The 57553-nt window shown below is 41.9% G+C and carries 57 protein-coding genes (2 of these 57 running past the window's edge); 26 read left to right on the top strand and 31 right to left on the bottom strand.

The window, feature by feature from the left end; all coding sequences use genetic code 11:
* On the bottom strand, positions 1-564 hold the beginning of the coding sequence (locus ACST14_RS07005; protein ID WP_459461986.1) for an MGH1-like glycoside hydrolase domain-containing protein. 2079 nt of this gene lie to the left of the window's left edge; the window shows 564 of its 2643 coding nt (coding positions 1-564); it begins with the start codon at positions 562-564; its stop codon lies beyond the left edge, outside the window.
* Positions 565-651: 87 nt separating this feature from the next.
* Between ACST14_RS07005 and ACST14_RS07000 the strand changes: the two genes are divergently transcribed.
* From ACST14_RS07000 to ACST14_RS06975, 6 genes are read left to right on the top strand one after another with little or no spacing between them, the layout of a single operon-like run.
* Positions 652-2412, top strand: a complete 1761-nt coding sequence (locus tag ACST14_RS07000; protein WP_459461984.1) for a DUF885 domain-containing protein — start codon at positions 652-654, stop codon at positions 2410-2412.
* On the top strand, positions 2412-3374 hold the full coding sequence (locus tag ACST14_RS06995) for a GSCFA domain-containing protein (RefSeq protein ID WP_459461982.1): 963 nt from the start codon (positions 2412-2414) through the stop codon (positions 3372-3374). Before ACST14_RS07000 ends, ACST14_RS06995 begins: the two co-directional genes overlap by 1 nt.
* Positions 3375-3397: 23 nt before the next feature.
* Positions 3398-4480, top strand: coding sequence for an Mrp/NBP35 family ATP-binding protein (locus tag ACST14_RS06990; protein ID WP_459461980.1), 1083 nt, complete (start codon positions 3398-3400; stop codon positions 4478-4480).
* A gap of 1 nt (position 4481) precedes the next feature.
* Positions 4482-4724, top strand: coding sequence for a NifU family protein (locus ACST14_RS06985; RefSeq protein ID WP_459461978.1), 243 nt, complete (start codon positions 4482-4484; stop codon positions 4722-4724).
* 7 nt (positions 4725-4731) lie between these two features.
* Positions 4732-6432, top strand: coding sequence for a D-alanine--D-alanine ligase family protein (locus ACST14_RS06980; protein ID WP_459461976.1), 1701 nt, complete (start codon positions 4732-4734; stop codon positions 6430-6432).
* Positions 6425-6952, top strand: a complete 528-nt coding sequence (locus ACST14_RS06975; protein WP_459461974.1) for a YfiT family bacillithiol transferase — start codon at positions 6425-6427, stop codon at positions 6950-6952. The genes ACST14_RS06980 and ACST14_RS06975 overlap by 8 nt, the downstream gene beginning before the upstream one ends.
* A gap of 213 nt (positions 6953-7165) precedes the next feature.
* On the opposite strand, the gene ACST14_RS06970 is transcribed toward ACST14_RS06975, so the two are convergent.
* Genes ACST14_RS06970 through ACST14_RS06960 form a run of 3 tightly spaced genes read right to left on the bottom strand, consistent with a single transcriptional unit; the run spans position 7166 to position 8258 of the window.
* A complete protein-coding gene (locus ACST14_RS06970; RefSeq protein ID WP_459461972.1) occupies positions 7166-7312 on the bottom strand; it encodes a hypothetical protein in 147 nt (48 codons plus the stop codon).
* Positions 7309-7758: a SixA phosphatase family protein gene (locus ACST14_RS06965; protein ID WP_459461970.1), complete on the bottom strand. Its 450-nt coding sequence runs from the start codon at positions 7756-7758 to the stop codon at positions 7309-7311. Before ACST14_RS06965 ends, ACST14_RS06970 begins: the two co-directional genes overlap by 4 nt.
* Positions 7758-8258: a gamma carbonic anhydrase family protein gene (locus ACST14_RS06960; protein ID WP_459461968.1), complete on the bottom strand. Its 501-nt coding sequence runs from the start codon at positions 8256-8258 to the stop codon at positions 7758-7760. The genes ACST14_RS06965 and ACST14_RS06960 overlap by 1 nt, the downstream gene beginning before the upstream one ends.
* 46 nt (positions 8259-8304) lie before the next feature.
* Here ACST14_RS06960 and ACST14_RS06955 point away from each other — a divergent pair, with 46 nt between their 5' ends.
* Both ACST14_RS06955 and udk read left to right on the top strand, forming a co-directional pair.
* On the top strand, positions 8305-8808 hold the full coding sequence (locus tag ACST14_RS06955; RefSeq protein WP_459461966.1) for a hypothetical protein: 504 nt from the start codon (positions 8305-8307) through the stop codon (positions 8806-8808).
* 59 nt (positions 8809-8867) lie between these two features.
* On the top strand, positions 8868-9491 hold the full coding sequence (gene udk / locus ACST14_RS06950) for a uridine kinase (protein WP_459461964.1): 624 nt from the start codon (positions 8868-8870) through the stop codon (positions 9489-9491).
* Here udk and nadB read toward each other — a convergent pair.
* Complete coding sequence (nadB, locus tag ACST14_RS06945; protein ID WP_459461962.1) at positions 9474-11054, bottom strand: L-aspartate oxidase; 1581 nt, start codon at positions 11052-11054, stop codon at positions 9474-9476. The genes udk and nadB overlap by 18 nt on opposite strands.
* 128 nt (positions 11055-11182) lie before the next feature.
* On the opposite strand from nadB, the gene ACST14_RS06940 reads away from it, so the two are divergent.
* The gene (locus tag ACST14_RS06940) at positions 11183-12127 is read left to right on the top strand and encodes a hypothetical protein (protein WP_459461960.1); all 945 of its coding nucleotides are present in this window, start codon (positions 11183-11185) and stop codon (positions 12125-12127) included.
* A 48-nt stretch (positions 12128-12175) separates the two neighbouring features.
* On the opposite strand, the gene ACST14_RS06935 is transcribed toward ACST14_RS06940, so the two are convergent.
* Positions 12176-16657, bottom strand: a complete 4482-nt coding sequence (locus tag ACST14_RS06935; protein WP_459461958.1) for a translocation/assembly module TamB domain-containing protein — start codon at positions 16655-16657, stop codon at positions 12176-12178.
* Between the two features lie 33 nt (positions 16658-16690).
* Here ACST14_RS06935 and tsaD point away from each other — a divergent pair, with 33 nt between their 5' ends.
* Entirely contained in the window at positions 16691-17689 is a 999-nt protein-coding gene (tsaD, locus tag ACST14_RS06930; RefSeq protein WP_459461956.1) for a tRNA (adenosine(37)-N6)-threonylcarbamoyltransferase complex transferase subunit TsaD, read from the top strand.
* A 156-nt stretch (positions 17690-17845) separates the two neighbouring features.
* On the opposite strand, the gene ACST14_RS06925 is transcribed toward tsaD, so the two are convergent.
* The 6 genes from ACST14_RS06925 to ACST14_RS06900 are packed head-to-tail and all read right to left on the bottom strand — an operon-like array spanning position 17846 to position 24134.
* Positions 17846-18334, bottom strand: coding sequence for a hypothetical protein (locus ACST14_RS06925; RefSeq protein ID WP_459461954.1), 489 nt, complete (start codon positions 18332-18334; stop codon positions 17846-17848).
* 5 nt (positions 18335-18339) lie between these two features.
* Entirely contained in the window at positions 18340-19620 is a 1281-nt protein-coding gene (locus ACST14_RS06920; RefSeq protein WP_459461952.1) for an adenylosuccinate synthase, read from the bottom strand.
* Between the two features lie 8 nt (positions 19621-19628).
* A complete protein-coding gene (locus ACST14_RS06915; protein ID WP_459461950.1) occupies positions 19629-20114 on the bottom strand; it encodes a Fur family transcriptional regulator in 486 nt (161 codons plus the stop codon).
* A 47-nt stretch (positions 20115-20161) separates the two neighbouring features.
* Complete coding sequence (locus ACST14_RS06910) at positions 20162-22414, bottom strand: RelA/SpoT family protein (RefSeq protein WP_459461948.1); 2253 nt, start codon at positions 22412-22414, stop codon at positions 20162-20164.
* 2 nt (positions 22415-22416) lie between these two features.
* A complete protein-coding gene (gene ispF, locus ACST14_RS06905) occupies positions 22417-22896 on the bottom strand; it encodes a 2-C-methyl-D-erythritol 2,4-cyclodiphosphate synthase (RefSeq protein WP_459461946.1) in 480 nt (159 codons plus the stop codon).
* Positions 22893-24134 carry a M16 family metallopeptidase gene (locus ACST14_RS06900; protein ID WP_459461944.1) on the bottom strand — a complete coding sequence of 414 codons (1242 nt, stop codon included), beginning with the start codon at positions 24132-24134 and terminating at the stop codon, positions 22893-22895. The genes ispF and ACST14_RS06900 overlap by 4 nt, the downstream gene beginning before the upstream one ends.
* A gap of 79 nt (positions 24135-24213) precedes the next feature.
* On the opposite strand from ACST14_RS06900, the gene ACST14_RS06895 reads away from it, so the two are divergent.
* Both ACST14_RS06895 and ACST14_RS06890 read left to right on the top strand, forming a co-directional pair.
* The gene (locus ACST14_RS06895) at positions 24214-25326 is read left to right on the top strand and encodes a hypothetical protein (protein WP_459461942.1); all 1113 of its coding nucleotides are present in this window, start codon (positions 24214-24216) and stop codon (positions 25324-25326) included.
* Positions 25316-26017 carry a class I SAM-dependent methyltransferase gene (locus tag ACST14_RS06890; protein WP_459461940.1) on the top strand — a complete coding sequence of 234 codons (702 nt, stop codon included), beginning with the start codon at positions 25316-25318 and terminating at the stop codon, positions 26015-26017. The genes ACST14_RS06895 and ACST14_RS06890 overlap by 11 nt, the downstream gene beginning before the upstream one ends.
* On the opposite strand, the gene ACST14_RS06885 is transcribed toward ACST14_RS06890, so the two are convergent.
* The gene (locus ACST14_RS06885) at positions 26004-26930 is read right to left on the bottom strand and encodes an NAD-dependent epimerase/dehydratase family protein (RefSeq protein ID WP_459461938.1); all 927 of its coding nucleotides are present in this window, start codon (positions 26928-26930) and stop codon (positions 26004-26006) included. The genes ACST14_RS06890 and ACST14_RS06885 overlap by 14 nt on opposite strands.
* A 71-nt stretch (positions 26931-27001) precedes the next feature.
* Between ACST14_RS06885 and ACST14_RS06880 the strand changes: the two genes are divergently transcribed.
* From ACST14_RS06880 to ACST14_RS06845, 8 genes are all read left to right on the top strand, one after another.
* Positions 27002-28096: a glycosyltransferase gene (locus ACST14_RS06880; RefSeq protein ID WP_459461936.1), complete on the top strand. Its 1095-nt coding sequence runs from the start codon at positions 27002-27004 to the stop codon at positions 28094-28096.
* Positions 28097-28145: 49 nt separating this feature from the next.
* Complete coding sequence (locus ACST14_RS06875) at positions 28146-29642, top strand: lipopolysaccharide biosynthesis protein (protein ID WP_459461934.1); 1497 nt, start codon at positions 28146-28148, stop codon at positions 29640-29642.
* Positions 29639-30850, top strand: a complete 1212-nt coding sequence (locus tag ACST14_RS06870; RefSeq protein ID WP_459461932.1) for a glycosyltransferase family 4 protein — start codon at positions 29639-29641, stop codon at positions 30848-30850. Before ACST14_RS06875 ends, ACST14_RS06870 begins: the two co-directional genes overlap by 4 nt.
* A 139-nt stretch (positions 30851-30989) precedes the next feature.
* Positions 30990-32132 carry a non-hydrolyzing UDP-N-acetylglucosamine 2-epimerase gene (gene wecB / locus ACST14_RS06865; RefSeq protein ID WP_459461930.1) on the top strand — a complete coding sequence of 381 codons (1143 nt, stop codon included), beginning with the start codon at positions 30990-30992 and terminating at the stop codon, positions 32130-32132.
* A complete protein-coding gene (locus ACST14_RS06860) occupies positions 32132-33337 on the top strand; it encodes a glycosyltransferase (RefSeq protein ID WP_459461928.1) in 1206 nt (401 codons plus the stop codon). The genes wecB and ACST14_RS06860 overlap by 1 nt, the downstream gene beginning before the upstream one ends.
* Positions 33324-34088: a glycosyltransferase family 2 protein gene (locus ACST14_RS06855; protein ID WP_459461927.1), complete on the top strand. Its 765-nt coding sequence runs from the start codon at positions 33324-33326 to the stop codon at positions 34086-34088. The genes ACST14_RS06860 and ACST14_RS06855 overlap by 14 nt, the downstream gene beginning before the upstream one ends.
* A 19-nt stretch (positions 34089-34107) precedes the next feature.
* On the top strand, positions 34108-34878 hold the full coding sequence (locus ACST14_RS06850; RefSeq protein WP_459461926.1) for a hypothetical protein: 771 nt from the start codon (positions 34108-34110) through the stop codon (positions 34876-34878).
* A gap of 1 nt (position 34879) precedes the next feature.
* A complete protein-coding gene (locus tag ACST14_RS06845; RefSeq protein WP_459461924.1) occupies positions 34880-36781 on the top strand; it encodes a TonB-dependent receptor in 1902 nt (633 codons plus the stop codon).
* On the opposite strand, the gene ACST14_RS06840 is transcribed toward ACST14_RS06845, so the two are convergent.
* Together ACST14_RS06840 and ACST14_RS06835 are read right to left on the bottom strand one after the other, a co-directional pair.
* Positions 36765-37481, bottom strand: coding sequence for a LytR/AlgR family response regulator transcription factor (locus ACST14_RS06840; RefSeq protein ID WP_459461922.1), 717 nt, complete (start codon positions 37479-37481; stop codon positions 36765-36767). The two genes, ACST14_RS06845 and ACST14_RS06840, sit on opposite strands and share 17 nt — an antisense overlap.
* Position 37482: 1 nt before the next feature.
* A complete protein-coding gene (locus ACST14_RS06835) occupies positions 37483-38538 on the bottom strand; it encodes a sensor histidine kinase (RefSeq protein ID WP_459461920.1) in 1056 nt (351 codons plus the stop codon).
* Positions 38539-38694: 156 nt separating this feature from the next.
* Here ACST14_RS06835 and ACST14_RS06830 point away from each other — a divergent pair, with 156 nt between their 5' ends.
* Positions 38695-39354: a hypothetical protein gene (locus ACST14_RS06830; RefSeq protein WP_459461918.1), complete on the top strand. Its 660-nt coding sequence runs from the start codon at positions 38695-38697 to the stop codon at positions 39352-39354.
* A gap of 190 nt (positions 39355-39544) precedes the next feature.
* On the opposite strand, the gene ACST14_RS06825 is transcribed toward ACST14_RS06830, so the two are convergent.
* The 10 genes from ACST14_RS06825 to ACST14_RS06780 are packed head-to-tail and all read right to left on the bottom strand — an operon-like array spanning position 39545 to position 47268.
* Positions 39545-40060: an NADH-quinone oxidoreductase subunit J family protein gene (locus ACST14_RS06825; RefSeq protein WP_459461916.1), complete on the bottom strand. Its 516-nt coding sequence runs from the start codon at positions 40058-40060 to the stop codon at positions 39545-39547.
* 7 nt (positions 40061-40067) lie between these two features.
* Positions 40068-40586, bottom strand: coding sequence for a NuoI/complex I 23 kDa subunit family protein (locus tag ACST14_RS06820; RefSeq protein ID WP_459461914.1), 519 nt, complete (start codon positions 40584-40586; stop codon positions 40068-40070).
* Positions 40587-40590: 4 nt separating this feature from the next.
* The gene (gene nuoH, locus ACST14_RS06815; protein WP_459461912.1) at positions 40591-41715 is read right to left on the bottom strand and encodes an NADH-quinone oxidoreductase subunit NuoH; all 1125 of its coding nucleotides are present in this window, start codon (positions 41713-41715) and stop codon (positions 40591-40593) included.
* Positions 41716-42747, bottom strand: coding sequence for an NADH-quinone oxidoreductase subunit G (locus ACST14_RS06810; RefSeq protein ID WP_459461909.1), 1032 nt, complete (start codon positions 42745-42747; stop codon positions 41716-41718). It lies immediately after the preceding gene.
* A 20-nt stretch (positions 42748-42767) separates the two neighbouring features.
* Positions 42768-44108 carry an NADH-quinone oxidoreductase subunit NuoF gene (gene nuoF, locus ACST14_RS06805; protein ID WP_459461907.1) on the bottom strand — a complete coding sequence of 447 codons (1341 nt, stop codon included), beginning with the start codon at positions 44106-44108 and terminating at the stop codon, positions 42768-42770.
* A gap of 8 nt (positions 44109-44116) precedes the next feature.
* The gene (locus ACST14_RS06800) at positions 44117-44602 is read right to left on the bottom strand and encodes an NADH-quinone oxidoreductase subunit NuoE family protein (protein WP_459461905.1); all 486 of its coding nucleotides are present in this window, start codon (positions 44600-44602) and stop codon (positions 44117-44119) included.
* A 3-nt stretch (positions 44603-44605) separates the two neighbouring features.
* Positions 44606-45841, bottom strand: coding sequence for an NADH-quinone oxidoreductase subunit D (locus ACST14_RS06795; RefSeq protein WP_459461903.1), 1236 nt, complete (start codon positions 45839-45841; stop codon positions 44606-44608).
* Between the two features lie 9 nt (positions 45842-45850).
* Positions 45851-46348 (bottom strand): NADH-quinone oxidoreductase subunit C, encoded by a 498-nt coding sequence (locus ACST14_RS06790; RefSeq protein WP_459461901.1) that lies wholly within the window; start codon positions 46346-46348, stop codon positions 45851-45853.
* A 3-nt stretch (positions 46349-46351) separates the two neighbouring features.
* Positions 46352-46900, bottom strand: coding sequence for an NADH-quinone oxidoreductase subunit B (locus ACST14_RS06785; RefSeq protein ID WP_459461899.1), 549 nt, complete (start codon positions 46898-46900; stop codon positions 46352-46354).
* Positions 46900-47268 carry an NADH-quinone oxidoreductase subunit A gene (locus ACST14_RS06780; RefSeq protein WP_459461897.1) on the bottom strand — a complete coding sequence of 123 codons (369 nt, stop codon included), beginning with the start codon at positions 47266-47268 and terminating at the stop codon, positions 46900-46902. Before ACST14_RS06780 ends, ACST14_RS06785 begins: the two co-directional genes overlap by 1 nt.
* A 151-nt stretch (positions 47269-47419) precedes the next feature.
* Between ACST14_RS06780 and guaB the strand changes: the two genes are divergently transcribed.
* A complete protein-coding gene (gene guaB / locus ACST14_RS06775; protein WP_459461895.1) occupies positions 47420-48889 on the top strand; it encodes an IMP dehydrogenase in 1470 nt (489 codons plus the stop codon).
* Between the two features lie 31 nt (positions 48890-48920).
* On the opposite strand, the gene hemE is transcribed toward guaB, so the two are convergent.
* Positions 48921-49952, bottom strand: coding sequence for a uroporphyrinogen decarboxylase (hemE, locus tag ACST14_RS06770; protein ID WP_459461893.1), 1032 nt, complete (start codon positions 49950-49952; stop codon positions 48921-48923).
* A 209-nt stretch (positions 49953-50161) separates the two neighbouring features.
* Between hemE and ACST14_RS06765 the strand changes: the two genes are divergently transcribed.
* From ACST14_RS06765 to ACST14_RS06750, 4 genes are all read left to right on the top strand, one after another.
* Positions 50162-50530, top strand: coding sequence for a four helix bundle protein (locus ACST14_RS06765; RefSeq protein ID WP_459461891.1), 369 nt, complete (start codon positions 50162-50164; stop codon positions 50528-50530).
* A gap of 84 nt (positions 50531-50614) precedes the next feature.
* Positions 50615-51229 (top strand): ribosome biogenesis GTP-binding protein YihA/YsxC, encoded by a 615-nt coding sequence (gene yihA, locus ACST14_RS06760; RefSeq protein ID WP_459461889.1) that lies wholly within the window; start codon positions 50615-50617, stop codon positions 51227-51229.
* Between the two features lie 33 nt (positions 51230-51262).
* On the top strand, positions 51263-51757 hold the full coding sequence (locus ACST14_RS06755; RefSeq protein WP_459461887.1) for a DUF5606 family protein: 495 nt from the start codon (positions 51263-51265) through the stop codon (positions 51755-51757).
* A 5-nt stretch (positions 51758-51762) separates the two neighbouring features.
* On the top strand, positions 51763-52239 hold the full coding sequence (locus tag ACST14_RS06750) for a GNAT family N-acetyltransferase (protein ID WP_459461885.1): 477 nt from the start codon (positions 51763-51765) through the stop codon (positions 52237-52239).
* Positions 52240-52308: 69 nt separating this feature from the next.
* Here the strand turns inward: ACST14_RS06750 and ACST14_RS06745 are convergent, their stop codons facing one another.
* The 5 genes from ACST14_RS06745 to ACST14_RS06725 all read right to left on the bottom strand — a co-directional run.
* Positions 52309-52635, bottom strand: a complete 327-nt coding sequence (locus tag ACST14_RS06745) for a c-type cytochrome (protein ID WP_459461883.1) — start codon at positions 52633-52635, stop codon at positions 52309-52311.
* A 58-nt stretch (positions 52636-52693) separates the two neighbouring features.
* Entirely contained in the window at positions 52694-53518 is an 825-nt protein-coding gene (gene murQ, locus ACST14_RS06740; RefSeq protein ID WP_459461881.1) for an N-acetylmuramic acid 6-phosphate etherase, read from the bottom strand.
* 1 nt (position 53519) lies between these two features.
* Positions 53520-54890, bottom strand: a complete 1371-nt coding sequence (locus ACST14_RS06735) for a dipeptidase (protein ID WP_459461879.1) — start codon at positions 54888-54890, stop codon at positions 53520-53522.
* A gap of 20 nt (positions 54891-54910) precedes the next feature.
* Complete coding sequence (gene plsY, locus ACST14_RS06730) at positions 54911-55555, bottom strand: glycerol-3-phosphate 1-O-acyltransferase PlsY (protein ID WP_459461877.1); 645 nt, start codon at positions 55553-55555, stop codon at positions 54911-54913.
* 102 nt (positions 55556-55657) lie between these two features.
* Positions 55658-57553 carry the 3' portion of a DUF5686 and carboxypeptidase-like regulatory domain-containing protein gene (locus ACST14_RS06725; protein WP_459461875.1) on the bottom strand. 624 nt of this gene lie beyond the right edge of the window, so the window shows 1896 of its 2520 coding nt (coding positions 625-2520); its start codon lies off the right edge, out of view; its stop codon occupies positions 55658-55660.

Genomic DNA, 57553 nt, shown 5'->3' with positions numbered 1-57553 from the left:
TACAGTCACTTTGATCAAAATATCTTGTTCATCTGCTTTCGCATATTCGATGAAAATATCGAAATACTCATTATTGTCAAAAATTCCGGTATCCAAGAGCTCATATTCCGGCTCTTTCCGATTACGCTTTTGAGACTCATCGATGAGTTTTTGATAAGGAAAAGTTTGATGAGGATACTTATACAGCATCTTTTGGTAGGAATGCGTAGGCGTCGAATCCTGGTAATAATACAGCTCTTTTACGTCTTCTCCGTGATTAGATTCGGCCCCAGTTAGACCAAAAAATCGCTCCTTCAGGATATGATCTCTATGGTTCCAAAAAGAAAAAGCAAAGCAGACGTGTTGTTTATTATCCGAAATTCCTCCGATTCCCTCTTCACCCCAGCGATAAGCTTTCGAACGAGCCATGTCGTGGGTAATCGTACCCCAGGCATTTCCATGGGCAGAGTAATCCTCTCTCACCGTTCCCCATTGACGTTCCGTCAAATAAGGACCCCATTTTTTCCAACCCTTATTATCGTTTCTTAATTGCAATCGCGCGCGCTCCGCTCCCACTCCTGACATAACAAATTGTTTAATGTATAATTTTACTAATAATATAAATGCAATGACCAATTTACGTAAATTGCCCCTAAAATCAGCAAATTCACTATGAAAAAACTATTCTACCTATGCCTTGTTTTGTCTTTTTTCTCCTGTAAAAAGTCAGAGCAATCCTCTTCAGAATTAGCCAAAATCGTAGGAGATTACTACGAAGAGCAACTAAAACTAAGTCCTATTTCAGCTACATCGAATGGTGACAATCGATACAATGATCAGTTAAACATTGATTTTACGGATAGTCACCGCGCTTTAGTTAAATCGGTTTTAGAAAAATACCAACAATCTTTATCCGCCTTAAATCGCACAGATTTAAGTCCAAACGATCAAATTACCTATGATCTGTTAACTCGCGATATTCGCCTCAGCCTAGAAGGTTTAACCTACCCAGAAAATTTAACTCCATTAAACCAGTTTTATGGATTTCATATGACCTTCGCTCAACTAGGTTCTGGCCAGGTGATACAACCCTTTAAAACAGTAAAGGATTATGAGGACTGGGGCAAGCGCATGAAAAAAGGTGTGGCCTACTTAGACTCATCTATTGTTTATTTCCGTAGAGGAATGAAGCAAGATTATGTGTTGCCTAAAGCTTTGGTCCTAAAAATGATCCCTCAATTGACTTCTTTCGCGGTGAAAGATGTAAAAGAATCGACTTTCTATGGTCCATTGAAACAATTCCCTGCAGACTTTTCTGAGGCAGATAAACAACGTTTCACAGCGGCTTATTCGGCAGCGATAGAAAATGAAATCATGCCCGCTTATGCTCGCTTAGCGACTTTTTTACAGAACGAGTATTTACCTAAGGCCCGCACGAGCACAGGTATTAGTGCGTTGAAAAATGGCGCTGCCTATTACCAATATTTAATACGTGTACTTACTACGACGGATAAACCGGCTGAGGAAATCTACCAAACCGGATTAAACGAAGTAAAACGTATTCGTACAGAAATGGAGAAGACGAAGGACGCTGTGGGCTTTAAAGGATCCTTAGCTGAATTCTTCACTCACATGAAAACGGATCCTAAATTCTATCCATATAAAACACCGGCGGAGGTATTAGCTGCTTTCCATACGATTCACAAAAAGATGGAACCGTCTTTAAAAACGATGTTTGGTCGCGTTCCGAAGACGCCGTTTGAGATTCGCCAAACCGAAGCCTTCCGAGCTGCCTCTGCTTCTGCCGAGTATTTCCAAGGTTCAGAAGATGGAACTCGTCCGGGTATTTTCTATGTACCTATTTTAGACGCTAAAAAATTCAACACCACTTCCGGAATGGAAAGTTTATTCTTGCACGAAGCGATTCCAGGCCACCATTATCAAATCAGCTTGCAACAAGAAAACAGTGATTTACCTAAGTTCCGTCGCTTTGGCGGAAACTCAGCTTATGCGGAAGGCTGGGCGCTTTACACGGAGAGTTTAGGTAAAGAATTAGGTCTTTACACGGATCCATACCAATATATGGGCGCTCTAGGAGATGAAATTCACCGCGCGATCAGACTTGTGGTAGATGCTGGAATGCACTCGAAAAACATGACTCGCGAAGAGGCCATTAAGTATATGATGGATAACGAGCCATTAAGCGAAGAAGGTACCATTGCAGAAATCGAACGGTATATGGCGATTCCTGCACAGGCTTTGAGTTATAAAATAGGTGCTTTGAAAATCAGAGAAATTCGCGAGCGTTTAACGAAAGAAATGGGGCCTAAATTTAAATTATCTGATTTCCATGATGCACTATTGAAGGATGGAAATATGCCTTTGGATGTTTTAGAATCCAAAATGAATGCTTGGGCAGCCTCTATAAAGTAATGCAATTAACGACTTCATTTCCCATTCCACCAGCACCTTCGCTCTTGAATCACAAGAGCAAGGTGCTGAGTATGGGTTCTTGTTTTGCAGCATCGATGGGTTCGCGTTTAAGCAAATTGCCACTCGAAGTAATGACGCAGCCTTTTGGTACTTTATTTCATCCATTTGCGATTTCAAGAGCTTTATCTGGCGTAATCTCGGAGGAAGTATATGAGCAAGTTGGGTATTTCTTACATCCGGATTATTCTTCGAATTATACGGCTACTTCGCCGGTAGAATTACTGGATGATATCCGTTCTGTGGCATCCGAAGTTTCATCATTTATCGGCGTGGCGGATTTCTTAATCCTTACCTGGGGAACATCATTTAGTTATTTTGACAAACATCTAAATAAGACGGTGACTAACTGCCACAAGATGCCGGCAGAGCGTTTCGAAAAGCGCCTTTCAACCGTGGATGAGATAGTAAAAGATTTCTGCTCTCTACTCTCCCATCTACCATCTACCATCCAAGTGGTATTAACCGTTTCCCCCGTCCGACACACGAAAGACGGCATGATGGAGAATCAGGTTTCCAAATCTACGCTTCGGGTTGCAGCCGATATCGTTGCTAAGCGCTTTGAAAATGTACACTATTTTCCCGCTTACGAGATTATGCTGGATGAATTACGCGATTACCGCTTTTATGAAGCAGATATGATTCACCCCAATGAGCAAGCTCAAGAGTATATTTGGGAGCGATTTGGGTCTGTATTTTTTGATGCGGAATTGCTGGTTATTCAGAAAAAATGGGATTCCATTTACCGAACTTTGGGACATAGACCACATCCGGCTAAATTACTAAATCATCGGCGGGTGTTAGAAGTCTTATTAGCCGAACTGAATGAGGAAAAATACCGAGAAATTGATACGTGCAAAATCGCCGAATACGTCGCGCATGAAATAAAAAACACGTATATTTAAGGTTTGAAAAGGAAAAGAGATTCATGGGAGAATTAAGTGTAAGTAAAGAACTAATTATAGGTGCCTTAAGTACCGTTCAAGAACCTGATCTGAAGAAAGATTTAGTGACGTTGAATATGATTAAGGATGTGGAATTAGGCGTGGGTGAGGTTCGCTTCACGGTGGTCCTAACGACACCTGCTTGTCCATTAAAAGAGAAGATCAGAAAAGATTGCGAGGATGCGATTCATAATTTAGTGCACCCAGACCTGAAGATCGTGATTAATATGACGGCTGAAGTCACCTCATTGACTTCGAAAGACCCGTTAATTCCAGGCGTTAAAAACGTAATTGCCATTGCATCCGGAAAAGGTGGTGTGGGTAAATCTACGGTAACGGCGAACTTAGCCATGGCATTAAAAAATGCCGGTGCAAAAGTGGGAATTTTAGATGCCGATATTTCTGGACCTTCGATTCCGGTGATGTTTGGGGCGGAAGATTTACAACCCTTAGTGACGGAAGTAGACGGCAAAAACCGCATCCAACCGATCATGCAATATGGCATCAAGATGATCTCCATGGGCTTTTTAGCTCCTAGCGAAAGTCCTGTGCCGTGGAGAGGGCCGATGATGACGCAAGCGCTTCGCCAATTTTTTGGAGATACGAACTGGGATGAATTAGATTATTTATTAATCGACCTTCCTCCAGGAACCTCAGATGTCCATTTAACCTTGGTGCAGCTAATTAAACTGACTGGTGCGGTGATCGTGACAACTCCTCAAAAAGTGGCTCTTTCCGATGCGACAAAAGGCTTAGCCTTCTTTAAGCAAGCAGGAATCAATGTTCCGCTTTTGGGTTTAGTAGAAAATATGGCTTATTTTACTCCGGCAGAATTACCTGAGAACAAATATTATTTGTTTGGTAAAGATGGGGGCAAAAAATTAGCTGAAAAATATGAAGTTCCCTTCTTAGGGGAGATTCCATTAATTCAGGCCATCCGCGAAGCAGGGGACGAGGGTAAACCGATCGCCTCTAGCGAAGGGCCCAGTGCAGATGCCTTTAATTCCATTGCAGCTAATTTAGCACAACAAGTAGCCATTTCAAACGCGAAAAACCAAGTCTCTTAATATGGAAAATCACCCACTTTACAATCGCATTCAAACGACCTTAGATAGCATAAGACCCTATTTAATAGCGGATGGCGGAAATGTGGAAATCACAGAGATTACTTCGGATAATGTGTTGAGATTAGCGTTAACGGGCAATTGCCAAACATGTAATATATCTGCCATGACTTTTAAGGCAGGAGTAGAAGAGGCGATACGCAGAGATGTACCAGAAATTACAGCAGTAGAAGAAGTAAAACCCTAAAGGGCATATGATGCGGATAGGAATATTTTTTGGCGGCCCCGCGCGTGAACGGGAAATTAGTTTTTTAGGTGGCAAAACTGCCATGGCTCACCTGAACAAGGCCTTATTTCAGCCCATCCCCGTTTTCGTGGATAGCTTAGGTAATTTTATCTTGATCAATGAGGAGCTTATTTTCGAGGAATCAATTCGCTCTTTCTACCCACCTCAGCGTGTTCAAACCGCACCATTTCAGGTGTACATCGAGTCTTTGCCGGATGAAGATGCCTCGAAATTACTGGCCGAAATCGGCACAGTCATTCAACCAGCTGATTTTGCCTCGCATTTTGACTTTGTTTTCATCGCCATGCACGGACCTGGAGCAGAAGATGGCAGCATTCAAGGCTTATTAGAGTGGTACGGCATTCCTTATTCTGGACCTGGAGTTTTGGGGTCAGCAATCGGTATTGATAAGGCCAAACAAAACGAATGGTTAAAGAAATCCGTGGGTTTAGAGAAGAAATTCTTCGTTTTGCAAAGAGACGACTATACTAAATACGGCAGAGAAACACTTTTTGAGCAAATTAAGAAAGAAATCGGTATCCCTTTTGTGGCCAAAGCTCCACACCAAGGTTCTTCCATCGGTCTTGCTTTCGTGAAAGAAGATTCCATTGAAGATTTCGACAAAGCCATCAAAAAATGTCTTTTCATTGAAGAAATCTACCGCGAGGATTGGTTAAAATTAGACGAAAATGCACAAGTAGCTCTTTTGCAAAAGATGGTGAACTTAGACGAGGGAATCGGATTTCCGGTTGTTTTCTCAAAACAAATCTACCACCACCCTAGCCTATTATTAAGCGCATTGCGCGACTATTTCACGCATACGGTCACGAAGGCAAGCATCCAATCCATCCACTCCGAAGACGCGATTCTACTTGAATCCTTTGTAAATGGAAATGAATTCAGTTGCGGCGTCATTCAAACTCCTGCAGGAGAAACGGTAGCACTTCCTCCGACCGAAATCGTTATCGACGAATCCGTCGAAGTATTTGATTTTAATGCCAAATACAAATCAAAATTAACGCGCAAACGCATTCCGATGCACGCTAGCCTGGCTCACTTACAAGTGATTCAAGCGCAAGTAAAACAGGCTTTTGATGATTTAGGCTTTGGTGTTTGTACCCGAATTGATGGATTCTTAGACAACAATGGAATCGTGGTCCTACACGACCCCAATACCATTCCAGGCATGTCCCCGAGTTCCCTAATTTTCAAGCAAATGGCCGAAATAGGGTTAAATATAACGGACTCGTTAACTTATTTCATTCGTCAATCTATCCGCGAGCGTTTAAGAACAGGCAAAAACTATTACTCCTTTAGTCTACAATTAAAGGCATTGGATGAAGCTATTGCTGCTTGTTTACAAGCAAAGGCCGTGCAAGAAGTCCAAATTTTAGAGATCAGCGGAGGCTCCGAAGAGGCTTTGGAAGCAAGTTTCCAAGCCATTAAAACCAAAGCTGCTGAATTAGCCGCCATGGGTACGGAAAATTACCTTGTTTACACTCCTTTAGAAATCGAAGAAGGCGAAACATTGCTACCCTTACATGTCGCTCATTTAAGTAAAGAATCTGCCAAAGAAATGCTAGAGACCATCAAAACAGGAGTACATCCTTTGATCGCTCATACCCGTGAGGCAGCCATTTCCATCACTAAATTTTATACAAATGTCTAATACGGAACTAAACCCTTTGCAATACCCCATCGGGAAATATAAAAATCCGGAGGTCATCACACCCGCAATTAGAGCCGAATGGATTCAAATCATCGCCTCTACAGCAGACGATTTAACCACCATGTTAGCAGGAGTGGACGAAGCACTTTTAGAAAAATCGTATCGGGAAGGTAGCTGGTCAGCTCGCAAAGTGATTCACCACTTAATGGACAGTCACATGAACAGCTACATTCGTTTCAAAATGGCGCTGACAGAGGATAATCCTAGCATCAAACCATACAGTGAAGACGATTGGGCTTCCATGCCAGATGGCGATCAAGCTCCCATCGCTTGGTCCATCGAAGGCTTACGCTACATCCATTTACGTTGGGTATACTTAATGGAAACAGTTTCGGAAGCTGATTGGAAGAAAACCTATTTCCATCCAGAAAGAGGTATTACTTATCCATTAGATAAAGTTTTGGGGATATATGCGTGGCATTGTACGCATCACTTGAAGCATATTGAAAGCGTGCTGTAAAGAGCAAAGTTCAAAGAGCAAAGTTCAAAGTTCAAAGTTCAAAGTTGGAATCGCCTGCGGCGATGCATTCGTGAAATATCTGTAATTTTATCTCTTCATTTTATTCTAGCGACTAGCGACTAGCGACTAGCGACTAGCAACTAGCGACCAAGTACGAAGTACGACTTTATTTCCTAGCTCTCCAGATAAAAAACGGGTTAAAAATCTAAGAAATCATTGCGCAGCACGATTTCTGGATTTTAAAGCCGCTTTTTTATTCCATGGCGCAGTAGTATTACTCGCCATCTGCACCGCCAAAGCGATCATCAACAACGTAAATAGAATTAATACCCAGCGAAAGATCTTTTGATTTTTGTTCATATTTGGTGGGTGATACTGGCTGAGCCTTTAGTGATTTCTGACCAGGAGTTTAATCCCGGAAAATGCAAAGATATACATCCGGCCGTTTCCATTTGAATCATTTCGCCGGTTAAATAGGTAGCTAGATAGGAAATGGAGGGATTATGAGCAATCAGATAAATAATGGGCTCAGTGCGCGTCATTAATTTTTCTACATAATCTGGGCCGCTTGAAATATACCAAAAATCCGAATTTTCGAATTCAGAAAAAGGTTTACCTACTAATTCTGCCGTTTCCCGCGTACGAATGGCATTAGAAATGAGCCAAAATCCCGCAGGGATTTGTTTCAAATGCATCCATTCTCCTAATAGTAAGGCTTCTTCTATTCCTCGCTCGGAAAGATGCCGACCTTTGTCATCGGCGGTATGTGGCCCCGCATGGGCATGGCGAATTAAAATAAGTTCCATTATTCGAAATCAGCAGAGGTTAATAAAGGGAATTTTCCTGATTTATGCTCAGCCCCCATTTTGACATAATGAGGTGGGCCAAATTTCAATCGATTGATTTGATCTTCATTTAATGTTTTTACCACTTTAGCAGGGGTTCCTAAAACGAGCGAATAGTCCGGAATTTCCATTCCTTCGGTAACTAAAGCGTGAGCGCCGATGAGGCAAAATTTACCTACTTTGGCCCTATTCAAAACAGTCGCTTGCATACCTATTAAACTTCCCTCCCCTATTTCAGCACCATGAACAATCGCACCATGTCCTACCGTTACGTTCGCTCCAATGATCGTCTTTTCACCCTCATCTGCATGTAAAACCGCATTATCTTGAATATTGCAGCCTTCGCCTAAATGAATTTCCTCTACATCAGCACGAATCACGGCGCCATACCAGACGGAAACGTCTTTAGAGATGAAAACACGGCCCATCACGCTGGCCGTAGAAGCAATAAAAATAGCCATGTTGTTTTTTATTTAATTCGTCAAATATACCTTAAATTGCGAATCGATGAAAGAATTCTATGAATTTGGGCTTTGGCAAAAAGACGATCACATCACCTCCATAGGCTGTGGTTATGGCTGGTGGGAAGTCAGCCTCTGCCTGCATTATCCTGCAAAAAAACTAACGCTGATCGATCCGCTAGTGGATGCTGATGACGTAGCGGAAAGCATTGCCTATTTCACAGAGAAAACGGGATTAATTTGGGAGACGGAAGTGGAGTTGAATCCAGAAGGCCTAAAAAAATCAAACCAAATTTGGATTTTCAATGCCTGGCATGAGTTTGAAGATCGCGCGCAAATGTTAGTAAAAATAATTGCCGCGCTTGAAGATGGCGGGACCATTATTATCGAAGAGGAAATCTCGAAAAGTGAGCGATTACAACATGAAGGTTGTGGAAAAGAGTTGTTTTTTGAGCAGGAAATAATTGACGAATTCGCGAAAGCAGGCTTACATCACCTAGCGTCTAAAACGAAGGATGAAGTAGCCATATACCTCAAATTCCGAAAATGAAAGTCCATTTTTAACTTAAAATAAAAACCTTTTCGCAAATTTGTATCTGAATAACACACATGTCCACTATAGAACGTCCCTTTATTATCGGAATCACAGGAGGTAGCGCCTCAGGTAAAACCCTGTTTTTAAGCCGATTAATGGAGCAGTTTCAAAGCGACGATATTTGCCTTTTATCTCAAGACAATTATTATAGATCGATTGAAGAACAGACAAAAGATCATAATGGTATTGAAAACTTTGACCTTCCGGGGGCAATCGATGATAAAGCTTTCGCAACTGATATAGAGAGATTACGAAATGGTGAAATCGTCAGCCGATTAGAGTATACCTTTAATAATTCGGTAAAAGTACCTAATATGCTGCACTTTCATCCGCGCAAAATCTTAGTTGTTGAGGGGATTTTTGTGTTTCACTTCCCTGAAGTGGCCCAGCTTTTGGACCTAAAAATCTTCATCGATGCACAAGATAAAATCAAATTAAAGCGTAGAATTAAACGGGATAACGAGGAACGCGGATACGATTTACAAGATGTGATGTACCGCTGGAAATACCACGTGAAGCCTACTTATGAGGAATTTATTCGTCCACACAAACGTTCCTGCGACATCGTGATTCCGAATAATCACCACTTCGAAAAAGGACTAGAAGTCATTGTTTCTTACCTAAAGAAACAGATCTAGGTTATAGTGCAAACCTTTGTTTTCGCGTTGTGCACGGGCGTGCTTGATAATCAAATACGCCACATTAATCATGTTTCTTAATTCACATAAAGGCACCGTAATCTTGGATTGGCGGTATAATTCCTCGTGCTCTAAATAGATTAATTCCAAGCGGTCATAGGCTCTTTTTAGACGACGATCCGTGCGAACAATACCCACGTAATTTGACATGATGGATTCTAATTCACGCGTCATTTCTGTCACTAAAACCATCTCTTCTGGGTTCCTTGTTCCGTCGTCATTCCAAGCAGGTATGCCTGAAGGAAGTACTTGCGTTCCAAATTCCGCTACTGACTTTTCGAAGGCACGGTGCGCGAAAACGATCGCTTCCAAGAGTGAATTAGAGGCTAAACGATTAGCTCCGTGTAAACCTGTAAACGAACATTCGCCGGCGGCATAGAGGTTTTCAATGTTGGTTTGACTGTATTCATTCACGATAATTCCGCCGCATAAATAATGTTGTGCAGGGACAACTGGAATCATTTCTTCAGACATATCGATTCCCAAAACCTGTAGACAATGGTCGTAAATCATGGGAAAATGTTGTAGAATTTCTTCTTTCGGGATATGCCGTGTATCTAAAAATACGTGATCGGTTCCATGCGTTTTCATTTCCGAGTCGATCGCGCGCGCCACAATATCCCGAGGGGCTAAGGACAAACGGGCATCGTACTTTTCCATGAACGTGCTACCATCCTGGTTCTTTAAAATTCCCCCATGGCCACGAACTGCTTCAGAAATTAAGAAAGAAGGTTTCTTGCCTGGATTATATAGGGCCGTCGGGTGAAATTGTATGAATTCCATTCCTTCCACGAAGCCTTTGGCACGGTAAGCCATGGCAATTCCGTCCCCCGTAGCAATGGTAGGATTCGTGGTCGATTGATACACTTGACCAATCCCCCCGGTAGCTAACAAAGTAGTTTTTCCTAAAAATGTTTCAATTTTATTTGTTTTGAGGTTCAAAACATAGACCCCAAAACACTTTTTACCTGGTGTGTCTTTGGTTACTTTTTCACCCAAATGATGCTGGGTAATTAAATCGACAGCAAAATAATGCGTGAAGAAATCAACCGATTTAAAGGACTTGACTTTGGCTAATAGAGCCCGTTCAATTTCATTCCCTGTCGAATCCTTGTGGTGCAAAATACGTTTGTCCGAATGCCCTCCTTCTTTCACTAAATCAAAGGACCCATCTTCCTGACGATCGAATTCAGTGCCATAAGCAATCAATTCCTTTAAGCGCTCAGGAGCCTCTTTCACCACAATTTCTACCACTTTCCGGTCGCTAACAAAGTCGCCGGCCACCATCGTATCATCGATATGTTTTTCAAATGAATCCGCTGAATCCCATACGGTCGCGATGCCACCTTGCGCATATTTCGTATTCGTTTCCTCGGCTACGGTCTTGGTAATCAAGGCGATTTTAATCGGAATTTGGCGCTCCTGAAAATAGTCAGCGACTTTAACCGTATAGGATAAACCCGCAATTCCAGAACCGATGACAATAAAGTCGTATGTAGGCATAGGATGTATAAATGAAATGCAAATTAATCAAAAAGAGCCTTTATTCCGAAATCCACCCCAAAATGTGAACTTTATTTTGTATTTTTGCGGCATTAAAATACAAACCCTTTTAAATAAATTATAACCAAATGGAACAATCGCCTAACAACAATTCCAAAATTGCTCTTATTGTCTTAGCTGTGCTAACGGCAGTATTAGGAGTTTTGTACTTCCGTTCGTACCAAACGACGAAAGACCAAGCATCTCAAATCGAAGAAAAAGCAGTAGAGTTATCCAATACTCGCTCACAATTAGACTCGATCTCAACTCAATTAGACGCTAAAATCGCTGAAATCAAATCTTTAGGTGGACAAGTAGCTGACTTAGAGGCGTTAAAAGTTCAATTACAGCAAGACAAAGCATCTTTAAAGAGCGCTAATCACGCAACTATTGCTTCATACGAAGCAAAAATCAAGGAATACAATGCTGTATTAACTACTAAAGATGGTGAAATCGTAGAGTTAAAGAAGCAAAATGGTATTCTTACAGATAATAACCAAGTATTAACTACGCAAAACACAACGTTAAATACAGAAAACTCAGGTTTAAAAAATCAAAACCAAACGTTAAATGATACCCTTTCTTCTGTAAGCCAACGCAATAAGGAATTAGCTCGCAAGGTAAGCATCGCTGCTGCTTTGAAAGCGCAGAACGTTAAAGTTCTATCTGTAAACTCAAAAGGAAAAGAAACAGAAAGATCTCGTTTGAATGGTAAGAAAATCGAGAAATTGAAAGTGGTATTTAGCCTAGCTACTAACCCGATCACGAAATTAGAAAACAAGACCATTTACGTTCGTGTTATCGATGGTGAAGGCGCTACTTTATCTGATGAGGCAATCGGTTCTGGCCGTATCTCTATTAACGGTAAAGAAGTGACTTACACAGCTAAGCAAACATTTGAATATACTAATGATAGCCAAACAGTAGCCGTTACTTACCCTCGTGGTGGTGTAGCTTACAAGGCCGGTAAATATTCAGTAGAATTATATGCAGAAGGTTTCCTAGTAGGAACTGGCGCATTTGAGGTAAAGTAATTTCCTCCTTCGTTTTATAAAATGGGCCGTCCGAAAGGGTGGCCTTTTTTATTTCTTTTTCTGCCAAAAAAACTGATTAAATCCTTTGTTATACAACAAGCTGGCACCCACTGTTTGGTTAATTTGGTAGGAGTTAAAAGATCCTAAGATCGTCGTTTGAACATTTCGATTATAGGTCTTCAAGCGCAAACTTCCATCTGGTCTAACGAACCATTCCAAGGCCCAATCACCAAATAAAATTTGAGGACTTGTTTGATTTCGGGCATCCGTAAATCCTCCGCTTCGAGTAATTCGAAGTCGATCATTAAAATTATAAGAGGCTCTTAGTTGTAGGTTAGATAGGATATCTTGGTTCAATTCGCCACCGCCCAGCGACACAGAAATGTCGAGATCTTTATTAATTTTAGAGGCCAAATTACTTAACTGATTCGAAAGCATTTCGGTAAAATTACCCACTAAATTTCCCAGCGCTAAACCACTTCCACCAAAAGGCGAAACTAATTGGCCAAATAATAAGATATTACTTACCTGACGTGTCAACTCCTGATCATCCGTTTTAATCCGGTTTGTGAAGGCCGTAACGGCACCGTTCAAGGTCATGTCTTTAGGATAATCCCGAATACCAATATCAAAGTTTACGCTAGGTGATAATAAGCGATCCTGCAAACTAATCGTCACATCGACTGGATAACGGCGCTTAAACTCTGGCAAATTACTTTTATTCGCCGTATCTAATAAGATAGGGAATAAAGAAGCGTATTGCGTATATATTGCTTTGATATTAACGTTCGCTTCTAAAGGATCCCCTGTCCAAGAAATTTTCGAACCCCGCTGAATGGCAAACTTTTTATTGATCAAATTTTGAAGCGTAAAGGTATAATCCCCCTGATCGATCGCATAATCCCCTACCATTTTGAAGGCTCCTTTTTTATCCAAATTCATCTTAATATCCCCCGAACCATACATCCGCATCACATCGCCTTTCTTTGCATCAAATTGAACTTCTCCATAAGCTTCGGGCGTTAAAGCCAAACGCAAATCTAGTGTAATGCCATCTTCTTGTAATTTCGTCGAAACAGTGGACTGCTCTAGATCCAAAGCGGAAGAGGCTAAATCACTCACAAAACTATAATCCTCCGCTTCCGTCGCATCCTCTTCCCGGTCCAGTGGAATGAACAAACGGGTGCCTTTTTCAGATTTCAAATTCGCAGAAACTACTAGATTATCAATCGTTCCAGAAACACGCATCGGACCTGATGCATATCCTAATCCATAGTAAATGGAGTTAGGTTCGCGGCTCGTGTTTAGTATTTTATAACGATCTAAATTAGCCTGAATATCAAGTTCAAAAGGTTTTTCCTCTGGAAAAAGCAAGGACGTATTGACTACCGCTTTATTGCCCTCCGCATCTAAGACACTCCAATTTTTGGCATAAATCTTCCGAGGTGTAAAATTAACTGTATCCGATACAGACATGGATGTTTTCAAATAATCAAAGACCGCACCGGCCTTTGCGAAAACAATTTCACCCGTAATTTCTGGCTTCGTAGGTAAACCTCCGATATGCAAATTTCCGGAGGCCGAACCTTTTAACCCAGAAAAAATACCTTCTGTAAATGGTTCCAAAATCTGCAAGTCTGTCTGATTCAACTCCGCATTCACATTCAATTTTTGCTCTTCCTCGAAAGGAAGATAGCTGCCTGTCAGCGATAAAACAGTTTCCCCTAATCGATTTAAATTCAGGTTCAAATCCATCGCCTTATCATCCGTCAAATAGGTTCCCACTCCCTGAAAATTACCTATGTAAAACTTATTCAATTGCAGAGAATCCACTAGTACCCAGGAATCCAAACGGGTATGATTATACCAATCTTGAATACTAATTTCACCATTTAATTCCCCTTGTGCTTTCGTGGCAAATAAAGGTTTTAGGGTTGATAATTGAAAATGATTCGCCTTTAACTTAATCGTTTCAGTAGTATCAGTAGAGAGACTTCCTTGCAGTGAAATAGATTGATTTTGGTTAGACACGACAACCCGATCCGCCTTCCATTCTTGTCCTTGAATGGTGATTTTATTAGCCGCATCCATCGCCCAATCTTGCCCCAAAATTCGGAAATACGTATCCCTAAATTTCAGCGATAAACCATCCTCCTCGAAGGCCCAAGCCCCTACTAAATGAGCTGCATTTTCTTCTCCCTGTTGTTTAAAATCGAGACCAAAATTAATGCGATCTTGATCCCATAACGCGTCCAATTTTAGATTCTCCGTAGGGGCTAAAAAGTTTAATTGTTGCTTTCTGGAAGAAAAAACAAGGCTTGAAGAAACCTCGGGAGCCCCTAAAAATTTAGAGCTTTGGAACGAAAATACGGATTGATAAAAGTGATATCCTCCGAATACGAGCGTATCTGGATAAGCCTCTAAGCTTAGTGAAAGCGTCCTTCCTTTAGCAATATTTCCAGAGAAAACCGTATTCTCTCCGATTTGAACGGACGGGAAAAAACGGGCCAAAATCGGATCAATTCGATGGCAAATCACCGTAAAATCCGCCTTGTATTTTGTCTGCACCTCGTGCGAACGTGTAGCATAATAACCCCAACGTTCGTCCGCTCCCTTTTGGAAATATAAGGCATATTCATCGGCTAACTGTCTTAACTGAGATTGCAATATGCTCGGTGTAAACTCGCCACTAATTTCGGCTGAAACAAGGTCTGAGGTCAATTTATAATTCCGTTTTTGACCAGCCCCAGTTGAAGAAGTGAGCGTCACTAATTCAACATGCAAATCGGGTTGTTTCGGAGTACGTAAAGTCGTATTATAGAATACAGATCGACCTTCCAAATCATCAAAACGATCCCCTTTTATATCTAATTCAAAATCAGTGGACAGACTAATTTGAGGATCTAATAAGCGAATAGTATGCAGGTTAGCGTGCTTGATTTCACCTTGCATTTGATAGACTGGCTTAGCCCCTCTAAGGTCAATTAATCCCGACATAGTAGCGACTAAATTCGTGTCTTTAGAGATCACATCACCCTTAAATAATTGCTTTTGAAAGTTCCCCTTTAAAGCAATTTTATGATAGAGGTATTGATTAAAATAAATCTCAGATACATTGCCATCAAAATCAATATTAGCTGATTTCTTAGCGAATCCACTCCCTTTCAAACTCCCCTCCGCATCCAGTGTTCCTAAGACAGACTCTAAACCTAGGAATTTACCCAGCTTAAATTTCTGCAATTTGATCTTTCCATCATAGCGAGAAAAAGCCATCGAATCCTGTAAATTCATCTTAACATCCGCCTCTACATAGCCTAAACCAGTCTTTAATTTACCTGCTGTTCTGAAAATTTTATTTGTTCCTTTAAAAAGTCCATCAAAGGCAACAGGGCCTAAAATGACCATATTTTCAGCAGCCGGCTTCGTAATATAGGTTCCTAAATCTTGTGGGTAAAACAAAGACGAACGCATGGTAAAATCCATCTCCGTTTTGTCTACGTTAGGTAAGCCTTTAAAGCCAAAATCACCCCGTAAAACACTCTTATCACCAAAACCTAATTCGAATTTCTGTAGATTTAATTTAGCCACCGTACCCCTCAATAATCCTTTCAAACGGTACATTCCTTCATAGTCATACATCGCCTCCACGAAGCGCCCTAAATCCTCCCCTTTAACTAAGGCACCATTAAAATCCGCTTGCATATCCACATCGGTAATCCAACGCGTCATCGAACTCATATCTCGGTAATTCACAACGAATTTGCGCGTCACTCGAGAATCATTAAATCTCAAATCCAACTGATCAAACCGCATTTGATGATCCGAAATCATAAATACCGTATTCAAACTTTTAACGTCAAATCCAGTCAGTGGATCCCGCGTTCGTAGGCCTATCGCTTGAAGACCTAAGGTGTCGTTTTTCAAATAAAAATTCTTGACTTTAGCATATACTTTTGCTAGCGTAAAGTGTGAAATATCGAAGTGCCGACTGGTTGCTTCATTTTTTCGTGTCTGATCATCCAAGGAAAATGACCCATCTATCACCTCTGCTTCGGGTATGGTAAAAATGGAAGATGGCCCTTTTTTCACGGTTTTAACTCCACCTGAAATCCAATTATCTAGCCGTTTAATAAACTCCTCAATGTTCATTTTACCTGACTTCTTTTCAAAAATCAAATGCACATTCGGACGGGTTATTCGAGCATAATCAAGACTAGGTTTGCCGGGTTGTAAAAATAAATGAGCAATACTAAAATTGACATCTAGCTGCTCTATTTGGATCATTTTAGCCCCCCAAGGGTCTTTAACCTCTAATCCATACACACTCAATTCATCAAAAAATTTGACCTGAATACCCTTAATTATCACCGGATATCCAATCGCTTTTTCAACTTTAGGCGCTAAATAATTCGCTAATAAGGTTTGATTGACTGGGGCTCTTAAGAGAAGAATCGTGGCAAAAATCAGCAAAAAAATCCCCAGCAACCCGTAAAGGATTGTTTTGACGAAGATTTTGAGATATTTAACCATATTGACGTATTTTTGCGCAGAATTCTATTTTTTATGAAGCTACTGGCTATTGAATCTTCTTGCGATGAAACTTCGGCTGCTGTTATGGTGGACGGCGTTTTGAAGTCAAATATCATCTCGACACAACTCATTCATACCGAATGGGGTGGCGTCGTTCCCGAATTAGCCAGCAGAGCTCATCAAAAATCGATCATCCCTGTCGTGACAGAGGCCCTGCAAAAAGCAAATATAAACAAAAATGAATTGAATGCCATTGCCTTCACAAGGGGCCCTGGGCTTTTAGGGGCTTTATTAATCGGCACTTCTTTTGCTAAGTCTTTGGCCTTAAGCTTAGACATTCCCTTAATCGAAGTGAATCACATGCAGGCCCACGTTTTGGCTCATTTTATTGAGGACCCTAAGCCCTTGTTTCCCTTCCTTTGCCTCACGGTTAGCGGCGGGCATACACAATTGGTTTGGGTGAAATCCGCGCTCGATATGGAGGTCATCGGCGAGACACAGGACGATGCTGTGGGCGAGGCATTTGATAAAACGGCGAAGCTTCTCGGACTACCTTATCCTGGCGGTCCATTGATCGATAAGCTGGCCAAAGAAGGGAACCCCAACCGCTTCCCCTTCTCGCTAGGCGAAATGCCCGGCCTAAACTTTAGTTTCTCCGGCATCAAAACGGCCATACTCTATTTCCTTCAAAAAGAGGTCAAAAACAACCCGAATTTCATCGAAGAAAACAAAGCAGACATCTGCGCGTCCGTCCAAAAATCCCTCATCGACATGCTCTTACGCAAGACGAAAAAAGCGATGAAAGAGATGAATTGTACCCAAATCGCCATAGCCGGCGGCGTATCTGCTAACTCGGGTTTACGCACTAAACTTCAAGAAATGGGAGTCGAAATGGGTTGGGAGGTCTTCATCCCCGCTTTCAGTTATTGCACCGATAATGCCGGCATGATTGCCATGGCCGGTCACTTTAAAGCAGAAGCTGGAGAGTTTTGTGGGCAAGATGTGAGTCCGTTAGCGAGGTACTCTTTATAATTTAAAGCACAAAGAATAGAGCACAAAGAATAAAGATGGAATCACCTTCGGTGATGCATTCAGAAATGTTTCTGTATTCTTTATGCTCAATGCTTTAAACATTTCACAAAATAATCGCCGCAGGCGATTCCTACTTTGTGCTTTATGCTTTGTGCTCTATGCTTTAAGTTCTTTCAGCGCATTCCAAAATTCCATCTTCAATTTCTTCTCCGCATCCGTTAACGATGAAATATACCGCGGGAAAAAATAGACAAATTTAGATTCGATTTTATCGATTTCTGTGGTAGGTAGCTCACCTTGCCATTGCGCAGGCTGCTGGCCTATGAAAATATAGCGTTTTGCGCTCGTCTCCTTTAAGAAATTACTAAAACTAGGCTCATCATCAGATGGAGTATAAATAGACCAATCTGAAGGCCTTAAAACCAATGGTGGAGCTGAAAAGATGAGTTTTAAGCGGGATAATTCAGCTTCGGCGATTTGGCCTACTACGACCCATGGAGTCGAGACTTTAGGTTTCACCTCAGCGATTGTGTCAGCTGCGACTTCAACAGTAGGGGATTCCGCTAGCTGCGCCTCTGTCTTATCCTGCGGGACCCAGTAGATCTCGTCGAATTTATACAAATCAGCTAATGAAACCCCTTCCATTTGTATTAGGCTAATGAACCTCTTAACACACAAGCCTCGCGGTCTGGACCAGTCGAGATGAAGTTAATCGGAAGGTTCAAATGTTTTTCTAAGAATTTAATATAGTCAGCTAGTTCGACAGGCAATTCGTTAAAATCACGCATTCCTTCTAAGCTACAAGCCCAACCTTTTAAGGTTTCGTACACTGGTATTACTTTGATATCGGTGATTTCAAAAGGAATTTGGTCCGTAATAGAACCATCTGGCATTTCGTATGCTGTACAAACTTGAATCTCATCGAAGATATTCAAGACGTCTGCCTTCATCATAATTAACTGCGTCACGCCATTAATCATCATCGCATATTTCAAGGCTGGCAAATCGATCCAACCACAACGGCGAGGACGACCCGTTGTAGAGCCAAATTCACGCCCTTCGACGCGCATACGCTCACCTACTTCGTCTTCTAATTCCGTAGGAAACGGACCAGAACCTACACGAGTGGCATAGGCTTTGAAAATACCGAATACTTCTCCGATATTTTTAGGCGCTACGCCTAATCCAGTACAAGCACCTGCGGTGATGGTGTTAGAAGAGGTAACAAATGGATAAGAACCAAAGTCTACGTCCAATAAAGAACCTTGTGCACCCTCTGCTAGGATTGTTTTTCCCGCATCGATGGCATGATTCACGGAATATTCCGAATCCACTAAGCGGAATTCCTTCATGAAAGCAACGGCTTCGAAGAATTCCTTTTCGGCTGCCGCTAAATCATATTCGAATTTATAAACGTCTAAAATCGCTTTGTGACGATCCACTAAAGCCTGGTATTTATGTGCAAAATCAGGGGAAATCATATCTCCCACGCGCAAGCCTTGACGAGAAATTTTATCTGTATACGTAGGTCCGATTCCCTTTAAAGTGGAACCAATTTTTGCATCACCTTTCGCTTTTTCGTAAGCCGCATCTAATAAACGGTGCGTGGGTAAAATGATGGAAGCCTTCTTCGAAATCTCTAAATTCTTGCGCAGATCTAAATTAAAGTGCGCTAGACCATCGATCTCTTTTTTGAAGATAATCGGATCTAAAACAACTCCGTTTCCGATGATGTTTTGAACTTCTTGGCGGAAAATTCCAGATGGAATTTGATGCAAAACGTGCTTAAATCCGTCGAATTCTAGGGTGTGGCCTGCGTTAGGACCGCCTTGAAAACGTGCTACTACTTGATATTTGGGTGCTAAAACGTCTACGATCTTTCCTTTACCTTCATCACCCCATTGTAAGCCTAATAATACATCAACTGCCATAATATTGTTTATTCTTGATTTCTTGTTTGGTAATTATCTCTGTGCTCACACTTCTTGTTTGTACAAGAACCGTAAAAAATAAGGGAATGGTGCATTACATTGAATTGCAACATTTCACCTACTAAACTCTGAATGGTTTGAACCCGAGGATCACAAAATTCGGTGACTTTGTGGCAATCGGTACATATTAAATGATCGTGTTGACGGCGTCCATAAGACTTCTCAAATTGTGCCTGGTTACGACCAAATTGGTGTTTTACGACTAAATCACATTCCACTAACACATCAAGCGTATTATAAACTGTGGCTCTAGAGACTTGGTATTTCTTGTTTTTCATGGAGATATACAACTCCTCCACATCGAAGTGATCGTCCCGTAAATAGATCTCCTCCAAAATCGCAAAGCGCTCGGGAGTCTTACGCAAACCCTTGTTTTCCAGGTAGGCTGTAAAGATCTTTTTTACTGAATCTAATTTATCTAATTCTTGGGACATTTATAGGAAAAAAACGACGTAAAATAAGCAAAAAATACGGACAAAAACTAAGAAACTTTTCGCTCCACCTCAATCACGCCAGGAACTTGTTCCATTTCAGCACTTAAGGTATCGAGGTGATCGGTGTCTTGCACCATGAGTGAAATTTGGCCTTCAAATAATCCATCTTTCACCCCAATATTTAAACCGGTGATGTTCACTTGTAACTTCTCTGAAATCAATCGAGTCACATCATTAACCAGACCCACGCGATCGATTCCTCGAATGACTAAATCTACATCGAAAGACATAGCAATTTGGGATGCCCATTTCGCTTTAATTACCCGATCTCCGTGACGAGAAAGTAATTCGGGCGAGTTAGGACAAGCTGCGCGGTGAATTTTGATCCCCTCATTAATGGTCACAAAGCCAAAAACTTCATCCCCCGAAATCGGATTACAACATTTAGCCAAGGTATAATCCACCTTGTCCATATCCTCCCCGATTAATAAAGTATCTGAACCTTTACGTTCATTATGGTACTCAAGCATCTCCTTTTTGAAGGATTTGCTGTCCACAATAGGTGCTTGAATGGCTTTCTCCGCCTGCTTGCGCTCGTGTAATTCTCGATCTAACTTCCAGTGCTTCAGTTGATCTATATTTATATAGGCTTTGCCAAAACGGTAGAATAAATCATTCGCATCTTTGGCATTAAAATAAGCCCGCAACTGATTCGTAATCTCTAAGGTTAACAGCGGATAGCCTAAATGCTTTAAGCGATGCTCGATCAAATCGCGTCCTTTAATGAGGTGGGATTTATTCTCCTCTTTGATGAAGCTCTTGATTTGGGCTTTTGCCTTTGTCGTAAAGACGATGCGCAACCAATCCTCCGACGGTTTTTGCTTCGAGGAAGTCAAAATTTCTATTTGATCCCCGTTCTGCAATCTATGCGAGAGCGGCACCAGCTTTCCGCCTACCTTAGCTCCTATACAACGCGCGCCTACCTCCGAGTGAATCTCAAAAGCAAAATCCAAAGCCGTTGCGCCAGATTGCAAGACGATTAACTTACCTTTTGGACTGAATACAAAAACCTCCTCATGGTAAAGCGAGTTCTTAATATCCTCCACTAATTCCACGGCAGATTGACTCTTGTCATTCGCCTCAATAGCCTCTCGAACCTGGGATAACCAAGATTCAAATGCATCACTCGTCCTGGTATCGGTTCCTTTATATTTAAAGTGTGCTGCCACCCCTTTCTCCGCAATCTCATCCATGCGCTTCGAACGAATTTGGACCTCTACCCAACGACCTTCTTTATCATGGGAAAAAGGCTGGCTCATGACCGTGGTGTGCAAGGACTCGTAGCCATTCGATTTAGGCGTAGAAACCCAGTCTTTCAAACGGCTCGGATTAGGGCGGTAATGATCTGTTACGACCGAATATACCTCCCAGCAATCTGATTTCTCCCTTTCTAAGGGCACATCTAACACGACGCGCACGGCAAAGAGATCGTAAATTTTATCAAAAGAGGTATTCCCTTTCTTAATCTTATTGTAAATGGAAAAGATGGATTTAGGACGACCTTTGATCGTATAATTCAAATTTCGCTCATCTAATGTCTTCTTAATCGGTTTGATGAAATTTTCAACGAAGCTTTCGCGGCTTCGCTTATTTTCCGTCAATTTGTGCGCGATTTCTTTATATGCTTCAGGCTCCGTATGCTTCAATCCTAAATCTTCTAATTCAGATTTAAAGGCGTTTAAACCCAAGCGGTGGGCTAAAGGTGCATAAAGGTAAATGGTCTCCGAAGCTATCTTCATTTGCTTCTCTTTCGCCATACTCGTCAGCGTCCGCATATTGTGTAAACGATCCGCGAGTTTGATCAAAATCACCCGAATGTCATCCGATAAGGTTAGCAACATTTTCCGGAAATTCTCCGCCTGCTGAGACGTTCCATATTCAAAAGTTCCGGCGATTTTTGTTAGGCCATCGATGATAGCGGCAATTTTAGGATTGAATTGTTTTTCAATTTCTGCCAAAGTCGTATCCGTATCCTCCACCACATCGTGCAATAAAGCAGCGATAATCGAAGTGGTCCCTAAGCCTATTTCCTCCACACAAATTTGCGCGACAGATAAGGGGTGATAGATATAAGGTTCGCCCGATTTGCGTCGCATATCCTTATGCGCCTCCGCTGAGATTAGAAAGGCTTTTTTAATTTGCTTCGCGTCATCATCCTTTAGAAATGGCTTCGCCGTCCGCAATAATTTGCGGTATCTCTTCAAAATCTCTAAACGTTCCTTTTCTAAATCTATCTGCATTTTTATGCTTTTGTAATTAAAGCTACCGCCATGGCAGAAATACCTTCTGCACGTCCCACGAAACCTAATCCTTCTGAAGTAGTGGCTTTAACGGATATTTGGTCTACCTCTACCCCCATGACAAGAGCTAGATTTTCCTTTATGGCTGGAATAATCGGATTCAATTTAGGCTGATCTAAAATGACCGTCACATCCGCATTCGCTAATTCCCAACCCGCCTCACGAATCATCTCCATTACCTTTTTTAATAAAAGGGTCGAAGCCACACCCTTCCAGATGGGATCTTTATCTGAAAAATGATATCCGATATTGCGCATGTTCGCAGCTCCTAATAAAGCATCGCATAAAACATGGCAAACCACATCCGCATCCGAATGACCTAACGGCCCTTTATCGGAAGGAATTTCTACTCCGCCTAGAATACAAGGACGTCCTTCTACCCAGCGATGTACATCATAACCTTGACCTACCCGAATCTTCATTTTACTATTTTTTTATAAAGTAAGGTATTCGATTTTCCTTGAATAAACAAGCGCTGAGCCCATTTTTCCAATTCTGAAGCCTGTACTTTGGCTATTTTTTCTGGTTCCTCATTCACTAAATTAACATCCCCTGCATTCGCCGCCATTGCTAAATTCATAGCCCGATTCAATACTTCTACTTCCCCAAAAACCAAGCTAGCTTCTGACTGATTTTTTACCATCTGCAATTCTTTATCTGCGACTTTAGTTTCTGCAAAGTCACGTAACACCTTCTCTAAGGCTAATTCCGCCTCTTCGATCGTTACATCGTCACTCACCTGGCCTTGAATAATCAATAAACCCGGATCATTCGAACTCGTCTGGTAGGTTCCGATGGAATCGAAAATACGCTGCTTTTGAATTAAATGTTCGTATAAATACGAGGACTCTCCTCGACCTAATAAATCCGACATCAAATCAATCGCATAATACCCTGGTTCATATCGGCCTATCACTGGATAAGCCTTGTAAATGCGATTAGCAGGCACATCAGCCACGATTTCCATACGACGATCCTCTGCTTGTTCCGGCTCCTGAGAGAGCTTGCGATTTGGTTTAATACCCGCATCTATGGGAGCAAACCATTTCTCTGCTAAAGCCTTCACCTGATCCAATTTCACCCGTCCAGCTACCACTAGCACTGCATTGGATGGCACATAATGCTTTTCAAAAAAGGCCCTCACGTCACTCATCTGCGCCTCTTCTATATGCTGTATTCCAGCACCGATGGTAGGCCAACGATAGGGATGCATTTGATAGATCAGGGGTCTAAACTTCAACCAGACATCACCATAAGGCTGATTCAGATAGCGCTGTTTGAATTCCTCAATCACCACCTTGCGCTGGGTTTCTAAACTTTGAGTATTGAAAGCTAATTGCTTCATCCGATCCGATTCGAGCCAGAAGGCTGTTTCGATATTTTGGGCAGGAACAGTAATATAATAATTCGTTAAATCCGGCGTAGTAAAAGCATTATTTTCTCCTCCTACTTTTTGTAAAGGAGTATCAAACGACGGAATATTCTCCGAGCCCCCGAACATCAGGTGCTCAAATAAATGAGCAAAGCCCGTCAAATTTTCGTCTTCATCCCGAGACCCCACATTATAGATTACATCTACCACCGCCATGGTTGTAGCCGGATCTTCATGTACGATAACTTGAAGTCCGTTAGCGAGGGTAAATTTTTCGAATGAAATCATGTGGAAGGGTTTATAAACAAAAGTAAAAAATTAGACCCAAAAACCACAGAGCTTAACTAAATTTGCAGGGTAAACATGTATGATGATTCGGGTCGCCCTTCTTTTTCTTTTCCTTTCCACTACTTTGCAAGCTCAAATCCTGCAAGACCCCATAGCTAAAGCTCAAATCACGGAAGGACTAACAAATCTGTATCAATATGATTTCAAAGAGTCCACTGCAATTTTCAATAGCCTGAAAGCGAAATACCCCCGCCATCCTGCCCCTTATTTATTATTAGCCATGCAATGGGAACAGCAATACTTTCCTTTAAAAGATCATCCTGCGCAAAGCAAAAACTATTTAGCCCATCTAGAAAAGGCCTACGAATTAGCTCAGAATATATATGACCGGGATGAAAATGACTTAGAAGCTTCCTTTTTCTGTACCGCTTCCCTTGGATTTTTAGCTGCTTATGAAGCAGACGAACATAATTTCATGAAAGTGGTGACTTACGCGAAAAGAGCTTATGGATTTCTAAAAATTGGGCTTCAAAACACAGAAAAACAACCAGAATTTCTATTTTCTACCGGTATGTACAATTATTATAGCGTAGCTTACCCTGATTTGCATCCCGTATTAAAGCCCTTTATGTTTTTATTTTTAGAAGGGAATAAACGAATGGGCTTATCTCAACTAGAAGCAGGTACTAAACGAACGACTTTTGTGAAAAACGAATCCTTGTTTTACATGGGCTATGTTCAGAATAAATACGAAGGTAACCCCTATAAAGCCTTAGCCTATAATCAACTATTAGCTGAAGGTTTTCCAAATAACCAGTGGTATATCTTACAAAGAGCCGAGTTATTAACTTTAACCGGAAAGTTCGAAGAAGCAGATGCGTACATTGAAAAAATGGAGGCCTTTAAATCGAATTATTATACCGGCGCGGCCTATGCCTTACGAGGAATGCGGGAAGAAGTTGAACGAAAAGATCTTCATAAAGCGGAATTTTGGTACACAAAGGCGATCCGCTTCCCCTTCGAAGAACGTCTAACTAAAGACATTCGGGGTTTAGCTTATTTAGGTCTAGCTCGGATTTCTTATAGAGAAAAAAAGCCCCTTTTATTCAAAAAATACCTAAATCTATCTGCGAATTTTATTGAATACAAAAATTCGCTGATCGAATATAAACGACTAAATAATGGAAAGTAGAGAAGCTGGAATCGAACGTTTGTATCCCAAAATCACCGGCCGCATGTCCGCGCGCTACTACTATTTAATTCAATTGCGCAAGCAATTAGAGCGGGTAATTGCCTTATATGTTCGCAACTCTCCTCACCAATTACTAGCGGATTATGGTTGTGGAAACAAGCCTTACGAGCCATTGTTCAAACCCTTTGTAGAACAATACATTGGATTGGATTTAGCCTATAATACCAAAGCTGACGTTATAGTGGATCCGTCAGGCATCATTGATATGCCTGCAGAAAGTGTGGGATTTGTTTTATCTACACAAGTTTTAGAACATGTGGAAGATCCCAAAGCCTATCTAAAAGAAGCGCACCGGATTCTAGAAAAAGAAGGAAAACTAATTTTATCCACACACGGGTATTGGATGTTCCATCCGGATCCGACGGATTTTTGGCGTTGGACCTCTACGGGTTTAAAAAAGATTGTGACGGAAGCGGGTTTCGAAGTGGTCTACTTCGAAGGGATCCTGGGACGCTCTTCGATGGGATTGCAATTATTTCAGGATGGCCTGTTGTTTAAAATACCTAAACCTTTGCGCTTCTTACTGTCATTGGTTTTACAACCCTTGATAATCTTTTTTGACAAAATTATTACGGCCAAATCCCGAAACGAAGACGCCTGCACTTTCGTTTTAGTAGCTAAGAAAGTCTAGATTTTTCGTAGGCGATCGTGGCGTCTAAAGCTTGATCAAATGGGGTAGTTTCCCAATTTATTTTCGCCGCTAATTTCGCCGTATCTAAACATATTTTCTGTACATCCGTCAGCTTAGCGTCTTTATATTCGACTTGGAATGCTGGTAGTTTCGCCTGAATACGCTTGATAATCTCGTTCAAGGTTAGCGATTCCCCGGAACCCACATTAATCGTTTCATTTTTCACTCCTGCCTTTATCAATCCATTGATCGCTTTACCTATATCAGCGGCATATATATAATCCTTCGCTTGTGAGCCATCGCCCCAAACCGTCATCACCTCTTCCTTTAGTGCCTTCCTCACAGCAATATTAATTACCCCCTGTTTAGGCGAGCGATGAAACCAACCGAACGGATTCGATAGGCGCAAAATCAAATAATCTATCTGGTATAAATTCGCGTATAATTCGATATAGTGCTCGACCGCCAGCTTAATAATTCCATAGGAACTGATGGGCTTGCAGGGATAATCCTCCTTCACTTTTTCTTGGGACACATTTCCATATACCGCACCCCCTGTGGATAGATACACTAATTTATCGACCTGATGTTTCTTCATCATCTCCATCAAACCGATGGTAGGCAACAAATTTGATTCGATGTCTTGGCGAACATTCTCGGAGGAAATCGCTGGAATAATAGAGGACGCAAAATGAAATACACGTTCGAAACGATGTTGCGTAAATAAATTGTCTAAAGCTTTTGCATCTGCATAATCGCCCTCCACAAATGTCACAAATGAGGGGAATTCTACGCCTATCGGTTTTTCATGAGCGAAAACAATCACTTCGTTTTCGTTGCCTTGCTGCTGCAAATATTCCAGCCAGTTCAAGCCTAAAAAACCACTTCCTCCAACAATTAAATTTTTATCCATGACGCGTATTTGGTGTAAAAATAGCCGAAAAATTTAGCTAATTTCGGTTTTCGTAAAAAATACCATCCTGAATGCGTTTAATCATCGCCCGATCTAATTTCTTTTCTTATTCTGAGACCTTCATCGAGGAACAAATCAAGCAATTAGAACCCGTGCACGTACTATATGAAGGTTGGCAACCCAGCCGACTAAAAGCGGGTGGATCTATTTACCCCATCCCATTTTCCATATTGGCGGTAAGAGGTATTTTACGGCGAGTGGCGCCCGCCCTTTATCAAAAAATCTATACGCATTTCCTTCGCCGATTCTTGCAGCAAAATAAAATAGACGCCTTCCTAGCCAATTACGGCCCATTAGGAGCTAATATATACGAAGCTTGTTCTGACTTAGGCATTCCCTATTCCGTCGTTTTCCTCGGTTTCGATGCGGCAGAAAAGAAGACCCTCGAAACCTATGGCGCACGCTATGCTACTTATTTGCCACGGGCAAAAGCTATCATTTGTGTCGCCGAATCGATGCGCGCAAATCTAGAAGCCATCGCTGGCCCTTTACCTAACCTTCATGTCATTCCGTGTGGAGTGGATGTTTCGCGATTTACCCCAGATAAACCGCTCGATGGATTTAATGTCATCTCGGTGGCCCGTTTTGCGGAGAAAAAAGGTTCATTGAAAAGTATTCAAGCCTTTGAGATTTTATTACAGGAATTTCCGGATGCACAATTGAGAATGGTGGGAGATGGCCCTTTATGGGACGAAGCGAAAAACTATGTTTCCTCTCACGGACTCGCTAATAATATTACTTTTTTAGGCGCGATGGGGCAGTCTGATTATTTGCCCTTTTTACAGGGATCAAACGTATTCATACAACATTCCGTCTTAACACCTAGTGGAGATTCGGAAGGTACGCCTGTGGCTATTTTAGAAGCCTCCGCTTGTGGTTTAGCCATTTGTTCGACCCGTCACGCGGGAATTCCACAGGCTGTGAAAGAGGATGTTACAGGGCTTTTAGTGGATGAACATGATGTGAAGGGAATGGCGGACGCATTGAAAAAATTAGCATCGAATCCTTCCGCGACACGCGCATTTGGTGCAGCGGCACGTAAACATATGGAAGAACAGTACGACGTGGTAAAACTCTCAGCGAAAATCAAAAGCCTCCTCGTATAAAGAATGCCCCGCAAAATCGTATTTTTGTAAATTACTCTAATAATAAGGCATGGGGATCGTCATCCGACAAAGTTTAAAGGGCTCTATCGTTACCTATCTAGGTACGGCGATCGGGACTTTTAACGTCATCTTCCTCTACAATAAATTCCTTTCCCAGGAGCAGGTCGGTTTAATTGCTGGCGCCTTAGTCAGCATTCCACTCATTTTTGCCTCCTTTACACAGCTAGGAATTCCCCACATTGCAGTGCGCTTTTTCCCGCATTTTGATGACCCAGCTAATGGGCACAAAGGCTTTTTTACCTTTTTATTAGTGGCTCCACTATTTGGATTATTGCTTTTTATACTGGGTTACTTAGCCTTAAAACCACTATTTTTCGATGTATATAGCGCGAATTCACCGCTTTTACCTCAGTATTTTTACTATATAATCCCACTTACGGCGAGCTACCTCTATATGAGTGTGCTAGAAGCCTATGCCCGAGTGCATTTACGCATCGTGGTTCCAGCGATAATCCGCGAATTGTTTTTACGGATTTCCAATGGGGTATTAGTGATCTCCTTTGCGATGGGGTATCTCACATTTAATCAATTAATTCTAGCGATTACTTTGTCTTATTTAGTGGCAGTGATTGGTTTGTTAGCCTACATTAAGCAGTTAAAACGCTTTTATACTCGAGTGGATTTCTCGTTTTTACGCACCCCTATTTTCAAGGAAATGCTTTCTTATGGTGGCTGGGTGATTTTAGCTGGAGCTAGTTTTACCCTCATTCAGCACATCGAAAAAGTGATGCTGCCTGCCTATATGGGAGGCTTGAGTACGACGGCAATTTTCGATATTAATTCCCGGATGGCGATTATGATATCGATTCCTCGGAATGTAATTGCAGCGATTGCGGCACCTATTTTAGCCCAGGCATGGAATCGAAATGATCGGGAAAATATCCAGGATATTTACCAAAAATCTTCCTTAAATCTCCTCCTTATCGGCTGCGTTTTATTTCTGTTGATCTGGTGTAATTTGGAATTCATCTATACCATCATCCCTCGCCATGAAATCTATGAAGCAGGCCGCTGGGTAGTCCTAATGGTGGGCATAAGCAAAATCATCGATATGGGTACGGGCTTGAATTCAGAGGTTTTAATCAACTCCAAATACTACCGCTACGACCTGATTTTTTATATTATTCTAGCGGTGGGATTAGTGGTGGGTAACCTAATTCTAATCCCGCTGTATTCGTATAATGGGGCTGCTTTAGCATCTTTGCTTGCGTTAGCAGGCTATAATTTGTTGAAATTTGGCTTTATTTGGTGGAAATTAGACTTGCAACCATTTGATTTCAGGTCCTTAGGGATTCTTCTCGTCAGCGGGGTGATCTACCTGGTAGTTTCCCAAATTCCAGTTATTGAAGGAAGCCCTCTAGTTGCCTGGTTTTTAAATGTAGGCAGTAGAAGTGCGGCGATAGGAGCTTTATTTATCCTCGCCGTCACTAAATTCAAACTATCCCCTGACATCAGTGAGTTAGTGGTTAATTGGTTTAAGAAATGAAGATAATGTCACTGGCCGGTGGCCTGCCTCACTATTATAACCTGGTGCTGAACAAATTGCAACGCGATTATGGGGTAGAGGTTTGCGTGGTGGTACCCACAGAAAAAGGGGCAACCCTGGGCGCTGGAGTTTATACGTCGGACAAAGGCATCGAATTCAAGGTCTTTCGCAGAGAGGAATACACCACTTATTACGGCAAAAAGTTTTTCCGCGGGTTGAAGGAATTGATTTTGACAGAAAAGCCGGACGTTTTGATGGTCAACTGGCCCTACCAGGCCTCTTTTGTCTTTTATCCAGGCTGGTATAATTTTTTGCGCAGAAATAAGGTGGCGATTATTTCCAAAGAAATCCCCTTCCAAGTGCCTCATTATGATGACGCCATTTCCTACTACTTACAGGGAGGTGGTGTAACGGAAAATAACCAGGCACATCAATCAAACCCGTCATTACTAGCCCGATTGAAATTCTTCATTGTACGCGAAACAAGAAAGCGTTTCTCGAATCTAGTAGACGCCCATATCAATTATTTAGATGAGGCCGTCGCCTTGCACGAAAGCTATGGCGTTCCAGCTGAGAAGGTTTTTATCACTGCGAATTCACCTGATACAGATGCGCTGTTAGCCACCGCTAACGAGTTGAAAGATGTTCGTTCTAACCCTTTTCGCTTATTACACATCGGCCGTTTAGTGAAATGGAAGCAAGTAGATTTATTGATTGAGGCGGCGATTGCTTTGCGCGCGAAATTCCCACAGACGGAATTAAGCATAGTGGGTGACGGGCCGGAGCTTGAATCTTTAAAATCACAAGCGGCGGGCCACGATTTTATAAAATTTCTTGGAGGTATTTATGACCCCAAAGAACTAGGCAAAATCACCTGCGAATCGGGAATCTACGTACTCGCCGGAATGGGCGGCTTATCTATCAATGAAGCGATGTGTTTCTCTAAACCGGTCATATGTTCGGTAGCAGATGGCACCGAAAAACGCCTCGTTCGCGAAGGTTATAATGGGCATTATTTTGAATCGGGTTCTTTAGACAGTCTTCAAGCGGTTATCGAAAAGCTATTCTCCAACCCTGAAATGATTACGAAGATGGGCCAAAGGTCGAGAGAGATTATTGAGAAAGAAATTAATATTCATACGGTGCTATCTAATTATATGGAGGCGTTTCGCGGCGCGACGAGCGCTAGTCGCCACTGCGTGACTTAGTCGCCTTCGGCTTAGTCGCGACTTGGTCGCTTAGTCCGAAGGAAACATTTCACGAATTCATCCCCGAAGGGGATTCCTACTTTGAACTTTGAACTTTGTTCTTTGTTCTTCGTAATTTTAAGTTTTTAAATAAGTAAAAATGAAAGTAATTCAAGTCGTAGGGGCTCGCCCTAATTTCATGAAAGTAGCACCGCTACATCGTGCGATCCAAAAATTAGCTGGCTGGACATCTATGATAGTTCACACAGGTCAGCATTTTGACGCGAAGATGAGTGATGTGTTTTTCACTCAATTAGAATTACCAAAGCCGGATTTCTTCCTCGGAATAGGTGGCGGAAGCCATACGGAGGTGACGGCCAAGATTATGGTGGCCTTCGAAAAAATCGTAAAGGCAGAAAAACCAGACTTGATTATAGTGGTGGGGGATGTTACTTCGACTTTGGCCTGTACCCTAGTTGCTATCAAAATGGGAATCAAAGTAGCGCACGTAGAAGCCGGATTACGAAGCTTCGACCGCACGATGCCAGAAGAATTGAATCGTATTTTAACGGATAGTGTAGCAGATTATTTGTTCGTGACGGAGGAAAGCGGGATGCAGCATTTGAAAAACGAAGGGGTAGCCGATGAACGTGTTTTCTTCGCTGGCAATGTGATGATCGATTCACTTGTTCGCTACCAAGAAAAAGCAAAAACCACGACCATACTAGAAGACCTAGGACTAGCGACTAGCGACTCCCGACTAGCGACTGACGCGAAACGGCAACTAGCGACTAGCGACTACATAGTCATGACCATGCACCGCCCAGCGAACGTGGATACGAAAGAGGGTCTTGAATCCATTCTGGAATTAATTGAATTAAGCAGTAAAGACACAAAAATTATCTTCCCTATTCACCCGAGAACGCGGGCGCACATGGAAAAATTTGGTTTAGCGGAACGATTAGACCAAGCGAAAAACTTGATTATGACGGAGCCTTTGGGCTATTTAGAATTTATACAATTGATGTCTAATGCGACGGCTATTTTAACCGATTCCGGTGGAATTCAGGAGGAGACAACTTATTTAGGGGTTCCTTGTTTAACTTTCCGCGATTCGACAGAAAGACCGATTACGGTGACTTTAGGTACGAATCAATTATTATCTGATTTAGATCCTAAGAAAACCTATGCCGCGCTAAAAGAAATCTTAGCAGGCAAGGTGAAGAAAGGAAGTATTCCTCCGCTTTGGGATGGGAAAGCGGCAGAACGTATTGCGGCAAAACTCGCTGAAATCTTCGCTTAATGTCGGCTAAAAAACTACATATTGTCCTACTCTCCTACCACGACAGCAATGGCGGGGCAGGAATTGCGGCGGGACGATTGAAGGTGGCTTTAGAAAAGGCAGGGCATCAAGTAAATTACATCGTTCGAGAAAAAGCGAGTTCATCGAATGCCACTAAATTCGGAAACGGCCTGATTTCCTGGATAAAGTTCATCGCAGAACGCTTATTTTTTCTACGTTTCGAGAAAGACAAATCCATCCGCTTCCTGTTTAATCCGGGCGTTTTTGGGAGTGATATCTCGAAACATCCACTCATTCAACAGGCAGATATTGTGCATTTGCATTGGGTGAATTTTGGCTTTTTATCTGTAGACGACATTGCTTCCCTTACTCGATTGAATAAACCAATTTTTTGGACACTTCACGATATGTGGGCCTTTACGGGTGGTTGCCACCACAGTGGAGATTGTGCTCATTTTCAACAAAGTTGTGGTGATTGCAAATTCGTAAAAAATCCTGAAGCGAACGACTTATCGCACCGCCTTTGGTCAAATAAAAAAACAGGGTTTGCCTCTGAAAATCTACACATCATCACCTGTAGTGATTGGTTAGGAAACCGAGCAAAACAAAGTAGCATTCTAGGAAATCATGACATCAAGGTAATCCCTAATGCCATTGACACGGAATTCTTCTCCCCCGGAAAAAGCGATTTAGGATTAGATCCAAGCAAAAAATATATTTTATTTGTAGCCATGCGGGTGAATGCCCCAGCGAAGGGATTTCATTTATTAAAAGAGGCGCTACAATTCATTGATCCTGAAACGACAGAATTACTTATCGTGGGTGGAGAAATGACAGAGGATTTGCACTTGAAATCGCATAGCTTTGGTCAAGTAAGTGATCCATCAAAAATGCGGGATATTTACGCTGCTGCGGATGTTTTTGTGACACCTTCTTTAGAAGAAAATCTACCTAATACCCTTATGGAAGCGATGGCCTGTGGCACGGCCTGTGTTGGATTTCAGACAGGAGGAATTCCAGAAATGATTGAACACCTGAAAACGGGTTATGTGGCAAAGGCGTTTGATCCAGCAGATTTAGCAAAAGGAATCAACTGGTGTTTAAGCGACGAAAAAGCAGGAATAAACTCCAGAGAACGCGCCGTCAACTTATATGATCAAAAAACCGTTGCTCAGCAACACCTAAACTTCTATGCCAAAGCTTAGTATCATCACGATCACCTACCAGGCAGAGGCCTACCTCGAAAGAACATTACAAAGTGTTTTCGAACAGGATTGCGCGGCGGAGATTGACTACATTGTAGTGGATGGAGCATCTAAGGATCGGACTTTGAAGATCATCGAAGCGAATAAAAAACAAATCAATCAATTCATTTCCGAAAAAGACAAGGGAATCTATGATGCGATGAACAAGGGAATACAATTAGCAAAAGGCGATTATATCCTCTTTTTGAATGCGGGTGACACCTTTGCTTCGGCTACGACTTTGAAAAATATCCTAAAAGAACTCGCACAAAATCCAGATGTATTATATGGTGAAGCCGTATTTGTCAATAACGAAGGAGCTAATTTAGGATTGAGAAGTGAGGTAACTCCGCATCGTTTGCCCGCAGGTTTGACCTGGGAAGATTTCCGTTTTGGAATGTTGGTTTGCCACCAGGCTTTTATTGCTAAACGCAGCATTGCCCCGCTTTTTAATCTACACTACAAATTGAGCTCAGATATTGATTGGGAAATTCGGGTGCTGAAAAAAAGCCAGACTATCCTGAAATCGAAGGCTCCTGTTTGCCATTACTTGATGGGTGGAGCGTCCGTTCAAAATCTACAACGTTCATGGAAGGAAAGGTATGAAGTTTTAAAATCTCATTTTGGCCTACTTCCTAATCTATTAAATCACCTAGTAATCATAGGACGAGGTTTGATTTTTGCCTTTAAAAAACAGGGGAAGTATTGGTAAATCAGCTATATTTGTCTGTATGAGAATTTCGATTGCGCTTCTTTTATTGTTTGTTTCCAGTGGAATATTTGGCCAAAAATTTCGTTTCAACTCAAGCGTCGGAACATCTCACTTCATTTGGCATGAAAATCAAATGACAGTAGATTTAGCCGCAGAAATTTCCTTTCAAAATCCAGACAAAAACCACCGTACTTTTATCGCTTTAAAGACCTTAGGGAATGTCACGGGCAGTCCAGTGGATCGAAGTAAATATCAATTCATCGACCCGCCATTAAATAACTTCAACCAACCATTATCCCCTACTGAAAACTTGAATTCGACCTATCGAGGCGGAGAGGCTGAAGTAGGTTTGCAATGGAATACCTCTTCTAAATTGCAAAAAATCAGATGGATACCCAGTTTTAGTATTTATAGTAAATCAATAGCTCGAAAAATTAGTTCAGGAAAAGCCGAGTATATCGAAGAAGAAAAATATTCTTTGCACGGAATTAGTGCAGGCATAGGCTTATATATCCCGGGCAAAACAAATGTGTTACTTCAAGCTAAGGTTTTCGACCCACTCTACCGAGAAGTTACTCTCTATGGACGTTACATCGGTGTTCCTTTCCAATCACTTATTACAGAAAACGACCTAAGTTATAAGGCTAAAATTGATATAACTCGAGGCAAATTTGGTTTTGGCATTAATCTGGAAATCCTAAATCTAGGAGCAGTAGAAAATCCAAAATCAAAGTCAATAATAGCCTCTCAAGCCCTTATTCCTTCCACCCTATTTACCTATTTCTTCTAAGATGAAGAAACTAATTCTATTCCTGTTTTTCTATTTTCCTCTTTTAGCCCAAAAGGATTCAACCAAAATTCTCGACGAGGTAAAAGTGACTATTTTCGAGCAAAAACGAAGTGCCTTAAACACCCCGGATGCTTTTGTACGCAGCACGGATCTGCAGCGACTAAGTTCAACTCAATTCGTATCCGCCCTCAATTCTATGGCTGGAATCCGAATGGAAGAACGCTCTCCTGGAAGTTACCGTATTGCGATTCGAGGAAGTTCATTGAGAGCTCCTTTTGGGGTTAGAAATACCAAAGTCTACTGGAATCAAATTCCCTTCACTGATGCAGGAAATAACACCTATATTTCACTGCTAGAACCTGCACTATTTTCATCACTAACCGTCACTAAAGGTCCAGCCGCAGGAATCTATGGCGCTGGAACTGGAGGTGCCCTACTTTTTGAAAGTGCCCCACAGGGAAATAAAATTAGTGCTGAGCAGGTCTATCATTCGCTAGGGGGAATAAAAAGTGGGGTCGACATTTCCTCTGAAAATCACCGGCTTTATGCCTCATTTAACCAGCAGGAAGGCTATCGAGTGCAATCCGCCATGAAAAAGCAATGGATTTCTTATGAATTCCACCACAGTTTTGCGAGGGATTTGAACATCGATTTGACGACCTATTATGTGGACTTAGCCTACCAAACACCAGGAGGTTTAACGAAGGCCCAGATGATAGCCAATCCAGAGCAAGCTAGACCAGCAGCAGGTATATTCAAAAGTGCGCAACAACAAGGAGCTACTTTCAAAATAAAAAGTTATGGTTTTAGTGCAAAAGCCTCGCAAGTGATAAACAATCTTTGGGCTTGGGACCTTAGTCAATCCATGCAAGTCAATGAGGTAGAAAACCCGACCATACGAAATTATGAAATCCGGAATGAACCCAATTATTCCACTAGAGGAGTCATCCATCGAAAAGGATTATTCAGTTCTGATCTCGGATTTGAATACCAAACAGGTCAGATGAATAGTTCGACTTTTGGCAATAAAAATGGCATAAAAGACACCTTACAGCTAACACAAAACACGCATGTGCAACAAGGAAGTTTGTTTTTACAAAACGAATATTCTGGTCTAAATAATTGGATATTTACCTTCTCTGGTGGTTTAAGTAGCTATTGGACAGAATACATCGGAAACGAAGTCATCTTCTCGCCTCGATTAGCCATCTTACGAAAATTAGGATCCCACCAAAGCATCGTCGCTAAAGTAGCCCACGGATATTCCCCGCCCAGTATTTCCGAAATGCGTCCATCAACTGGAATAATCAATAGGAATTTAAAGGCAGAAAAAGGTTGGAACCACGAAATAACCTATCGAGGGAAATATGCCAAGTTCAACTGGGATCTAAGTATCTATCAATTTAATTTAGATGAAACAATCGTGATTCGCAGAGCGGCGGATGGATCGGATTATTTCACAAATGCGGGTTCTACGACACAGCAAGGTTTGGAATTAAGTTCTACCTGGAAGATCAATCCCACCCTGACTTTAGAACAATCGCATACCTGGCAAAACTTCCGGTTTGCGAATGGAAACTTCTTGACAGGAACGACTCCTTACCAACAAGCAACGACTTTGTATTGGCGCCACCCTTCAGGTTTGAGCTTGATACAAAACTTTCAATTTGTAGACTATCAATTCTTAAATGATACGAATACAGAGCGAATGGGTTCCTATCGACTTTGGAACACAAAAATAAGCTATGAAAGAAAAAAATGGACTTTGTGGGCGGCAGTAGATAATGTAGGCGACGAACGCTATTCGTCTGGACCAGATTTAAATGCAACCGGTGGTCGTTTCTATAATCCATCCCCCGGCAGAAACTTCCATATGGGCCTACAACTTAATTTAGCTTACTAGCATTCAGACGCTCCATTAATTCCCCTATATGTGAATCACTTACCGCAATTTCAAAATTGCCTATCTTAATGCGCTGCTGTTTGATCGATTCGATTTTCTTCAAATTCACGATAAATGATTTGTGCACGCGCATAAAACCGTGTGGCATTACCTTCGCTTCCACACTTTTCATCGTCTGTTTTGTCAAAATCGGATAGCGTTCCCCCTCCACAAAAATCTTCACATAATCTTTCAAACCTTCCACATGACTGATCGTAGGAATCGAAATTCGAACTAAAGAATACTCCACATTTACGAAAAAGAAATCTTCTAAAGGCTCCTTTTCGATCACCGTTTTTCCCATAAAAATATGGTACGCCTTATTTGCACTCAACATAAATCGATCTAAGCTAACTGGCTTCATGAGGTAATCTACCGCATCCAGGTTATAACTTTCCACTGCATAATTTGCATAAGCCGTAACAAAAATAACCAGGGGTTTTATGGCCAAAGAAGACAAAAATGAGGTCCCTAAAATTCCAGGCATTTGGATATCTAAAAAGATCAAATCAACTTTTTCCTTCTGAAGAACTTCCATCGCCTCAAAGGCATTCGAACAAGATCCCACCAAATTCAAGAAGGGAATTTGCTTCACATTCTCTTCGATTAATTTTCGGCCCATCACTTCGTCGTCCACGACTAGGCAATTCATTTTTTCCATCTTATTTTAATTCTAAAGTTAGATCCACAGAGAAATTCAATTCATCTTCCTGAATAGTCAATTTATGTTTATTCGGATACAATAATTCCAAACGTCGTTTCACATTTTTTAAACCAATTCCAGAACTTGGATCTTTAAAAACCTGCTCCTCTTTACCCTTTTTATTCTTCACTTGAAAATGTAAGCCTTGTTCATTTGATTCGAGTTCCACCTTGATAAAAGGCTTATCTACTAAACCAACTCCGTGCTTCACCGCATTTTCAACAAAAGGGATCAATAACATGGGTTCGATCATTTGCCCCATACCATCACCTTTAACTTGAAAATCAAAAGCAACATTACCATCGAAACGCATTTTTTGGAGATCAATATAATTCTCTAAATACGCTAATTCATTCGTCAGAGGAACCATCGTTTGGTCCGAATCATATAACATATAACGCATTAAAGAAGATAAACGCATGGTTACGTCCTCCGCCTGCTCAGAGGCTTTGGTCCGAATTAAATACACAATACTGTTCAGGATATTAAAGATAAAATGCGGACTAATCTGCGAACGCAAAAAGGATAATTCCGATTTCAATTGTTCATTTTTCTGTTCCTCCTTGTGCGAATCCTGCTCTAAAAATTCTAATAACAAACCATAAGCGGACGCAATCGCAGACACCATGATCAAAGGAAAAATCCCTAACATCTCTGGCGCTGGACCATGTTCATGTTCAAATTCCAAAAAGAAATGGTGAAATACCTCCTGTAAAAAGAAGAAACCCACATTGGTCAAAATCAGACTCGCAGAGAAAACCCAAATCCCCATCTTCTTAAACACATAGGGAATCAATAGCAGGGTAATAACATAAAAAAGGGGCATCACTGTCATGAGCTCCACCCAAATATGCTCTGAAAACTCCGGATTCTGGTGAGGATGCGGATGCGAATTATCATGTGTCTGATGCACCGGACTAAGTAAAGGCAAACCCACCCACATCCCCCAAAGGATCAGATTAAATAACACCTGAAAGGTAAGTTTTGTCTTCTTGTTATTACCAGCTTGCCACATAGATCAATTGATTTTTACAAATCTAGATAAATATGTGCAATCCGCACTATGGCTTCATCGATAGAATCAGACCATTAATCTTCAAAAAACGACCTTCCATCTAATTAACATTTTTCAAGTATATAAAAGTGTACATTCGTAAAAAATATAAAGAATATGAAAAATTCAATCCGCCTACTTGCCTTTCTCTTAATAGGATTTAATTCCTTTAGTCAAGAGACCTTACTTAAGATCAATAAAGACACTTCATCCCAAATGAAGACACTTTTCAAACCTGCTCGTCTTCAATCCTTCGGCTTATCATTACAATCGCAAGTGCTTTTTGGTAAAGGCGGCCCCGAGCGTGGAATGGGTTTTCAGGTGCATTTAAACAATAAGTTGTCTTTAGGTATCGCCTCTTTCAACTCGATGCGCGGCCGCGACGGCGGCATGCAAATGGACCCACAACAACGCTTCTCTGCCTTTACGATGGAAGTAACGCCCATGGCAAATAAGGTATTCCATTTGAGTTTCCCATTAGCCATTGGTCGAATTCAGGAGGAAGCTTCAATAATTGTTCCTGCCTATTTAAGTAGTAGTATGGTAATGCCTCAACCCGGTCCTGGTTTCCGTTATAACAGAAGAGGGCAAAACGCCTTGGGCGTTCAACCTGGAATTAACCTAGAAGTGAACCTTTTCAAATATGTCAAAGTATTCGGTGGAGCGAATTACCGCTTCGCTTTCGGTGAGGAAAAAACTCCTGGGATGTCCAGAGCTGCAGGTACGCTGGGGGTGAAGGTGGGGGTTTTTGATTATCGCCGCATTCGCGGAAAATAGTTTAGAGATTAGAGAGAATAGAGTATAGATTTAAAGCATAGAGCACAAAGAATAAAGCATAGAGTTGGCATTAAAAAAGGGAACCCGAAAGGTTCCCTTTTTTAATGATTTTTTGAAATACATTTCACATACGTTTCCGTGAAGCGGATTCCAACTTTATTCTTTGTGCTCTATGCTTTATTCTTTTACACTAGAAGTTCCTTTCCCCGGCCTCTCTCTTACCTAACAGCACCGCACCTACCATCGCCACAAAGAACAAGATAGACACCAGCTCAAAAGGCAATAAGTACTCTGAATACAAGACTTTACCTAGATTTTCGACCATACCCGTTTGGGAGTTGAAACCTTCGATTTTAGGCGACATGAAATTATTCTGACGAATTAATGCGATTAAAACCACTAAAAGAGAACCGGCTACTACGGAGCCCGCTAACTTCGTTAAGTTCGACTTAGACTCTGGTTGATTCTTCCGCAGATCAAACATCATGATCACAAAAAGGAATAAAACCATGATGGCACCGGCGTAAACGATGATGTTAACGGCCATCAAGAACTGAGCATTTAAAAGGACGTAATGGCCAGAGATGCAAAAGAAAGTGAAAACAAGGTAAAGAACCGAGTGAATCGGGTTCTTCGCTAAAACGACCATTAGGGCGCTAAGTAATGTTAAACCTGAAAGAAAATACCAAATATTAGAAATCTCCATAATTATCTTATTTCCAGCCCTCACGCAAATAGCGTTGGTCCATTTTTTCAACTAATTTATCTTTCCCGTAAATCACCTCATCGCGGCTACTGAATACAGGAACCATTTGATCGTGACGTAAGAAGATTGCCTCTTTCGGACAAGCCTCCTCGCAAAGACCGCAGAAAATGCAACGTAACATGTTGACCTCGTATACTTTGGCATACTTCTCTTCCCTGTACAATTTCTCTTCTCCTTTCTTACGCTCCTCAGCGACCATCGAAATAGCCTCCGCTGGACAAGCCACCGCGCAAAGACCACAGGCCGTGCAACGCTCTGCTCCTTGCTCATCCTTCTTCAGGATGTGTAGACCACGGTAAATAGGACCCAAATAACGTGTCTGCTCTGGGTAACGAATCGTCACCGGCTTCGAAAAAAAGTGCTTTAAAGTCGTCGCCATGCCGCCTACAATCGCAGGAAGGTACATGCGTTCCGCTAAAGTCATTTCGCCTTGCTCTACTACCTTCGTTCGGTTACTTAATTTCATATCGCTATGCTATTTTTTTCTTAACAAATAATTGATCGTACAACACGATTCCCGCGATGAAAACGACCACACCAGCAATCCCTAATAAGATCTGTTGGTTCAATAAAACACCTAAACCTGTTACCACAATATTAAACATGGCTAAAGGTATTAAACCTGACCAGCCTAAGCCCATTAATTGATCATAACGGAAACGAGGTAAGGTCCAGCGCACCCACATGAAGATGAATACGAAGGCCAAAGCCTTTCCAATTAAAGCTCCCACCCCAATCAACGTAGCTGCTGTTTCGCCTAATTGCTCTGTCACAAAACCAATACCAGGATAATCATAACCACCAAAATAAAGGGTAGCCATTACCGCTCCTGAAATAAACATGTTGATGTATTCCGCGAACAAATAGAAGCCTAATTTCATCGAAGAGTATTCCGTATGGTAGCCTCCAATCAACTCTGTTTCACACTCCGGTAAGTCAAAGGGTGTACGATTACATTCCGCAAACGCACAAATCAAGAAGATAATGAAGCCCATCGGTTGGTACAAGATGTTCCAATGGCCGTTTTGTTGTGCCTCTACAATTGCCTTTGTTGAAAGAGATCCGGTCATCATTAAAATCGCGATGATCGAAAGACCCATCGCAAGTTCGTACGAGATGTTTTGGGAGGCGGCACGAATCGCGCCTAACAAAGAATACTTATTATTCGAAGCCCAGCCACCGATCAAGATGCCATAAACACCTAAAGAAACAATACCGAAAACCCATAAAATACCGATATTCACATCGATGCCCTGCAAGTCAAATGTCACACCAGAAATGGTTACTGTATCTACAAAAGGTACCACAGCCGAAGTCATCAAGGCAGTCAACATAGACAAACAAGGACCCATGATAAATAACCATTTGTTCGAGTTCGCGGGAATGAAATCCTCTTTCATGAACATCTTCACCGCATCCGCTAAAGGTTGTAAAATCCCAAAAGGACCCGCTCTATCTGGACCAATACGGTCTTGCATGAAGGCTGCGATCTTACGTTCGAAATAGGTTGAATAAGCCGCTATCCCTAAGGTAATCGCGAATACGATACCGATGAAGGAAGCTTTGGCAATAAAAACTGAATCAAATAAGTCCATCTATTTCTTTTTACTAGTAGGTAAAGCAGGTTGAATTCCTAAAAAACTACGGTCGCGGTCGTCATTAATTAACTTGTAGTCTCGGGCAGCTTGCAACACCGGGAAGGCAGGTTTAATCAAATTCGCACCATATTTATTCGCAGAGATCACTGAATGACGCGAAACGTTTGTAGGTCCTTCGATCACCCAATCCGCTGTTTTCTTCTTATCAAAACGGCAGCTATTGCAAATGAAATCAGAAACTTCGCCCCACTGGTTTTTACGACCCGTCACGCGAATCACTTCCTCGCCTTTGTACCAGATCGTCGCCTTTCCAGAACATTTGCTACACTCGCAATGCGCATCCACCGGCTTAGAGAACCAAACACGGCTCTTAAAACGATACGTTTTATCTGTTAATGCGCCCACCGGACACACATCAATGACATTACCCGAGAAGTCGTTATCAATCGCTTTCTCAATATACGTGCTGATCTCCGCATGATCACCTCGGTTCATGACGCCATGAACACGGCCATCTGTGATTTGATCAGCCGTGTACACACAACGGTAACATAAAATGCAACGGTTCATGTGTAACTGAATATTCGGCCCTAAATCAGTCGGCTCGAAGGTATTACGCTCTTCCACGGTACGTGTCGAAGAAACACCATGCTCGAACGAGAAGTCTTGCAGATGACATTCTCCCGCTTGATCACACACTGGACAATCCAATGGGTGATTTAATAACAAGAATTCTACGATGCCCTTACGCGTTTCAATCACGTCTTCGTTCACCGTATTTTCCACGATCATCCCGTCTTGAACAGCTGTAATGCAGGCTGGAACTAATTTAGGCATCGGGCGAGGGTCTTTTTCAGATCCTGCTGTCACCTTCACTAAACAAGCACGGCATTTTCCTCCTGAACCCTTCAAAGGCTCATAATAGCACATAGCTGGCGGAGCAATCTCAGGCCCGATCATGCGAGCTGCCTGCATGATAGTGGTTCCTGGTTCTACCTCAAGGGTGATATTATCTATCGTAACTTTCATATTCGTTAATTTCTGCCAAATTATTTAGTCCAACTAGCCCCCTTACGCATAAATACTGCGCCCGGTTTTGTCGCTAATTCTGGGTGTTCAATATGCCACTCGAATTCATCACGGAAGTGACGGATCGCCGCAGCCACTGGCCAAGACGCCGCATCCCCTAAAGGACAAATCGTATTTCCTTCAATTTTCTTTGCCACATCGACTAACAGATCGATATCCTCTTTGCGACCTTGACCATGCTCAATTCGGTTCAATACTTTGTCCATCCAACCCGTACCTTCGCGGCAAGGAGAACATTGCCCACAAGATTCATGGTGGTAGAACTTCGCAAAAGTCAGGGTATTGTGAACGATACAAGCCGTCTCATCCATCACCACAAAACCTCCCGAGCCTAACATCGTTCCAGATAAAAAGCCTCCATCCGATAAAGATTCATAGGTCATTAAACGCTTCTCGCCTGCAGCCGTCGTTAAAATTAACTCAGCCGGTAAGATAGGCACAGACGAACCACCGGCTACGACTGCTTTTAATTTATGTCCATCACGAATACCGCCGCACCATTCCTCCGAATAGATGAAATCTTCGACCGTAATCCCTAAGGGAATCTCATATACACCTGGTTTCTTAATGTGACCCGATGCCGATATTAATTTCGTTCCCGTACTACGTCCTATACCGATCGCGGCATACGCATCGCCACCATTGTTAATGATCCACGATGTAGCCGCAATAGATTCTACGTTATTTACAACGGTAGGACATTGCCATAATCCTTTAACAGCTGGGAATGGCGGTTTATTACGAGGATTCCCTCTTTTACCTTCCAAAGATTCTAATAAAGCCGTTTCTTCTCCACAGATATACGCACCACCACCTGGCTGAACGAATAAATCTAAATCATAACCCGAACCCAAAATGTTCTTACCTAATAATCCTTTATCGTAAGCCTCTTGAATCGCTTTTTCTAAAATAGCAATCACATACATTAATTCCCCACGCACATAGATGTACGAGGTGTTTGCTCCTAAGGCAAAAGAAGAAACGATCATTCCTTCGATTAAGGTATGTGGGGATTTCCACATCAAATAGTGATCCTTGAACGTACCAGGCTCTGATTCGTCCGCATTACAAACTAAATAACGAGGTACACCCTCTGGTTTCGCTAAGAAAGACCACTTCATTCCCATCGGGAAACCTGCGCCCCCACGACCGCGAAGACCTGACTTTTTCACCTCTTCGGTTACTTCGTCTGGAGTCATTTTCTTTAACGCTTTTTTGACCGCTGCATACCCTCCATGCTTCATGAACACATCGATCGTGTCGATGTTAGGTACGTCTATATGTTCGGTTAATATTTTCATCTTAGGCCTTATTTGCTCAATTCATCTATAATTTCATCCACCTTCTCATTCGTTAGGTGCATGTAGTATTTTTCGCGGATTTGGAATACAGGACCCCAACCACAAGCGGCTAAACACTCCACTTCTTTGATGGTAAACTTGCCATCCTTCGTCGTTTCGCCGGTCTTAATTTTCAAACGTTTCTTCAAGTGATCATATACTTCCACGCCACCCATTAAACAACAAGGGCCTGTGCGACAATATTCAATCACGTGATCGCCCACGGGCTCTAAATGGAACATCGTGTAGAAAGACGCCACCTCGTATACCTCGATGGAGCTGATAGACATGAGGGTCCCTACATAATCCATCACCTCTGGCGAGCACCATTTCCACTGGGCTTGCGCTAAGTGAAGGATGGGTAAAATAGCCGACTTCTGCTTCCCATCAGGGTAGCGTGCGATAATTTTTTTAACTAATTCCAGCGTTTCTGCTGGGAAAACAATCTTGCTCATGTCTTAAGTATCTAACTCTCCTGCAATTACGTTCATCGATGACATCGTTACGATCGCATCTGAAAGGGTGGTTCCCTTGATCATCTCTGGGAAAGCCTGGTAATATATAAATCCGGGACGACGGAACTTCAAACGGTAAGGTGTACGACCTCCGTCAGAAACTAAATGGAAACCTAATTCTCCGTTTCCGCCCTCTACCGAGTGATAAACCTCTCCCACTGGTGCATCAATCTCCCCCATCACAATTTTGAAGTGGTAGATTAAGGCCTCCATGTTGTGGTAGACGTCTTGCTTATCCGGTAAATAATATTGGGGTGCATCTGCGTGGTAAGAACCTTCAGGAAGGTTATCCATCGCTTGTTGGATGATGCGCAAACTTTGCCACATCTCCTCTTCACGTACTAAGAAACGATCATACGTATCGCCTTTCGTTCCTACAGGAACATCGAATTCGAAATCTTCATAAGAAGAATACGGATTCAACGAACGTACATCATAGTCAACCCCCGCCGCACGTAAATTAGGACCTGTAAATCCATAGTTTAAAGCACGTTCAGCGGAAATTCCACCTACGTTTTGAGTACGATCCATGAAAATACGGTTACGCATCACTAAACCTTCGAATTCCTTCAAAGCCGCCGGAAGTTCTTTTAGTAATTTTTTGATTTTCTCGATCGCAACGGGTGTGAAATCACGCTCCATACCTCCGAAACGACCCATATTCGTAGTCAAACGTGCACCGCACATCTCCTCGTAAATCTCATAGATAAACTCCCTCCACTGGTACACATACAAGAAACCCGTTAAGGCTCCGGTATCTACCGCTAAGATCGAATTACAAACAATGTGATCCGTTAAACGTGCTAGTTCCATCATGATCACCCGCATGTATTGCGCGCGCTTTGGAACTTCGATACCTAATAATTTCTCTACCGTCATGTGCCAGCCCATATTATTAATAGGAGCGGAACAATAGTTCATGCGGTCTGTTAAAGTGGTGATTTGGTAGAAAGGACGACGTTCCGCGATTTTTTCAAAAGCACGGTGGATGTAACCTACCGTTTGCTCCGCGTCTACGATTGTTTCTCCGTCCATCGTTAAGATGTTTTGGAAAATACCGTGCGTCGCCGGGTGCGTGGGGCCTAAGTTTAACGTAGATAATTCATTCACATAAGGTCCCCCTTTTTGTGTTTTATCTAATCCTACATTTGGGCTATTTACTAAAGCTATTTCAGACATGTCTTTTTTTTATCGTCCAAACATTTCATCAATCTTATCGTGACGCGTCGCATCCTCTAAAGGATATTCTTTTCGCATCGGATGGTAATCCATATCGTCCATATTCAGAATACGGATCAAATTAGGATGACCATCAAAGATGATACCATAAAAATCAAACGCCTCACGCTCCATCCAGTTCGCTGATGCAAACAAATCAGTGATCGTAGGGAAATTAGGGGCTTCAATAGGAGCATAGGCCTTAATCCAAAGGCGTACATTGTTCTCTAAACTATGCAAGTGGTAAATCACTCCTAGCTCTTGACCTTTAGCCTCCGGAAAATGAATCCCCGCCAAATCCGTCAAAAACTGAAACTTAAATACCGGATGCGCATACAAAAAGTGAATCATCGGAACAATATTTTCTACCGACGTCGTCACCTGCAAAATGCCGTAGGATTCCCCTATTCCGTAAACACCCTCCTCACCAAACTGCGCTTGGAGCGCCTCGATTATCTTTGAGTTCATATCTTATTCTATTCCGTAGGAAGCTAATAACGCCTTGTACTCTGGCTCATTTCTTCTACGCGTAGTTTCTTTTTTTGCTAATTCTTGGATTTGCATAAAACCATCCAAAATTTGCTCTGGACGTGGTGGGCAACCCGGCACATACACGTCTACGGGAATAATTCGATCGATTCCTTGAAGTACAGAATAGGTATCGAAAATACCACCTGAACAAGCGCAAGCCCCTACAGACAAAACCCAACGTGGCTCAGCCATCTGTAAATACACTTGCTTTAAAACCGGTCCCATCTTCTTCGAAATCGTTCCCATCACCATTAAAACGTCCGCTTGACGCGCCGAGAAACTTAAACGTTCCGCACCAAAACGACCGATATCATAATGTGATGCCATCGTAGACATAAACTCAATTCCGCAACAAGATGTTGCGAAGGGTAATGGCCAAAGCGAATTAGCTCTCGCCAAACCCACTAAACTATCTAATGACGTAGCGAAAAAACCTTGTCCTTCTACACCTTCCGGCGCCTCTACGATTTTTACAGATGAATCACTCATTATTTCTCCCACTTTAAAATTCCTTTTTTCAATACGTATAAGAAGCCCACTAAAAGTAAGCCCATAAACACAAGCATTTCATAAAAACCTGTCCAAGACAATTGCTTAAAATTTACCGCCCATGGATACATAAAGACGATTTCTATATCGAATAGCACAAAAAGAATGGCTACTAAAAAATACTTAACTGAGATAGGAGTACGCGCATCCCCGATCGATTCAATCCCACATTCGAAGGTATCGTCTTTCTTTTTAGAATTGCGTTTAGGTCCTAACGCGTGAGTAGCTAACATGGTAGCTACAATAAATGCCAAAGCAGCAGCAAACTGAACAAAAATCGGAAGGAAATCCTGAGGTTGATAATTCATTACAAAGGCTTAAAATTCAAGCCGCAATTTACAGCTAAAAATCTAAATCTGAGAGAAAAAATAAGAAAAGGATTTAAATATTTCAGAAATTTCGTGTAATTTTGTCCTGCAAATAAGGGTAACACACATCACCCTATTCAAATTATTTGCTATGCTCGATTCCAACAAATTTCTTTTCGAAGCTTTAACCTACGACGACGTACTGTTACTTCCTGCTTATTCGGAGGTTTTACCTCGCGAGGTAAGTACCTCATCTCGCCTTACACGCAATATTTGGTTGAATATTCCGATTGTTTCTGCCGCGATGGATACGGTAACTGAAGCTGCTTTAGCCATTGCGCTAGCGCAGGAAGGTGGCATCGGTATCATTCACAAAAATATGACGATCGAGCAACAAGCTGCTCAAGTTCGGAAGGTAAAGCGTTCTGAATCAGGGATGATCATCGACCCAGTGACTTTGAAAGATAACTCCACTTTAGGGGATGCGCAACGAATTATGAAGGAATTCAAAATCGGTGGTATTCCGGTGATTGATAACGCAGGACTTTTAGTGGGTATTTTGACGAACCGTGATTTACGTTTCCAAAAACAAAGCACACGTCCCGTGATTGAGATCATGACGAAGGATAATTTGATTACGGCCAAAGAAGGAATCAGCATGGAACAGGCCGAAAGCATTTTGCAAGAACATAAAATCGAAAAATTACCCATCATCGATAAGCATGGGAAATTAATTGGTTTGATTACTTATAAAGATATATTGAAGCGCAAGTCTCATCCTTTGGCATCGAAAGATCTCCTAGGCCGTCTTCGCGTAGGTGCCGCAGTGGGCGTGACACCCGATTTACTCGATCGCGTGCAAGCCTTAGTTCAAGTAGGCGTAGACGTTATCAGCATCGATACAGCACACGGTCACTCGAAAGGAGTAATCGATGCCTTGAAATCAGTCAAAAAAGCATTCCCTACCCTAGACGTAATCGTCGGTAACATCGCCACAGGTGACGCAGCCGTTGCTTTAGCGGAAGCTGGAGCTGATGCGGTAAAAGTAGGTGTGGGGCCAGGAAGTATTTGCACCACCCGTATCATCGCCGGTGTGGGTATGCCACAATTAACAGCAGTTTATGAAGCTGCCAAAGCTTTACAAAAATACGATGTCCCTGTCATCGCTGACGGAGGTATTCGTTATTCAGGCGATGTAGCGAAAGCGATCGCTGGCGGTGCAAGCACCGTCATGATCGGCTCCTTATTAGCTGGCACGGACGAAGCTCCGGGTGAGATGATCATTTTAGAAGGACGTAAATTTAAATCATATCGCGGAATGGGTTCATTAGAAGCCATGGAAGATGGATCAAAAGATCGCTACTTCCAAGACGCAGAAGATGATATCAAGAAATTAGTTCCAGAAGGAATCGTAGGTCGCGTTCCATTCAAAGGTTCAGTGACAGAGATTTTGTACCAAATGGTCGGCGGCCTAAAAGCCGGCATGGGTTATTGCGGTGCATCTTCGATAGAAGTAATGCAACAAGCGAAATTCGTCAAAATCACTTCAGCCGGTGTGAAAGAAAGTCACCCACACGATGTGAGCATCTCGAAAGAAGCGCCTAATTATTCGGCAAAATAAAATAAAGGCCTCGCAAATCGCGAGGCCTTTATTATGCTTTATAGTTTTGAATCGTATCCACGAAACATTGCACCTTATCTGGATCAATGTCAGGATAAACCCCGTGACCTAAATTCGCAATGTAGCGCTGCGTCCCAAATTGATCAATCATCTTCTTCGTCTCCGCTTCCACCGTCTTGAAATCGCCATAAAGCGCACAAGGATCTAAATTTCCTTGCAAGGTCTTATTAGGCCCTACTATTCGACGCGATTCCGCGATATCCATATTCCAATCCAAACCAATGGTAGCGCAATTCAATGCCGCCATCTCTTCGCGAGCGAAGAAAGCACCTTTGGCAAAAAGCGTCACCGGAACCTCCGTCACCGCATCACAAATCTGTTGTAGATAAGGAGTCGAAAACACCGAGTATTGTGCTGGCGATAGAATGCCCGCCCAGGAATCAAAAATTTGGACTAAATTAACCCCCGCCACCACCTGCGCCTTCAAATAGGCAATCGTGGAATCTGTAATCTTTTGCAACAAAGCATGTGCTAATTCAGGCTCCGCATATAGCATCTTTTTAGCCTGAGAAAAAGTCTTCGAACCTTTCCCCTCCACCATATAACAGAAAATCGTAAACGGCGCACCGGCAAATCCGATTAACGGAACCTTGCCAGCCAGCTCTTTCTTCACGATCTTAATCGCATCTAATACATATTTCAAATCCTCCTCCGGATTTGCCTCTCTAATCTTCGCTAAATCTGCTCTCGAACGAATCACCTCTGGAAAAACCGGACCCTTCTGCTCCTCCATCACATAGGGCAAACCCATCGCCTCCGGAACCACTAAAATATCCGAAAAGATAATCGCTGCATCTACCCCAAAACGCGTCACCGGCTGAATCGTCACCTCCGCCGCCATCTCTGGATGCGTTGCAAGTCCGATAAATGAACCCGCTTTCGCCCTTACAGCTCTATATTCAGGTAAAATCCTCCCTGCCTGACGCATCACCCAAACCGGGATTCGCTCCACAGGTAATCCTTGCGCGGCACGAAGAAGAAGATCGTTTTGTAGTTTTTCCATAAGCGTACAAAGGTAAGGGAAATTAGTCCGAAGGGAAAGAGTCCGGAGGAAAAAGTCCGGAGTCCGAAGGGAGAGAGTCCGAAGGGAAAGAGTCCGGAGGAAAAAGTCCGGAGTCGGAAGGGATAGAGTCCGGAGGGAAATTAGTCCGAAGGGGATTATCAGGTTACTGATACAATAGATAACCTAAAAATCGTTTAGGAAATAAACTTATGCGAGTTTCTAGATTTGAGGATCTACTTGTTTGGCAAAAATCAATCGATCATTCTCTAAAAATATATAGATTGTACACAAAGAACCTAGATTGGGGATTTAAAAATCAAATCCAAAGAGCTTCCGTTTCTATTGCTAATAATATTGCAGAAGGGTTTGATCGAAGTTCGGACAAGGAGTTTAAACGATTTTTATTTATTGCATTGGGTTCAGCGAGTGAAGTACGATCTATGAATTATTTAGCTTTTAAATTGAATTACATTTCAACCGAAGCATACAATGAATGTAATATTCAGCTAATTGAAATTTCAAAAATGCTTAACGGCCTATCTAGATCACTAAATAGAAACGAAGTGAAATATCTTTAGACTTCAGACTAATCCCCTCCGGACTCTCTCCCTTCGGACTTCGGACTAATTTCCTTACCTTTGTCCCTCATCATCACCCGCCCCATGGCTCAGATTAACGCTAAATTCGTTACCAGTAATACTGACTTTAAGAATTGCCCTCCTGCGCGATACCCAGAATTCGCCTTTATTGGCCGTTCTAATGTGGGAAAATCGTCCTTGATTAATTCATTGACATTCCATAAGGGTTTAGCTAAAACATCACAAACGCCTGGAAAAACGCAGTTAATTAATCATTTCATCATTGATGAGAAATGGTTTTTAGTGGATTTACCGGGTTATGGTTTTGCCAAAGTCAGCAAAGAAAAAAGGAAGGAATTCGAAAAGATGATCTTCGATTATTTGATCCACCGGGAGAATTTAACTTGTTTATTTGTCCTGTTGGATATACGTTTGAAGCCACAGGCAGTGGATATTGAATTTATGAGCCGAATGGTGGAAGATGAAATTCCATTCTATATTGTGTTTACGAAGGCTGATAAAATATCCCAAAAGCAGGTGAATGAGAGCGTCGAAGTATATAAAAACTTTCTTTTAGATATGTGGGATGAGCTACCTCCCCTGTTTATTACCTCTGCTGAGAAACACGTAGGACGCGAGGATATTTTAAAGTCAATCGATGAATTAATTAAGACATCCCCTTACAGAATAGGGAAATAATACTAATTTTGCCCCCATAACAAGCGAAAAAACATGGATTTATTGAATGAAGTTGCCCATATCTCGGGAAAAAGTGGATTGTATAAAGTGTTAAAGCCTACGCGCACGGGAGTGATTGTAGAGACTTTGGACGCTGCAAAACAAAAATCAGTGGTAGGTGGCCAAACACGTATTTCCGTGTTAAAAGACATCTCTTTGTACTTAGATGACCACCAGGATAGCACTTTACCTTTGGCAGATTTATTCTTACAAATACATGCAAAATTCAATGGAATCTTACCTATAGAACCGAAGAAAGCGAGTGATGCTGAATTATTTAGCACCCTAGCTGAGGTTGTTTCTAACTACGATTCAGATCGCGTTTTCGCTTCCGATATCAAGAAAATCTTAAGCTGGTACTTAATTTTAGCGGCTAATGCTCCTGAATTATTTCCAGTGGCTGTGAAGGTGGAAAAGGCGCCTAAATTAGAAAAGACACCTGCAGAGAAAGCAACTAAAAAGCCTGCCGCGAAAAAAGCAGCTAAATAAGATTTATGCAAATTCGGCCCATCGAACCCGGAGATAATGAAGCACTGGCGAAGGTCATTCGTGCGGCATTGGCGGAATTTGGGGCGAATAAGCCGGGTACGGTTTATTTTGATCCGACTACGGATGCCTTATATGAGCTTTTTAGAACACCTAGATCCTACTATTATGTAGCTATCGAAGATAATCAGGTAGTAGGCGGTTGTGGAATTTTTCCCACGGATAATTTACCGGATGGAACTTGTGAATTAGTTAAGTTGTATGTAGCCAAAGAAGCGAGAGGATCTGGTCTAGGCAAAGAGCTGATGGAAAAATCCATGAGCTGGGCTAAATCATCCGGTTATACCCAAGTCTACTTGGAATCAATGCCAGAATTAGCCAAAGCCGTTTCTATATACGAAAAGGTTGGATTCCATTCACTGGATGGACCCCTAGGAAATAGCGGTCATTGCGGTTGTGATATTTGGATGCTGAAAGAAATCTAAAACTTCTATGCTTAAAAATCAAAAAGCCCTCGAATTTCTTCGAAGGCTTTTTTTATGCTGTTAAGGCGATTATTTTAACGAGTTAATGTACTTTGCTAATTTAACTGCATCCTCTTTAGGAACATTAGCCATCGGAGCCATTGGAGGATATCCAGGCCAGTTAGCTGGTTGAGGCTTAGCAATTAAAGCAACGATTTTATCTACTGTATACTTCTTCTTAGCTACATCTTTATAGGCTGGGCCCACTAAACGAGCATCTACTTTATGGCAAGCAGAGCAAGCATATTTATTCATTAAAGTTTTGATGTCTGCTGGAAAATCTTCCGCTTTTGCTTGAAAGCCAAAAGCCATCATTCCGAATACAAAGGTTAAAATAAGTTTAGATATGTTTTTCATACGAGGTATTAGATTAATTATGTTACAAATTAAGCGATTAAAGCGCTATTATCCCAATTTATTTTACTTGAATTGCATCGACCGCGCTCCGAACGCTTCCATGCTTTTCTAAAAGTTCTGCGGCACGTTCTTCGCCTACTCCTGTCGCTTCGCAGACCATTCGAATAGCACGCAACACTAATTTATGGTTGCTCAATTGCATATCAACCATCTTATTTCCGCGCACACGACCTAATTGAATCATCACAGCGGTGGAAATCATGTTTAGTACTAGCTTTTGGGCCGTACCTGATTTCATACGTGTACTTCCTGTCACATATTCAGGACCGACGATTACTTCGATCGGATATTGTGCTTCTGCTGCTACGACACTTCCTGCATTACACACAATACAACCCGTTAGAATCCCTTTCGCGTTCGCATCGCGTAAACCACCCACAACGTAAGGCGTCCTACCAGAAGCAGCAATCCCGATAACGGTATCCAAACTATCGATTTTATAGGCATCCATGTCGATCCAAGCCTGTTTTTCATCATCTTCCGCATTTTCAACCGCCTTTCGAATAGCAGAATCTCCCCCCGCAATTATGCCAATCACCCAATCGTGCGGCACACCATAAGTAGGAGGACATTCAGAGGCATCTACCACACCTAAGCGTCCAGAGGTACCAGCTCCTATATAAAAAAGGCGACCACCTTGCTTCATTCGCTTCACAATTTCAGGAACCAAAGCCTCGATTTTCGGAATCACCTTTTCCACAGCAAAAGGAACCGTTTTGTCCTCTGCATTGATTTGGCGCAAGATGGTATCGACCGTTTGCAGTTCTAAATCCTGATAAGTCGAAGATGATTCTGTCGCTAAAGCACTTAAATTCTCAGCCATATTATTTCGATAAATCTGCGAAGTTTTGGAAGAAATGAGGAATCGTTTCTATTCCCTTATAAAAATTAAATAAGCCATAATGCTCGTTAGGCGAGTGAATGTCATCAGAATCTAGGCCAAAACCCATCAAAATAGATTTAATCCCTAACTCCTTTTCGAACAAGGCCACGATCGGAATACTTCCACCCCCACGCGTAGGAACAGGCATTTTACCGAAAGTTGTCGTCATCGCGTCCGATGCCGCTTTAAACGCAATACTATCCGTAGGCATTAAATAAGCTTCTCCCCCGTGGTGCGCAGTCACTTTTACCTTTACGCCCTTAGGGGCAATGGAAATAAAGTGCTCCGTAAACAATCGGGTAATTTCTGCAGAGGACTGATTAGGCACTAAACGCATGGATATTTTTGCGTGTGCTTTGGACGGTAAAACCGTCTTAGCTCCTTCGCCCGTATAACCACCCCAAATACCATTCACATCTAAAGTAGGACGGATAGAAGCACGCTCTAATGTTGTAAATCCTTTCTCGCCGTAAACAGTGTCGATGCCTAAATCTTTTTCATAAGCGTCTAAATCAAAAGGCGTCTGAGCCATGGCTGCCCGATCGGCTGCGCTCACTTCCATCACGCCATCGTAAAAACCAGGAATCGTGATATGGTTGAACTCATCGTGCATGGAGGCGATCATTTGGCATAAAATATTTACCGGATTCGCCACCGCACCACCATAAACACCGGAGTGTAAATCGCGGTTAGGCCCCTGCAATTCTACTTCCATATAGCTCAAACCGCGTAAACCAACGTCGAGTGAAGGAATATCATTCGCGATAATCGACGTGTCAGAAATCAAGATCACATCCGCCATTAATAATGCTTTATTCGCTGCCACAAAGTTCCCCAGGTTATCAGATCCAATCTCCTCTTCCCCTTCAATCATGAATTTCACATTACACGAAAGATTGCCAGATGCCAGCATCGATTCAAAGGCCTTCACATGCATAAATACTTGCCCCTTATCGTCGCAAGCACCACGTGCATAAATAACGCCGTCTTTAATCACAGGATCAAAAGGAGGATTATCCCAAAGCTCTAAAGGATCAGCAGGCTGTACATCGTAATGTCCATAAACTAAAACGGTAGGAGCCGCAGGATCCACCATTTTTTCACCATATATAATCGGAAAACCAGGTGTTTCTTCTAGTCGAACATGATCGGCTCCAGCCTTTCGTAGATTGTCTGCTACCCATTCCGCCGCTTTTCGAACATCCCCGGCATAAGCTGGATCCGCAGAAACAGATGGAATTCGTAATAGATCTAATAGCTCCGCTAAAAACCGATCCTTTTGAGCGGCAATAAATTCGTGTGTTGATTGCATAGTAAATTGAAATTGAATGGCTATAAACGGCCTTTTCGAGGAATAAGATACATCCGATTTTCCGTTCCTGAAATAATTCGACCGATATTTTTACGGTGCGTGAATATCACTAAGAAGGATATAATAAAACCAAAATAGATCAAAATAGGTTCTTCTTTCCCAAAAACGCCAAACTGAAGCAATAGAGGAAAGATTAACGAAGTTATCATCGATCCTAAAGAGACATAATGCGAAAACCCAAAAACAAGTAAAAAGACAAGGCTACTAGCCAAGGCCGCTTGCGGATGCAATGCGATAACCATTCCTAAAGTGGTGGCAACTCCTTTTCCTCCTTTGAAATCACAGAAAACCGGGAGCAAATGACCAATTATAGCTAAGAATCCAAATAAGATCTTTAAGGTAATACAAGTTTGCCAATCCACGAATCCAAACGTATACATTACCGTGGCTAGACTAGCGGCGGCAAAACCTTTCAAGGCGTCCACAAAAAGCACGATTGAACCGGCTTTTTTACCTAATACACGAAAAGTGTTCGTTGCGCCCGCATTACCACTTCCATGTTGTCTAATATCAATACCATGATATCTATCGCCATACCAAATTGCCGTCGGTATGGAACCTAACAGGTAACTTAATATGGAGAGTCCCACGAGAATTAATATCATAATAGAATTGATGTAACCTTGTAAATATAGGTGCTCGAACTTATGAAATCAACTAGATGATAAACATTCTTGAAATGTTTAAACTTTCTTCTTCATAATGTTCTAAAATGAAAAATTTATCGAAGCCATTAACCGGAATTTTTTGGCATTTCCGTGATCCAAATAAGACAAACGATGAAAGGCTTGAATTCTAAAAATTTTGAAAATATTATCAATTCCATAGCCCACTTCCGCAAAGGGTTTATTCGGATCTAAGGAATCAAAGGCATACTGATCTAAGAATTTAGAACGTAATGGACTATTAACATCCTTCATGATTTCCTGATTTGCCTTGCGCTGGCTTCCCATCAAAATATTTCCAGACGCTATAAACCGCCATTTCAATTTCTTAATGAGTGGAATACGGTTAAATAATAACCCATCGAAATTATGGTTATACTGAATTGAAGCATATTGATCACTCACAAATTCAAAATAACTCATGGTTGAATAAGCCGACCGCACGAAGAAAAATGTTTCATTTCCTAAATGAGGAAATAATAAAGGTGCAGGTAAATTAGACGGAGTATATCCCGCCGTAAATGTGTAATCTGAACGACCTAATGTTCCTAAACGAAAGGTTTGATAAGCCTTCAAAGTAACCCGGTCATAGGTGAAATCACCTCCCATAAAACCCTTAAAACCATGTTGGTATTTCAGCGTAATGACCGGAATTCGTTTAGTGGCTAACGTAATCCGCTCATTTCCGTTCATGATGTAGGTTTCATTTTTAGCAAAGCGCAATTCCAAAGTTGCGAAGGTTTCTTGGTAATAATCTTGTACCGTAGAGGACGCCCCTAACTCTGGGTTTAATCGGTATTGAAAGCGAAATAAAGGGTCAAATGAACGTGTATTTAAGGAGGTCGTTACCGTTAATCCCTTAATGACTTCTGAGGAGAAAAATGCCTCCGATTCCCGCCTAAAGAAGGCCCCAGAGAAGGCACCCCAACGCGTGAAGGCATAAAATAATTTATTATCCCCAATTAATTCAGGCGTTAAACCTACCCGTTCCATATCATAGGAATGCTTAATTCCAGCGACAGTCCACTTCTTCTTAGAAAAAAGGTAATTCAATTCCATGGCATATTTAGGAACTAAATCCCTTGTCCCAAAACCTACATTGCCTCGTAAAATCCAGTGCTTATCAAAATTCGCATTTGTTCTAAACCCTAAACGAAAACGAGCTCCCTCAATTCTATTTATGGCAAAACTAGAAACATAAGGGCCCACTTCGATATCATTAAACTTCTTATAGCCACTTAAAACTAGCTCCGCAATTTCTACATAGGTTCGTACAATGGGTAAATTTTTAACAGAATCAATTAAGGCAGAGGCCATTAAATCTTGCGTACTCAGGGGTTCATGCCGCGCATTTTTCCAGAAATCAGGATTAGGTTGCATGGCGTCTTCAGCCACCTCAGAGGTTAAATCGTAAAACCCTACTTCATGGGGCTGATTAACCACAAAATTCTTATTCGAAATGTACATTTTCAGCAACATCCCGGCACTTCCTTTGGTAATTTCCTCCAGGTCAATCAAGAATCGAGTTCTAGCTGGCAACCAGGCTCCTGAACTTGTTTTTTCTAATTCCTGAGAGATTTTAATCTTATCGATAAAGTTAAGATTTGCCCCTTTATCTACTAATGCATCAATTTGAACTAAAGCAAAGGAGGTGGTATCGATCCACATTTGGCCCTTAAAGACTAGATCCATTGGATTCTTAGGATCAAAATCCATCTTGTAGCAAACGTGTCCATCCACATTTACCGTATCCCCCAAATAAAAATTATAGCTCCCTTTCCAATTTTCACCAATCGGACTAGCAAAATCCTTTCCGAAAAAGCCGACGAAGTTTTGATAAAAATTATAATTCGCCACTAAATTACCCCCCACCAGCTGGGAAATCAGGGAGCCATCTTTTACTCCTACACCTTTAATATTTGTCTTTAAAATCGTTTC

The sequence above is a fragment of the Aquirufa sp. A-Brett2-15D genome, assembly GCF_054558735.1.
The sequence above is the reverse complement of the archived record's forward strand: the minus strand, read 5'-3'. Positions and strand labels throughout refer to the sequence as shown.

What these genes read in the sequence shown, in the direction of transcription:
- ACST14_RS07000 (WP_459461984.1), top strand. Translation starts at nt 652, where the DNA reads ATGAAAAAACTATTCTACCTATGCCTTGTTTTGTCTTTTTTCTCCTGT.
- ACST14_RS06995 (WP_459461982.1), top strand. Translation starts at nt 2,412, where the DNA reads ATGCAATTAACGACTTCATTTCCCATTCCACCAGCACCTTCGCTCTTG.
- ACST14_RS06990 (WP_459461980.1), top strand. Translation starts at nt 3,398, where the DNA reads ATGGGAGAATTAAGTGTAAGTAAAGAACTAATTATAGGTGCCTTAAGT.
- ACST14_RS06985 (WP_459461978.1), top strand. Translation starts at nt 4,482, where the DNA reads ATGGAAAATCACCCACTTTACAATCGCATTCAAACGACCTTAGATAGC.
- ACST14_RS06980 (WP_459461976.1), top strand. Translation starts at nt 4,732, where the DNA reads ATGATGCGGATAGGAATATTTTTTGGCGGCCCCGCGCGTGAACGGGAA.
- ACST14_RS06975 (WP_459461974.1), top strand. Translation starts at nt 6,425, where the DNA reads ATGTCTAATACGGAACTAAACCCTTTGCAATACCCCATCGGGAAATAT.
- ACST14_RS06970 (WP_459461972.1), bottom strand. Translation starts at nt 7,312, where the DNA reads ATGAACAAAAATCAAAAGATCTTTCGCTGGGTATTAATTCTATTTACG.
- ACST14_RS06965 (WP_459461970.1), bottom strand. Translation starts at nt 7,758, where the DNA reads ATGGAACTTATTTTAATTCGCCATGCCCATGCGGGGCCACATACCGCC.
- ACST14_RS06960 (WP_459461968.1), bottom strand. Translation starts at nt 8,258, where the DNA reads ATGGCTATTTTTATTGCTTCTACGGCCAGCGTGATGGGCCGTGTTTTC.
- ACST14_RS06955 (WP_459461966.1), top strand. Translation starts at nt 8,305, where the DNA reads ATGAAAGAATTCTATGAATTTGGGCTTTGGCAAAAAGACGATCACATC.
- udk (WP_459461964.1), top strand. Translation starts at nt 8,868, where the DNA reads ATGTCCACTATAGAACGTCCCTTTATTATCGGAATCACAGGAGGTAGC.
- nadB (WP_459461962.1), bottom strand. Translation starts at nt 11,054, where the DNA reads ATGCCTACATACGACTTTATTGTCATCGGTTCTGGAATTGCGGGTTTA.
- ACST14_RS06940 (WP_459461960.1), top strand. Translation starts at nt 11,183, where the DNA reads ATGGAACAATCGCCTAACAACAATTCCAAAATTGCTCTTATTGTCTTA.
- ACST14_RS06935 (WP_459461958.1), bottom strand. Translation starts at nt 16,657, where the DNA reads ATGGTTAAATATCTCAAAATCTTCGTCAAAACAATCCTTTACGGGTTG.
- tsaD (WP_459461956.1), top strand. Translation starts at nt 16,691, where the DNA reads ATGAAGCTACTGGCTATTGAATCTTCTTGCGATGAAACTTCGGCTGCT.
- ACST14_RS06925 (WP_459461954.1), bottom strand. Translation starts at nt 18,334, where the DNA reads ATGGAAGGGGTTTCATTAGCTGATTTGTATAAATTCGACGAGATCTAC.
- ACST14_RS06920 (WP_459461952.1), bottom strand. Translation starts at nt 19,620, where the DNA reads ATGGCAGTTGATGTATTATTAGGCTTACAATGGGGTGATGAAGGTAAA.
- ACST14_RS06915 (WP_459461950.1), bottom strand. Translation starts at nt 20,114, where the DNA reads ATGTCCCAAGAATTAGATAAATTAGATTCAGTAAAAAAGATCTTTACA.
- ACST14_RS06910 (WP_459461948.1), bottom strand. Translation starts at nt 22,414, where the DNA reads ATGCAGATAGATTTAGAAAAGGAACGTTTAGAGATTTTGAAGAGATAC.
- ispF (WP_459461946.1), bottom strand. Translation starts at nt 22,896, where the DNA reads ATGAAGATTCGGGTAGGTCAAGGTTATGATGTACATCGCTGGGTAGAA.
- ACST14_RS06900 (WP_459461944.1), bottom strand. Translation starts at nt 24,134, where the DNA reads ATGATTTCATTCGAAAAATTTACCCTCGCTAACGGACTTCAAGTTATC.
- ACST14_RS06895 (WP_459461942.1), top strand. Translation starts at nt 24,214, where the DNA reads ATGATGATTCGGGTCGCCCTTCTTTTTCTTTTCCTTTCCACTACTTTG.
- ACST14_RS06890 (WP_459461940.1), top strand. Translation starts at nt 25,316, where the DNA reads ATGGAAAGTAGAGAAGCTGGAATCGAACGTTTGTATCCCAAAATCACC.
- ACST14_RS06885 (WP_459461938.1), bottom strand. Translation starts at nt 26,930, where the DNA reads ATGGATAAAAATTTAATTGTTGGAGGAAGTGGTTTTTTAGGCTTGAAC.
- ACST14_RS06880 (WP_459461936.1), top strand. Translation starts at nt 27,002, where the DNA reads ATGCGTTTAATCATCGCCCGATCTAATTTCTTTTCTTATTCTGAGACC.
- ACST14_RS06875 (WP_459461934.1), top strand. Translation starts at nt 28,146, where the DNA reads ATGGGGATCGTCATCCGACAAAGTTTAAAGGGCTCTATCGTTACCTAT.
- ACST14_RS06870 (WP_459461932.1), top strand. Translation starts at nt 29,639, where the DNA reads ATGAAGATAATGTCACTGGCCGGTGGCCTGCCTCACTATTATAACCTG.
- wecB (WP_459461930.1), top strand. Translation starts at nt 30,990, where the DNA reads ATGAAAGTAATTCAAGTCGTAGGGGCTCGCCCTAATTTCATGAAAGTA.
- ACST14_RS06860 (WP_459461928.1), top strand. Translation starts at nt 32,132, where the DNA reads ATGTCGGCTAAAAAACTACATATTGTCCTACTCTCCTACCACGACAGC.
- ACST14_RS06855 (WP_459461927.1), top strand. Translation starts at nt 33,324, where the DNA reads ATGCCAAAGCTTAGTATCATCACGATCACCTACCAGGCAGAGGCCTAC.
- ACST14_RS06850 (WP_459461926.1), top strand. Translation starts at nt 34,108, where the DNA reads ATGAGAATTTCGATTGCGCTTCTTTTATTGTTTGTTTCCAGTGGAATA.
- ACST14_RS06845 (WP_459461924.1), top strand. Translation starts at nt 34,880, where the DNA reads ATGAAGAAACTAATTCTATTCCTGTTTTTCTATTTTCCTCTTTTAGCC.
- ACST14_RS06840 (WP_459461922.1), bottom strand. Translation starts at nt 37,481, where the DNA reads ATGGAAAAAATGAATTGCCTAGTCGTGGACGACGAAGTGATGGGCCGA.
- ACST14_RS06835 (WP_459461920.1), bottom strand. Translation starts at nt 38,538, where the DNA reads ATGTGGCAAGCTGGTAATAACAAGAAGACAAAACTTACCTTTCAGGTG.
- ACST14_RS06830 (WP_459461918.1), top strand. Translation starts at nt 38,695, where the DNA reads ATGAAAAATTCAATCCGCCTACTTGCCTTTCTCTTAATAGGATTTAAT.
- ACST14_RS06825 (WP_459461916.1), bottom strand. Translation starts at nt 40,060, where the DNA reads ATGGAGATTTCTAATATTTGGTATTTTCTTTCAGGTTTAACATTACTT.
- ACST14_RS06820 (WP_459461914.1), bottom strand. Translation starts at nt 40,586, where the DNA reads ATGAAATTAAGTAACCGAACGAAGGTAGTAGAGCAAGGCGAAATGACT.
- nuoH (WP_459461912.1), bottom strand. Translation starts at nt 41,715, where the DNA reads ATGGACTTATTTGATTCAGTTTTTATTGCCAAAGCTTCCTTCATCGGT.
- ACST14_RS06810 (WP_459461909.1), bottom strand. Translation starts at nt 42,747, where the DNA reads ATGAAAGTTACGATAGATAATATCACCCTTGAGGTAGAACCAGGAACC.
- nuoF (WP_459461907.1), bottom strand. Translation starts at nt 44,108, where the DNA reads ATGAAAATATTAACCGAACATATAGACGTACCTAACATCGACACGATC.
- ACST14_RS06800 (WP_459461905.1), bottom strand. Translation starts at nt 44,602, where the DNA reads ATGAGCAAGATTGTTTTCCCAGCAGAAACGCTGGAATTAGTTAAAAAA.
- ACST14_RS06795 (WP_459461903.1), bottom strand. Translation starts at nt 45,841, where the DNA reads ATGTCTGAAATAGCTTTAGTAAATAGCCCAAATGTAGGATTAGATAAA.
- ACST14_RS06790 (WP_459461901.1), bottom strand. Translation starts at nt 46,348, where the DNA reads ATGAACTCAAAGATAATCGAGGCGCTCCAAGCGCAGTTTGGTGAGGAG.
- ACST14_RS06785 (WP_459461899.1), bottom strand. Translation starts at nt 46,900, where the DNA reads ATGAGTGATTCATCTGTAAAAATCGTAGAGGCGCCGGAAGGTGTAGAA.
- ACST14_RS06780 (WP_459461897.1), bottom strand. Translation starts at nt 47,268, where the DNA reads ATGAATTATCAACCTCAGGATTTCCTTCCGATTTTTGTTCAGTTTGCT.
- guaB (WP_459461895.1), top strand. Translation starts at nt 47,420, where the DNA reads ATGCTCGATTCCAACAAATTTCTTTTCGAAGCTTTAACCTACGACGAC.
- hemE (WP_459461893.1), bottom strand. Translation starts at nt 49,952, where the DNA reads ATGGAAAAACTACAAAACGATCTTCTTCTTCGTGCCGCGCAAGGATTA.
- ACST14_RS06765 (WP_459461891.1), top strand. Translation starts at nt 50,162, where the DNA reads ATGCGAGTTTCTAGATTTGAGGATCTACTTGTTTGGCAAAAATCAATC.
- yihA (WP_459461889.1), top strand. Translation starts at nt 50,615, where the DNA reads ATGGCTCAGATTAACGCTAAATTCGTTACCAGTAATACTGACTTTAAG.
- ACST14_RS06755 (WP_459461887.1), top strand. Translation starts at nt 51,263, where the DNA reads ATGGATTTATTGAATGAAGTTGCCCATATCTCGGGAAAAAGTGGATTG.
- ACST14_RS06750 (WP_459461885.1), top strand. Translation starts at nt 51,763, where the DNA reads ATGCAAATTCGGCCCATCGAACCCGGAGATAATGAAGCACTGGCGAAG.
- ACST14_RS06745 (WP_459461883.1), bottom strand. Translation starts at nt 52,635, where the DNA reads ATGAAAAACATATCTAAACTTATTTTAACCTTTGTATTCGGAATGATG.
- murQ (WP_459461881.1), bottom strand. Translation starts at nt 53,518, where the DNA reads ATGGCTGAGAATTTAAGTGCTTTAGCGACAGAATCATCTTCGACTTAT.
- ACST14_RS06735 (WP_459461879.1), bottom strand. Translation starts at nt 54,890, where the DNA reads ATGCAATCAACACACGAATTTATTGCCGCTCAAAAGGATCGGTTTTTA.
- plsY (WP_459461877.1), bottom strand. Translation starts at nt 55,555, where the DNA reads ATGATATTAATTCTCGTGGGACTCTCCATATTAAGTTACCTGTTAGGT.